Source organism: Sporolactobacillus sp. STSJ-5 (assembly GCF_024385605.1).
In the GTDB taxonomy this organism is placed as follows: Bacteria; Bacillota; Bacilli; order Bacillales; family Sporolactobacillaceae; genus Sporolactobacillus.
Genome location: NZ_JANFOJ010000002.1, coordinates 346,029 through 403,699 on the forward strand (window position 1 = coordinate 346,029; position 57,671 = coordinate 403,699).

Consider the following 57,671-nt stretch of genomic DNA (forward strand, 5'->3'; position numbering starts at 1 on the left):
CGCACGGCTTCGCCGAACAGTACAATGTCCGGCTTCAATACAGTTCCGCATGTTTTGCCATCCTTAGAAAGGGCAGAACAATGCGGAATTTTTTGATTCAGCAGCGATTGAGTTGGATAAAGTGTCCCGCATTTCGGGCAAATGCAACGATTGAATGCTCCATGGACTTCAATAATCTTTGAGCTTGCTGCTTTCGCATGCAAACCGTCAATATTTTGCGTAATAATTGTGACTTCACATGTCTGCTCAAGATTTTTCAGCCAAAGATGGACGGAATTCGGCTTGGCGTTGAGTAATAACGGAGCATCAAACAATGACCAGTAGAAGGCCCAAAATTCATCGGGATGCGCCTGGAAGTATTGCAAAGTTAAGCACCGTTCTACATCTTTATTTTGATACAGGCCGTTTTTGCCGCGAAACGGAGGGATACCCGAAGGTACACTGATTCCTGCTCCGGTTAAAACGGCAATTTTATGATCGTTTTGAATCCATTCATTGAGTGTTGACATAGATAACCCTCCATGATTTTTAAATGAATAGCGAACATTCATTCGTTATGCTATAATGATGAACAAATGAAACTGAATGTTGCCATATGATGACTGATGAATTTGAGGTGGCATAAATGATTGGACGTAAAACAATCGACGACCTTCTAAGCCAGCTGAAGAGCGATCCAAATGTCGTACACTGGCATACTATTCCCAAGAAAGAGGCTCATTACGCACCTTTTCCGCAAACGCTGGACGAGCGAATAAAAACGGCACTTATTAACCGCGGTGTTGGTTCGCTCTACACGCATCAAGCAGATGCTTATCATGCGGTTATGGATGGAAAAGATGTGGTTTTAGTGACTCCGACTGCATCTGGGAAAACACTTTGCTACAATCTTCCGGTACTTGAAACCATGATTGAGCATCCTGAAAAACGAGCACTCTATTTTTTTCCGACGAAAGCACTTGCCCAAGATCAAAAAAACGAGATGGCTGAACTCATTAATACAATTGGTGTCCCTATTAAGAGCCATACATATGACGGAGATACTGCAGGATCCATACGTCAAAAAATTCGTCAGGCAGGTCAGATTGTAATGACTAATCCCGATATGCTCCATGCTTCCATTTTACCTCATCACACGAAGTGGGTCTCACTGTTTGAGAATCTTCAATTCGTTGTTATCGATGAATTGCATACTTATCGAGGCGTATTCGGCAGTCATGTAGCGAACGTCATTCGGCGGTTAAAGAGAATTTGCCGTTACTATGGCAGCAGTCCGCAATTTATTTGTACTTCGGCGACAATCGCCAACCCGCGAGAACACGCCGAAGCATTAACGGGGCGAAAAATGTTCTTAATTGATCGTAACGGCGCACCGAGTGTACGAAAACATTTTCTGATTTACAATCCGCCGGTAACAAATAAGCAGCTGAATGTACGTGAAGACGAAAGTTATGCTGTTACTATATTGGCCACTAATTTTTTGAAAAATAAAATTCAAACCATTGTCTTTGCAAGAAGCAAGCTGAAAGTTGAGCTTCTGGTGAGTCAGCTGCAAAAAATAAACAGCGGACGTCAGGATCGTGCTGCAATTTGTGCCTATCGAGGCGGCTATCTTCCTCTCGAACGGCGCAGGATAGAAAAGGGACTTCGCAGCGGTGAGATTATCGGCGTGGTCAGCACGAATGCTCTTGAATTAGGCGTGGACATCGGGCAACTTCAGGTATGTATTTTGACCGGATACCCTGGGAATATGGCAAGTGTTTGGCAGCAGGCGGGCAGAGCAGGAAGAAGACAAGAGGATGCAGTCATTATCATGGTGGCATCATCCAATCCGCTCGATCAATATATGGCCGGTCATGCAGATTATTTTTTCGCTCGGCAGCCTGAGGATGTGCGCATTAATCCTGATAATATCATGATTCTGATGGAGCATATTAAATGCTCCGCATATGAGCTTCCCTTTCAAAGAGGAGAGCTTTTTGGCGGCGAAAATGTGGACGAGCTATGCGAGTATCTTACTGATGAGGATGTGCTCCACTTTCAACGAGGAAAATGGTATTGGATGAGCGACGGTTTTCCGGCAAACAATGTCAATCTGAGATCAGCCGCGCAGGATTCATTTGCCATAGTGGACATTACCGATCGTGGACATGCAAAAGTGATTGGGGAAATGGATCGCTTCGGAGCGATGACAATGTTGTATGAGGATGCCATTTATATTCATCAGGGCATTCAATATCACGTTGATGACCTGGATCTGGAGGAGCGGAAGGCATACGTACGCAAAGTCAATGTCAACTATTACACCGATTCAGATCTGGCTGTTCAACTTGACGTTCTTGAGGAAGACAAACATGCCGATTTCGATGGCGGTAAAATCGAGAAAGGTTATGGCGACGTGTCTGTACGAGCATTACCGACGGTTTTTAAGAAAATTCGCTTCGAAACCTATGAAAACATCGGATGGGGAAAGATTCATCTTCCGGAATTGGAAATGCATACGAATGCGGCTTGGATCAGCTTCGAACCGGCATTATTTGATGTATTTGGAAAAGATGTCTTTCAAGGGGCACTTGTCGGACTGAGCCACTTGTTGCGCCATGCTGCGCCGCTTTTTGTTATGTGTGACCAGTCGGATCTTTCTGTGGTACCGAAAATAAAAGCACCGCATAATGAGAAGCCTTCAGTATTTTTGTATGATAAGTATCCCGGCGGAATCGGATTAAGCGAGAAATTGTATCAGGAGCTGCCTCTTTTGCTTGATAAAGCGAGTGAAATGATTAATAATTGCAGCTGTGAATCCGGCTGCCCATCTTGTATCGGCTTTGTTAATGAGGGCAAGGCAGCGAAGACGGCATTGCGCCGTTTATTAAAGGAACGATGATTGTGTCATTAACGAAAAAACTGCAATTATACAGAAAACAGCTGCATGATCAAAATGCTGCTTCTAGACAGCAAGCAGCTCAACATCTAAACTCAGCCGAACACGAGTCAGAGACAGATCAAGAAATACAAAAAGCTGCAAAACAACTCGGTGCTGAACTATGCCGTTTTGAAGATCAATACGTCCTTGTTCATTCAGAGCTGCTGCCGATCAATTTGAAAATAGGGCCATATTTAATACGTGACCTTTTTCCATTGGTGAATGCCTGGCAGTCAGCTTGTGAAAAGCACCCTCTGTCAGCAAAGGGGTTGCACGCAGAGGATCTGCTTTTTTTTGACACGGAAACAACTGGTCTTGGCTCGGGCACTGGTCAAATGATCTTTTTAATCGGCATGGCACGATTGACACGTAACGGACTGGAATTGAGTCAATACCTCCTGCCTGGTCCTGGTCATGAAGCAGCGTTCTATGATGCATTCCTGACTGACTGCCGTTCATTGAAAAATTTAGTCACATTTAACGGGAAGGCGTTTGACTGGCCACGAGTAAAGACCCGTCATCAATTTGTTCGTGATCAGGTTCCGAAGCTCCCTTCATTCGGACATTTCGATCTGCTTCATGCTTCAAGGAGACTATGGAAAAAAAGACTGGAATCCGTACGTCTTCAAACAGTAGAAAATGAAATTCTTTCTATGGGCAGAAAAGCAGATGTTCCAGGGAAAATGGCGCCGTTTCTTTATTTTCAGTTCCTGAAACATCCGGATGCGGATTTAGTGAAAGGGATTATGGAACATAATCGAGAGGATGTTCTTACTTTGATCAGCTTGTATATTCATCTCTCGAATAAAATCTTGAACAGAGTCGAAGCGGATCCCGAGGAACAATATGAGATTGCTCGTTGGGATGAACAGATTGGCGATCGGGAACATGCTCAGAAGCTATGGAAAGAACTCATTCCAAAAAAATCACCCTATCAAAGTAAGGCCAAATGGCGGCTTGCGGAATTATATAAGCGAGAAGGGGAGTACTTGACTTCGTTAGATTTATTTAAATCTGCTCTCTGTGATTCAGGTGATGATCAAGTGCCATTATGCATTGAAACTGCGAAATTACTTGAGCATCAGTTTAAAGACTATACCCATGCGCTTTATTATACAAAGCAAGCACTTGAATATTTTTATCAAAGGCATCCAAACGATTTAGATTCAGTAAGAAAAAAAGAAGTTGAATATTTGAAACGTTTAAATCGTCTTGACCAGCGGATTGGAAATAATTCATGAAGGAAATGAGTATTACCCGGGCAAGCGCAAATAGTGCCTTAAATCGTCACAAATCACCTGCATTTTCAATGAGTTTGAAACTTTTCGACAAATTAGGTGTTGATGTGAATGATGCATACTTTAAATGAATTGACTGGAGGCGGGATGATGCGTGAAAACGGATCGGCCATTTTAGTTACCGGATACAAAGCTCATGAACTTGGCATTTTTTCGAGGGATCATCCAGGTATTCAAGTCATTCGTTACGCGTTAAAGAAAAAGATGCGTGAATACGTTGAGGACGGAGCACAATGGTTTGTCATAAGCGGCCAGACGGGGGTTGAATTATGGGCTGGGCAGGCATGTCTTGAATTACGCGATTCCGATCAATTGAATGTAAATCTTGCGGTTTTGATGCCTTTTCTTAATCAAGAAGAGCACTATAAGGAGTGGCAGCAGGAAATTTATGCCCAGATTCTTGAGGGGGCAGATTACACGGGATATATAAGCAAACGCCCCTATGAAAGTCCGGTTCAGCTGAGGCAGAAAAATGAATTTCTGGTTGCAAAAACGGATGCAATGTTGATTATTTATGATGAGGAATCGCCCGGCTCTCCAAATTATTCCCTGAGTGTCGCGAAAAGAAAAGCACGAAGCACGGCTTACCCGATTCAAGCCATAAATCGTTTTGACTTAGATTTTGCTGCTGAAGATCTATTGCAGCAAAATCCTGATTACTGGACAAATAATGATGCTTAACAAGTAAAATACAGGTTATTAAAATGTATCTTTTGATTAGCTTATTAACCAAACAATGCGCATAATAAAAAAATAAAGAAAACCGTAATGAATAAGCGATTGACACAATAGACTAAATTTGAAAAAATAAGACGAGATACTTAGCTTGGAGTGAATGGAAATGGCAGACCAGAAGACGATCAGATTAACAAAAAATGAAATTCTCCATAAAGAATTTAAAACGGGCTTTCATGGCTATCAGCAGGACGAGGTTGATCAATTTTTAGATATCGTGATCAGTGATTACGATATTTTCAACGCAGAGATCCTGCGCCTGCGCGAAGAAAACAAACGGCTTAAAGGTCAACTGACAGATGAAGAAGGACAGCGGACTGCTACACCGGTTGAAAATCAAGGGTTGACAAACTATGACATTTTAAAACGGCTGTCTAATCTTGAAAAGCATGTTTTCGGCAGCAGGCTCGGTGAATAATAACGAAAAAGGGTTGCTTCTTTAATTAAATTGGATTATAATGTGTAGCTGTGACATTGTTCGTGTTCGGGTGATCGCTGTATCCCTTGCGGATATAGAGGAAAGTCCATGCTCGCACGGTCTGTGATGACCGTAGTGTTCGTGCCTGGCGAAGTCATAAGCCAGGGTAGTTCGGAGCAATCTGAGCTAACGGCGGGAGAGAAACCTGTGTTCCTTCGGGAATATGGTTTGCCATCCCATAAAGTGCCATAGTGACGATGTCTTTTGGAAACAAAAGAAGTGGAACGCGGTAAACCCCTCGAGCGGGAAACTCAAACTTGGTAGAGGAACCCTTTGGAAGGAATCAAACGGAAAAAGGGACAGATGATTCTGTAGATAGATGATTGCCGCTTTCGTACGAGGAGCGTGCAGCTCCGTTTGAGTGCGAAGGTACAGAACATGGCTTACAGAACATGAATAATGCATTTTAATGAAGAAAAAGCCCGTTAAGGGCTTTTTTTGTTGCAATCTTGTGATTGCAGTTCATTTTGATAAATTTCAATTGTACTTTCGGCTATAAAATGCAGGAATTCCTAAGAGAGGAAACATCGACATGAGTGAGAAATGGACGTTGATTGCGACGACAGCGATGGGATTAGAAGCAATTGCCGCAAGAGAACTAAGAAATTTAGGCTATGAGGATTTAAAAGTAGAAAACGGCAGAATCTTGTTTTCCGGAGGACCTCTAGACATTTGTCGGTGTAACCTTTGGCTCCGTACCGCAGATCGTATCAGACTTCAAATTGGTGCATTTAAAGCGGATACCTTTGACAGTCTCTTTGAACAAACAAAAGCGCTCCCATGGGCAGATTTTCTTCCGGAAAACGCAATGTTTCCGGTAATCGGGAAATCCCATAAATCAATTCTGCACAGTGTGCCTGACTGCCAAGCAATTGTTAAGAAAGCAATTGTTGAATCAATGAAGCAGCATTATAATCAAGAATGGTTTGATGAAGATGGACCGATGTTTAAAATCCAGGTCGCACTTGAAAAAGATTGGGCGACGCTTGCCATTGATACTTCGGGAGATGGGTTGCATAAGCGAGGCTACAGACAGCTGCACAACTTGGCACCGCTCAAGGAAACCTTGGCTAGTGCACTGATTTTGCTCAGTCGCTGGAAGCCGGATCAGCCGTTTGTCGATCCTTTCTGTGGTTCAGGTACTTTGCCGATCGAAGCGGCTATGATCGGTCAGAATATTGCTCCAGGATTTAATCGGGATTTTGTTTCTGAATCATGGCCGATTATTTCGAAAAACTATTGGGAACAGGCACGAGAGGAAGCAGAAAATAAGGCAAACTATGACCAGCCCTTAATGATTATGGGCAGCGACATTGATCACAAAATGATTGAACTGTCCGAGCATAATGCACTCGAAGCCGGCTTTGGGGGACTCATTACCTTTAAGCAAATGCAGGTCGCTGATTTTACAACGAAGGATGAGAACGGATGCATGATAGGAAATCCGCCATATGGAGAACGAATGGGCGACCAGGAGCAGATTCAAACGATTTGCAGTGACCTTGGAGAACTGTTCAAAACTTATAAATCATGGTCCTTTTACTTCATCTCATCTTTTGAAAAATTCGAAAATTATTTTGGACGTTCGGCAAGCAAAAAAAGAAAACTGTATAATGGACGGATTCGGACCGACTTTTATCAATATTTTGGCAAAAAGTATTCGGATTAACGAAAAAACAGGCAAATCGGACCGCTTCACGAGCTCATCAAGCGAATGATTCTTCTTAGAGAAAGAAGGACATTACATTGAATACAGAGAAAAGAATGAAATAAGAACTTCCTGCATTTACTATCGTAAAAGGGGCGTTATCAATGGCGATTACTGAAATTGTGGATTCTTATAATAAATATGTGAAAAAAATTATGGACTTTAACGAGGCCATTGCACTTGCAGAATGGGATATGCGGACTGGTGCGCCGATAAAAGGAATTAAGCAGCGTTCAGAGGTCGTTGGAACGCTCTCTGATGAAGTTTTTAAACGGTCGACTTCTGACGAAATGAAAGGATACATAGATGCATTAACCGATCCAGCGGTTCATGATCAATTAGACTTGGTTACGAGAAGAATGGTTGAAGAATCGCAAAAAACATATGAACGCTTCATCAATATTCCATCTGAAGAAAATAAAGCCTATGTGATTCTCCAATCCGAAGCACAGAGCGTATGGAAAGAAGCAAAGAAAAACAGTGATTTCGAGATGCTCCAACCTTATTTGGAAAAAATGGTTGCGTTTAAGCGGAAGTTTATTGAGTACTGGGGCGTTAAAACAAATAAATATGATGCATTGCTCGATCTGTATGAACCTGGATTGACTGTTGAAACCATTGATCATGTGTTTGGCAAACTTCGCAAGGGGCTAATTCCATTAGTTGAAGCAGTTACAGCATCCAAAGACCAACCCCAAAACGCTTTTCTAACCGCTTCATTTCCTGTTGAAAAGCAAAAGGCGCTCTGTCTCCATTTACTTAAGGAAATCGGATATGATTTTGACGCCGGACGTCTTGATGAAACAGAACATCCCTTTGAAATCACCCTCAATCCCGGCGATGTGCGTGTGACAACGAATTACCAGGAGAATGATTTTATATCAACGGTTCTAGGAACGATTCACGAAGGCGGTCATGCTTTGTACGAACAGCATATATCTCGTGAATTAGTCGGAACGCCGCTATGTGAAGGGACCTCCATGGGGATTCATGAGTCACAATCGCTTTTCTTTGAAAATTTTATCGGTAGAAGCAAAGCGTTCTGGTCTTGTCATTATGAAGAGTTGAAAAAGTATGCAAACGGCCAGTTTGACGATGTATCTCTCGATGATTTCTATCGAGCCATCAACGTTTCCCGCCCATCCTTTATTCGTACCTTGGCTGATGAATTAACCTATCCGCTTCATATTATGGTACGCTATGATATTGAAAAAGGATTGTTTAATGGTGATTTGAGTGTGAAGGACCTTCCAAGTGTATGGAACGAAAAAATGAACGAATATCTTGGTATCACTCCCACAAATGACCGTGAGGGAGTGCTTCAAGATATTCACTGGCCAGGCGGCGATTTTGGCTACTTTCCATCTTATGCGCTAGGCTATGTTTATGCTGCTCAATTTAAGAACACGATGATTAAAGATGTACCTGATTTCGATGCGCGCGTCAGCTCCGGTAATCTAGAAGTGGTCACAGAGTGGCTCAGCAAACATATTCATCAGTTTGGCCGCTTAAAAAAGCCTCTTGAAATTCTTAATGATACGACTGGAGAAGGACCCAATCCAGATTATTTATTGAATGAACTGTCGAAAAAATACAGTGACATCTATCGTCTTTAATCCATATGATTCAAAGTAACAACCTGAACGTCAGAGATAGATCAGATTGCATCCTGTTCCTTGTTGAATAGGATGATGGAGAAAGGGGTTCTTTATTTGGCAAGACAAGTATCAGCTTATGATGATGACACGATACAAATACTCGAAGGCTTGGAAGCTGTACGAAAACGCCCGGGCATGTATATTGGTTCTACAGATTCAAGAGGGCTGCATCACCTTGTTTATGAAATTGTTGATAATGCAGTAGACGAAGCGCTCGCCGGCTATGGAAATGAAATTCTTGTTCGCATTCATAAAGACGGAAGCGTGAGTGTTCGTGACTTTGGACGCGGGATGCCAACCGGAATGCATCGAACGGGGAAACCGACAGTCGAAGTCATCTTTACCATTTTGCATGCGGGAGGCAAATTCGGACAAAGCGGCGGTTATAAAACGAGCGGTGGATTGCATGGCGTCGGCTCTTCTGTCGTCAATGCGCTCTCAGAATGGCTGGAAGTAACCATTTGGCGTGACGGAAAGATTTTCAAGCAGCGCTTTGAACACGGCGGTCATCCGGCGACAACACTTGAGGAGATCGGCACAACGCGTGAGACCGGATCATTGATCCATTTTAAACCGGATGCGACGATTTTCAGTACAACTGCTTACCAGTTTGACATCTTAAGTGAACGGCTCCGCGAATCAGCATTTCTTCAAAAAGGAATGAAAATTGTACTTACTGATGAACGAAGCGACCGTGAAGACGTTTATCACTATGAAGAGGGAATTAAAGAATTTGTCGCTTATTTGAATGAAGACAAGGACGTCCTTCATCCTGTTGTTGCCTTTGAGGGTACAGCCAATGAGATGGAGGTTGAAGTTGCATTTCAATATAATGACGGCTATTCGGAAAATTTAATCTCTTTCGTAAATCATGTGCGTACCAAGGATGGCGGCACGCATGAATCCGGATTTCGTACTGCGCTGACGCGTGTATTCAACGACTACGCGCGAAAGAGCGGTATTTTGAAGGAAAAAGAGAAAAATTTGGACGGTACGGATATTCGTGAAGGGTTCATGGGAATTGTCTCAATTCGTGTTCCAGAGCATTTGCTGCAATTTGAAGGACAGACCAAGGAAAAGCTGGGAACAAGTGAAGCGCGATCAGCCGTAGATACAGTTGTATCGGAACAGCTTGCTTATTTTCTTGAAGAGAATCCCCAGACGAGTGAAAAATTAATACGAAAAGCGACACGTGCACGGCAAGCACGTATCGCGGCACGAAAAGCCAGAGAAGATGCCAGAAACGGGAAAAAGTCGAAACGTAAGGAAACGATGCTGAGCGGTAAGCTGACTCCGGCATCTTCTAAAAATGCAGAACGCAACGAGCTGTACCTTGTCGAAGGTGATTCGGCAGGTGGTTCAGCAAAGCAAGGGCGTGATCGTAAATTTCAAGCTGTTTTGCCGCTTCGAGGCAAGGTCATTAATACCCAAAAAGCCCGGCTCGAAGAAATTATGAAAAACGAAGAAATCAACACGATTATTTATGCAATTGGCGCAGGGGTAGGTTCGGATTTTTCTATTAAAGACAGTAATTACGATAAAATTATTATCATGACAGATGCCGATAACGATGGTGCACACATTCAAGTGCTTCTGCTTACCTTCTTTTATCGATACATGCGGCCACTAATTGAGGCGGGTAAAGTGTATATAGCGCTGCCCCCTCTTTATAAAGTCAGCAAAGGGATCGGGAAAAAAGAAACACTTGAGTATGCCTGGGATGATAATGGACTTAAAGAAGCGATTAAAACAATTGGTAAAGGCTATACCATTCAACGTTACAAAGGCTTGGGTGAAATGAATGCCGATCAGCTTTGGGAAACAACGATGAATCCTGAATCGAGAACCTTAATTAAGGTTCATATCGAAGATAAAGCCTATGCCGAGCGTAGAGTGAGTACACTTATGGGTGATAAAGTGGAACCGCGGCGCAAATGGATTGAATCTCATGTGGCATTTGGTCTAGAAGAAGAAGCAAGTGAAGGATTGACCGCTGTGAAAGGTGCTGACTAAGTGTGGTAAATAGAGAAAAATTAGTGAATCGGACGCTCGAAGAAGTGATGGGCGACCGATTTGGCATTTATAGCAAATATATTATTCAGGAGCGTGCACTCCCCGATGTTCGGGATGGATTGAAGCCGGTGCAGCGCCGAATCCTCTATGCGATGCTTCGTGACGGGAATACGAACGACAAACCGTTCCGCAAGTCGGCAAAAACGGTCGGCAACGTAATCGGCAACTACCATCCGCATGGTGATTCCTCGGTCTATGAAGCAATGGTACGAATGAGTCAGGATTGGAAAGTGCGGATGCCGCTTATTGAAATGCACGGGAACAACGGTAGTCTTGACGGTGATCCGCCGGCAGCGATGCGTTACACTGAAGCTCGATTGTCGAAGATATCTGCTGAACTGCTTCGTGATATTGACGCGAAGACTGTCGACTACGTGCTTAATTTTGATGACACAACGGAGGAACCAACTGTTTTTCCATCGAAATTCCCAAATTTGCTGGTTAACGGTTCAACGGGAATTTCAGCGGGCTATGCAACAGAAATTCCACCACATTGCTTGTCTGAAATCATCGACGCAACGATTATGCTGATGGAAAATCCAAAAGCCACAGTCGATGATTTAATGACCTATGTTAAGGGTCCGGATTTTCCATCGGGTGGAATTGTTCAAGGATTGGACGGAATTAAGAAAGCATACAAAACCGGAAAAGGCAGAATTGTGTTGCGCGCCCGTACGGAAATTGACACCTTACGTACAGGAAGAAAGCAGATTATCATTACTGAGCTGCCCTATGAGGTTAATAAGGCGATGCTCGTGAAAAAGATGGACGAACTTCGCCTTGATCACAAGGTTGAAGGCGTTTCAGAAGTACGTGACGAGACAGACCGCAGCGGCATGCGTGTCATTATTGAGTTAAAGAAGGATGCAGATCCAAACGGCATTTTAAATTTCTATTTTAAAAATACCGATCTGCAGATTTCTTATAACTTTAATATGGTAGCGATTGATCATAAAGCTCCAAGACAGCTAGGGATTAAGGAAATCCTCGAAGCCTATATTGAACACCAAAAAGAAGTAGTTACTCGTCGATCACAATATGAACTTCAAAAAAGTATTGACCGCCAACACATCGTTCGTGGATTAATCAAGGCAATCTCAATACTTGACGAAGTTATTCGTGTGATCCGAAGTTCTAAAGATAAAAAGAGCGCAAAGCAGAATCTTTGTGATTCATTTGGTTTTACTGAAATCCAAGCAGAAGCAATTGTGAACTTACAATTGTATCGTTTAACGAATACGGATATTGTTACACTTCAAGAAGAAGAACATCAGCTGGATATAACGATTGCCCGATTACAGGGGATCCTTAATTCGAGTAAAAAACTGATAGGGGTTATTAAAAAGGAATTAATGGACGTTCGAAAAAAATATGCGGACGCAAGAAGAACGACTATTGAAGCGGAAATTGAAGAAATCAAGATTGATCTTGAAGTCATGGTTGCTTCCGAAGAGGTTATGGTCTCCCTTACAAAACATGGCTACGTAAAGCGTTCAAGTCTTCGTTCGTATACTGCAAGCGGCGATGATGCAGTGGCGATGAAGGAAACGGATCATCCACTATTCCAACAACAGATGAACACAACCGATACTTTACTTGTGTTTACGGACAAAGGCCGATATGTTTATTTGCCTGTCCATGAAATCCAGGATCGTCGCTGGAAAGAACTTGGCCAGCATATTGCCAGCATTGTTCCGATTGATCCGGATGAAGTTATTATCTCTGCTGTTCCTGTGAATGATTTTGAACACACAGAATTGTATATGACTTTCTTTACCAAACTTGGCATGGTCAAACGAACAAAATTGCTTGAGTATAAAGCACAGCGACGTTCAAAGCCTTTGACCGCTTTAAAATTGAAAAAGGATGACTCATGTATTGTGGCAATGGCAACCGATGGTTCTTCAGATTTGATCCTTGCGACTTATATGGGCTACGGATTACGTTTCGCTGAACAAGAGGCTGGAGAAGTCGGTCAGCGCGCAGCAGGTGTAAAAGCGGTTCAGTTAAAAAATGGTGATACAGTGGCAGGTGCCGTTGCATTTACAAAACAATCAGATACCCGCTTACTAATTGTTACTGATCGTGGTGCAGTCAAGAAAATGAAAATAGAAGGACAAATCGAACAAACCGGTCGACCGAGACGCGGCGTACAGCTGTTGCGTGAATTAAAGACACGACCGCATCATATTGTCGGATTGACACTTGTCGACAATAATGATCGAATCAATATAAGCTCAGATAAGGGCAAAGTGTTTACGCTGCAATCAGAGGATATTCGAGTATCTGATCGGTACAGCAATGGTTCATTCTTTTTAGATCAGGATGAGGACGGAACGGTCAGCGAAATTTGGTCCGATACCATTCAACTCAAAAAGGACGAAGGCTGAATGGCTATCTTCGGATAAAGAAAAGCTTGGCGAGGCCAAGTCCTTGACGCCGGCGGAGCCTTAGCTTTTCTTATACTAGATACCGCTAATCTTTAATTTTTATACATTCCTTTTGTATAAAATAGTGATAATAAACCATGGTCGCTGTGAGTACAATCAGATAGATCGGTAACGAGAAGAACAATTGATATCCGTTTTTATAATGGTACACGCCGACATGCCATGCCAATGCTTCAGCTATCATCGAAATCAGTGCCCAAATCGTAATATAGAAAAAATAGGTTGTTCGATTTTTTCTAATCACGACATAAAAGTAAATAAAAAAATAGGCGAACGGACCAAACATAACAAACGAGAGCATGTCCCAAAAATCAGTGAAGGGTGTATCATTTACATTATAGTAATTGAACGGGTTGATACACACTGTATTATCAAAAAAGGTGCTGATAAAAGCACCGATTAAAAGCATGGTGATTGTCTGCTGACGGTTGAACCGCTTGGGAAGAAGAAGCATAGCCGTATAAGCAGTTACTCCGGTGATCAAAATGAAAAGTTCATTTGAATTGAAAACTGTACCTTTAGGTATCATGTGAATCTCCTTTTTGATTTATTGGTCGCTTGACTGTTGTTTTTGGCTCAGGAGCTGAAATCCTTTTAGAAGGACCAGCATGAGTGTGTAAAAACAAATAAAGTAGATAAACAGTGTAACCGTGTTGATTGAAGAGACAATAGTATGTTTTTCTTCAAGTTTGCAAAAAAGTATAAATACACAAAAGCTCGCTGAAAACGTGATTAGTTTTTTCCATAAACCTTTGTCTTGTACTAAATTGATGGAGATTAGTGTGAGCACTGGGAAAATAATGTTCCGATTAAAAAGAAATGCCAGCGTACCTTCAATACTGTAGTTAAATCCTGGATCACCAAAATACATGCGCTTCGCAGGCAATAAGAGTGAAAGCATAATGGTGATTGAGCAAGTGAGAAATAGAAATAGATTTTCTTCACGCGAAAGCCGCTTAGGCAAAAGAATGAAGAGATTCACGATGATCCAAATGAGACATAGAGTGACGGCTAGAACCATTTTTTTCCCTCCTTTTTGGCGGTAAGAGATCAAGGTGCTGATTTCAAATTAGGCCGATAGTACCATCCATTATTTTGAGCGTTTATTCGGAAATTCATTCTGATCCTTGCATATCTTTATATTTATCATTCGATTGTTTACACTAAGCGTTCTAATAGCATTGATCAGAAAAATCACTTAGAATAAAATATGATGAAAAACGAATCATTTTTTATGGTATTTGGAGGGATTGTATTGACTGAAGAAGAACAAGAACTTTTTGATATAACGATAATAGGCGGCGGTCCAACGGGACTTTTCACCGCTTTTTATGCCGGCATGCGGCAAATGAAAGTGAAAATTATTGAGAGTCTTCCGCAACTAGGCGGACAGCTCAGCACCCTTTATCCTGAAAAGGAAATCTTCGATGTTGCTGGATTTCCAAAGATCAAAGCAAAGGATTTAGTTAAAAATCTGATTGTACAAGCCGAGCAGTTTCATCCTGAAGTCGTTCTTGATGAAGCGATTAGTTCTTTGGTAAGGCATGATGATGGAGTTATTGAACTGATCGGAGCATCCGGTTGCGTTCATCGCACGAAAACAGTTGTGATTACTGCCGGAGTAGGAGCGTTTGCACCTCGCCCATTAAAGGTCGATCAGAGTGTGGAAAACTTTACGAATATACATTATTATGTTCAGGATATAACGATCTTTAAAGACAAACGAGTCGTCATTTTAGGCGGCGGAGATTCAGCGGTTGATTGGGCAAACACATTGGCTTCAATTGCAAGAAGTGTGACCATTATTCATCGCCGAGACCAATTCAGGGCACATGAAACAAGTGTTGAAGCGATGAAAAAAGCGTCTGTACAAGTTAAAACACCCTTTATTGCGAAATCTGTTTCAGGTACTAAAGATCATATTGAACAATTAACGATACAAATGGTGAAAGGTGAAACAGAGGAAACATTGCCATTGGACGATTTGATTGTGAACTATGGTTTTGTATCCGCATTAGGACCGATTAAGGACTGGGGCATTGAACTGGAAAAGAATTCAATTCTCGTGAACAGCAAAATGGAAACCAATATTCCAGGCGTTTATGCTGCGGGCGATATTGCATCATATCCCGGCAAAATAAAACTAATAGCAACGGGACTGGGAGAAGCACCGACTGCTGTCAATAATGCCAAACATTATATTGATCCGAAATCGCGCACACAACCTGTACACAGTTCAAGCGCGGGGGAACTCTTTGAAAAGTGATACACATAAATTTTCTTGAAGCCTGAGATGTTCAGGCTTCTTTACATAAATTAGAAAAACAAATAGGCTAATGTCCTGTTATTCGAAATAAGATAAAATGATTGGAGCCCTAAAATGATCATTAAATCCATCTGCCGACTCAATGCAGAAATTAAAAAGGAAATTCGCCAATTGGAACAGTTTTGTTCACAGGTTGACGGTGTTCAATATGAGACCAATTTAGACGGTACTCTTAATTTCCATAAAGAAATGAAGTACACATTTCTTTGCTATGAGAATCATAAACTCATCGCTTTTCTGCATGTGTTTGCACCGATGCGTTCAGAAGCAGAAATTTCGGGGCTGACTTCGCCAGACTGCCGAGAAAAGGGTTATTTTACTGCCTTGCTGCTTCGAACAATAGAAGAACTGAACGCATTTCAAATTGCCGATGTGCTTTTTGTGTCCCAGTCGTCCTACCCAAATAATCAAGTGATTGATCATTTCGGTGCTTGTTATGAGTTCTCAGAGCATGTTATGTCGCTTGAGCGAAAAAACCACATGATACAGATTCCAGAACAGCCATTGTCGTTGACTTATCAAAGAATTGAGCATATGGAGCAATTAATCGAAGTCAGCGTAAACAGCTTTCATGATAGCCGTGAGGAGGCACGACGCTTAATTGAAATGGCATTGATGTCTGCAAATCGACAAGGTTATATGGCTGTTTTCGATGATCAAATTATTGGTATCTGTTTTGCACGATTTGAGGGTTCAGAAGCATTTTTATTTGGATTAGGAATACAAACTGAGTACCAGGGCAAGGGATTTGGCGGCTCTTTTCTTAATCGGATTCTAAGCGAATTGTTTTCAGGAACGGTTACGAAAGTGAAATTGGAAGTTGAATCTCGAAACGTTCACGCAATGCATTTATATACAAAAACAGGATTTGTATCTGATAACACGGTTGATTATTATCGTGTGCCAATTAAGAATCTGCTAGGAGCCTAACATGAACACACAACAAAAAAAAGAACAATATTGGCGATCAACGCTTTTAGAAGCCTGGCGTTTAATTGCGGCTGAAGGAATTTCTGCGACTGTAGAGGGAACAGCTGCATTGAAATTACAAGGTTGCACGATACATGATGATTTTTCCATCACCATTTCCATACAATGGGATGCGCTGGAGCAATTTTATCAAACAGTGAAAGACTGTTCAGCGAGCGGACTTAAAAAAGAAAACAATTGCTGTTTCTTTACCTTTCAGTTAAACGGGTATTCTATTCGTATCGATGGACATTTAGGAACGGTAGTTCGTACTGACCCCGATCGAATACTTATTGCTATTGAATCCTATCAAGTAGCAGTTAAATCGTTCGGTTATTTTTTGCGTACATTGCCAAAATCTGATCCGCTACGTGATAGGGTTAAAAAATGTTTAAGGAGTCTCCAAAATTCAGACGCTGATCAAAATGGTCATGCCTGGAATAGTGAGGCCTATCAAGCATGGGTTAATCGTTTCGGAACGCCTGAACAAGCAGCTGAGAAAATTAAAGAAAACCCCATAGCTAAGCTGGGTTCTCTTGCTCCCTACCTAAACGATATTCAGGGTAAAACGGTTATCAATCTACTCGGCTCTCATGGGAGTAAGGCACTCGCACTGGCGTTGATGGGAGCCCAAATAACTGTGGTCGACATTTCCTCTGAAAATGCTGCTTATGCCAAGAATGTAGCAGCAGCTCTCAACGTACCGCTAAATTATATAATTTCTGATGTTCTGCAATTACCTATTGATCAACATAAGGAAAAGTATGATAAGGTACTTATGGAGCTTGGGATCTTGCATTATTTTATTGATCTCGAACCGCTTGCTGAACTTGTATTTTCGATTTTAAAACCGGGCGGTCAATTTCTTATTCAGGAATTTCACCCCGTGTCAACGAAATTGGTTACTACACGAGGAAAAAGACAAATTGTCTTCGGCAACTATTTCGATCAATCATTGCACACACGTCAAGTGGCTTTTTCTAAACACCTTTCTCATCGGGAAAATGAAAATGAAGCACCACGCACTGTATTCTTAAGAGAGTGGACGCTTGGGGAGATCGTGACCGCATTTGCTCAAGCAGGTCTCGTTGTGCAGCGTTTGGATGAAGCACCGAATATGAAAATTAACGACATCGGTTTGCCTAAGTTATTTACTCTTGTTTGTTTAAAACCATAAATGTTTTCTAAAGAAATAAGAGCAGCCGTGGCTGCTCTTATTTTATTTCATATAAGATTGTATATATATCATGTTGGATCAAACTTTTTTCTTTAGTCCTGCCTTGCGAAAAAACAACTCCAGTTCTTCAAGTGATTTCCCCTTAGTCTCAGGTAAGAAGAACTTCACAAATGTGAATGCAGCTATTCCGCAGAAAAAGAAGATGAAGTAGGTCAATCCCAGACCGATCCAGGAAAGTAAGACTGGAAATAGGAAGCTGACGAGAAAGTTCGTCGTCCAAAGACAAAATACAGTGACCCCCATACCTAACCCACGCAATTTCTGGGGAAAGATTTCAGAAAGCATCAGCCAGGTTACCGGCGAAATCGTTGCTTGCTGAAATGCAAGAAACATTACAGTCATGCTGAGAACTAGAAAGGGAAGAAAGGGTGTTCCATGCAGAGTCATTGAAAAAATGCCGGTCAACAATAAGGAAATTGAGGTACCTGTTAATCCAATGAGCAGCATCGGTTTGTGTTTTGCTCTTCCAAGCAGCCACATGCCGAAGAAAGTCGCTGCTACTGATATAATTCCGTTTGCTATATTTGCAACGAGAGCGACATCTGTATTGAATCCGGCATCTTGAAGAATATGTGTTCCATAGTACATGATTGAATTAACACCGGTGATTTGCTGGACAACAGCAATGCCGATTCCCAAAAAGACGATTCTTCTGATCCATGGCGTTTGAAGATCACGAAAAGTCGCTTTTTCGCTCGTCCGTTCCTTTTGGACTGCCTTTTTAATGGATACTAATTCCAGCCTGGCGCGTTTTGGATGGCGAATCAAATGAAGCACGCGCAATGCACTTTTTAATTTTCCTTTAGACGCATACCATCTTGGACTTTCAGGTACGAAGAACATACCGATCCAGAGCAAGATTGCCGGAAGTGTTGCAATAACGAGCATATAACGCCATACATGGGTTGAACCGCCAGAGTAATTCGCAATGACTGCATTAAATACATAAGCGAGCAGTTGGCCACTGACAATCATTAATTCATTTTGCGTTACCACCTGACCTCGAGTCTCAGCCGGTGATATTTCAGCTAGGAATGTTGGCACAGTGACAGAAGCGCCACCTACAGCCAGCCCTAACAGAATACGGAAGAAAATCATAATTGCAGCATTAGGTGCAAATGCACACCCAAGAGTGGTGATCAAGAAGACGATGGAGAGATACATAATGACCGTCTTGCGTCCTTTATGGTCGGCCAATCGTCCGCTGAATACTGCTCCAAATGCTGCGCCTAAAAGCAAAGAACTAGCAACTAAACCTTCGGTAAATGAAGTAAGATTTAACTGGTCCGGTCTTGCCATAAACGGAAGTGCGCCATTTATTACACCTGTGTCGTAACCAAAAAGAAGGCCTCCGAAGGTTGATACGAGTGTAATTAATTTTAAAAACTTTTTGGGGCTTCGTTTATGGGCGCCATCATCAGAAAGTGCTGCATCCTACATCGATTCTAAAGGTTTGTTAATACTGATAGTGAATCTCCTCCTATAAAATGGAAAATACATAAATCTAAGTCTAGAAGATGTGTGCTGATTGAAATGAAAATAGTGTTAAAAATAGTACAAGGAAAATAATCCTATGTAAATCGAGGATAACCTGCTAAAGTTGACAGTATGAAATGAGTCAAATTGTTATCAATTAAATACCCTATTGAGAGCATCTAAAACCAAGATTCAATCAACTTATTATTAGTTTAGCATTAAACTGACAATTAGTCAAAAAAGGTGAAAATAATTGAAAATAAGCACAATAGATAATTTATCAGATATGCCGATTGAAAAAAGCATTCTTTTGTGGTTTTACCTTTCGAGGGCCTATCACATCCAACTTAAGCGCTACAGCCAATTTTTAAAGACATGGACGTTGACTATCTCACAATATGAAGTACTTGAGAAAATTGGGGAAAGCGGAAGAATGTCTCAAAAAGAATTGGCTGAGAAGATGTTTCTTACTAAAGGGAACATCACACAATTAATTATTAAAATGGAAAAGGAGGGCTTCATTTCTCGGGAGCAAGAGTGGAAAACGAAATACATTTTATTGACTGAAAAAGGAAATGAACTACTTAATCAAGTTCTTCCGGAACGAAAGAAGTATTTCGCTCAGCAAGTTCAGGGGCTAACATCAAAAGAACAAAAACAATTCATTAAGCTAATCAAAAAATTAAATGAAGCACAGATTGAGGCGGATAATAAATAACATTACATGCAAAGATGAGAGAACAGAGATATTAAACATACGTTTAATTAATTATTATGTTTGTACCTGTGATTAATAATTCGTACTTCCTTTGCTAAATGACCACCGGCTAATGCAGCAGGGTTCAGATATAAATGACTACGAATTCATTTCGTCACCTAAGATGAAATCTACTAAAAGTCCTTTTCTTAGCTCTTTGCAGAATCGTGATTCCTCTGGTGTCACAACCCTGCGAATCAGTTTCTGCAACCGGAAAACAACCTAACCCCTCATCACTCTATAGTAATATTTTGTCACCCATTCCACATGGTACTTTATATCATAGACCACGTGACCACTTTTATGATAACCATCCATACTTTTCACATCTGTAAAAAATAGGGCTGAAAGCGGTCCACACCTTTTACGGAATTTTTATCGTTACTACAAACTATATCGTCGATAATGGTACTCGAACTCTTGAAAAGGAGAGTTGAATATGACTACCAAAAAGATCACTCAATCCCCATATAGAGTGACTCCCTGATAGCTAATAATCTTCCCAAATTATATCCAATATTTGCAAAACAAAGATCTTATAAAGAGTGCCTAGCATCTGCATGAATCGTAATCAACAAGAGATTAATGTGATTCAACTTGAGATGAAGGAATCTAAAGTTCGTATGTTTTGCATTACTAAATGAGAAGGGGACGTTTGAAGACATAGGCATGACTCTTAAAAGATCGTGCCATTTCATTTTGTAAAAAGCACAGAGTTGTTAAGTAAATAGCAATAAACTCTTTCGTTTCATAAGATACGGATTTTTAATTCTAAAAGCTATCTAACCTGATGGCATCCATTCGTTATCATTTTATTTAGTTTAGAAATTGAAGCACATAAAGGTGTTGTTTAATAAAAATTTATTACAAATAGCATTTGATATAAATATATTATGCGTATGTATCAAACAATTTATATGTAGAAAATATGTAGAATATGCTTTATTATCTACGTATAAACGTGTATATTTATATGTATAAAGTAAATAGATTAATTATCGAAGGAGATCATTATGCCGAATAAAACCATTTATGTTCCAGATGCTGATTTAGAAGTGTTTGATCAAGCTCAAGAAGTCTCCGGTAAAAACTTATCTGCTACGATTGTGCAAGCACTCAGATTTTACACAAAAATTGGTGAAGGAAAAGGATTCGAGCATATTGAAATTTCTGAAGGTGAAAATGGATTTTATAAGAGAAAACGATTTATTGGCAGAGAGTTGGCTTCCGCAAGCGTTCATGACGAGGATCACTCGTTGCTGACGACCTATGTTGTCTACGAAACAACACATGGCCGCTATGCAGTGTTTATTCGTGAACAGAAGAGAATACCTCTGGAGCAGTCGATTGAGAATGAGTTAAAGAAACGAATCATGGAAAAATTTGCAGGGGAAAACATGAACAAAGTTCCTTTTCAAAAGGAATCGGAGGATGAGGCTCCGGATTTACGAAAACTGGAAGTTTTCAATTCCATTGACGACTTGGTCGGTCATGTACCTTCGGATTTATATCGATCCTTGCACGAAATTAAGGACGGCGAATTTCTCGATATATAACTCGACATCACAACCATGAAAAAGGAGCTTCTTGATTAATGATACGTATTCTCGCTCAAGACAAAAATGATCAAATCACATCACAGTTAGATTTTACCCAATTAGACGCTCAAGCACTTAATCATTATTGGTTAGATTTGAGTGCACCTGACGATGACGAACGAAAACAGTTAAAAGATTTTCTTCCTTCTTTTCATCGTCTCGCAAAAGAAAACGAACACCATTCAAGCAGACCGCAGTTAAAGCTGTTTAAGAATTATTATTTTGTTTCCCTTCAAGTGATTAGTCCGAACACTTTGAAAACACATGAACTCTATCTATATGTTGGGAAAAATTCACTCGTCACCTTTCACACGAGCAACTTAAAGGCAGTGAATGATGTGTGGCATGGCTGCAGATCAGATGAGCATTTTTTCAAAGAGGATATTCCGGATGAAATTCTGCGACGACTGATGAGCCGATTGATTGAACAATATATTATGGCTGCAAATGATCTCGAAGATAAAATTGATGATTTGGATTTGAATGCAAAGCGCGAATCAATCAATAAGATGAATCGCCGTGTCTTTCAGTTACGCAGTGAATTGCTTAGTTTTCGCCGTGTCATCGCACCACTCATGGATATTACGAATCGGATGATCGGCTCATCGTCTATTGAGAAAAGCGAAGAGCATGAATTTTTTCTGCGTAATTTAAATGATAATTTAAGCAGAATCACACACATGATTGAATCGAATTTGGAAATAACGTCTGACATCCGCGACAGTTACCTGTCGCTGACTACATATCGCATGAATCGAGTCATGCAAACATTGACCGTCATTACTACTATTTTTATGCCATTGACTTTTATCGTCGGTATTTACGGAATGAATTTCGCATATATGCCTGAGCTTAACTGGAAATACGGTTATTTCTTCGTTCTCGGACTCATGGGGCTGATCGCGATCATTATGTATTATTGGTTCCGAAAGAAAGGCTGGTTTGACAAGTAAACAAGGGGTCACTCTATGTGATTATTCACCATGCGTGTATTTAAATAAACAAGCAGAAAATCATTCAATATTCTCTACAGGAATAGATATCACAGAACAAAGTGAAAGAATTGCTTCGGGCTAGTGCAGGCGGCGAATCCAGTGTATACTTTGTAAAAAGATGCTCTGCATTGATTTAATGATAGAGGAAAGGAAGATCCCATTCACAATGGAAGAATTAAAACAACGCATTCGTGAGGAAGGAATTGTGATCGATTCCAACATTTTAAAGGTTGACCGATTCTTGAATCATCAGATCGATCCAGGGTTGATGAAAAAGATCGGTGAGCGATTTGCCCATACTTTTGCGGATACGGGTGTTTCAAAAGTTTTGACGATTGAGTCTTCAGGAATAGCGCCGGCATTAATGACTGGACTGGCATTGAATGTCCCGGTTCTTTTTGCACGCAAAAAAAAGCCGTCAACGCTTAACGAAGATTCGTTAGTTACGAACATTCAATCTTATACGAAAAGCACAAATAATTTGGTTTATCTTGAGAAAATAATGCTTTCGGCAGATGATCGAATTCTAATTGTTGATGATTTTCTCGCTAATGGTGAAGCTTCGCTCGGATTGACGCGTTTAGTCGAAATGGCTGGAGCAACTGTTGCAGGAGTATGTATTGTCATTGAAAAATCATTCCAATTAGGCAGATCTCGGCTTGATCATGCCGGTTATCCGGTTTATTCACTTGCTCGAATTTCATCGCTTGCCAACAATAAAATTACTTTTCTTGATGACTAATTAAGAATGAGAGGATACTAATGTCACACTATACATCTCTATTTTTTGATGTCGATGATACGCTGCTTGATTTCGGTGCTGCAGAAGAGTCGGCACTTCACAAGCTATTCGATGACCAACAAATTATCTTGACACCTGAAATAAAAAACTACTATAAAGTGATGAATAAGGGATTATGGAGGGATTTCGAAAACGGAAAAATTAAGCGTGATGAATTAGTAAACACGCGATTTTCCAAATTGTTTAAAGCCTTCGGTAAGGATGTCGATGGTGTTGCAATGGAGCAAAACTATCGTCGCTTTCTGCGCGAAGGTCACCAGCTTGTCAATGGTGCGAGTCAATTATTGCTACGTTTAAAAGAGCGTTTTGATTTATATATTGTAACAAATGGTGTCGCTGAAACGCAGTGCAAAAGGCTAAGAGATTCCGGGTTGACTCCTTTTTTTAAGCAGATTTTTGTTTCGGAGGATACAGGATACCATAAGCCTGACAAACGATTTTTTGATTATGCGTTTGAACACATTCCTTATTTTAAAGCAGATCAAGGCCTAATCATTGGCGACTCTTTAATTTCTGATATCCAGGGCGGCAGTCGAGCGGGGCTTGAAACATGCTGGTTCAATGCCAAACATTTAAACATTGATCTTAATGTGAAACCGAATTACGAGATACATAAGCTTGACGAGCTTTGCACTATTTTACTTTGAATAGACAATTAAGAGCCTCATTGACCGCAGCACGATTCAGGACATGAGGCTCTATAAATGACTGAATAATATTTATGTAAACTAATTGGCTGACGAGTCATTCGTGATCCTGTGATTCATCAAAGTGATCGTCCATATGATCCACCGCACGCTTCAATTCGTCGTTTGACAGATGAGTATAAATCATTGTTGTTTGGATCGCCGAATGACCAAGTTGACGACGCAGTTTTGGAATATCGTTATTTTCTGCTTGATAACGCGTTGCAAACGAATGGCGCAGTTTATGAACAGACAGTGATGGTTTTCCGAATGCGATGGCATATTTTTTTACAAGATTTTCAATGGATCGGGCACTAAGCCTGCGCGTTGTACCTTTCGGCCCCATAGTTGCAGAGACGAAAAGCGCTTGATTCGTACGCGGCAGATTGTACCTTTTTGTACGTACGGTAATATAATCTTCAAGATCGAGTCCTGCTTGTTCACTAAAGAAGACATATTGTTCTTTATTTCCTTTTCGAATGACGCGCACCATTCGTTTTTGAAAATCAACATCGTGCAGATCCAATCCGACTACTTCTGATAAACGAAGTCCGGAGCCGAGAATCAATGAGATAATGGCAGTATCACGTTCTGCATTTAGTGAATGGAAATTGAGCAGCTTCTTATTATCCTTCACCATTTCACGGTAATCTTGAGCAACAAATTGGCGAAAGGCCTCATATTCATCATTCCAAAGGATTTTCCCCGCCATTTTCTGTGCAACGGTCTCTTGATCTTCTTTTATTTTATTGAATGCGATTTTCGCCATTACATTGCGTACGAGATAAGGCTTGAGATCATCAGTCTCAGCAACATTTTGTAAATAATTGAAGAGGGACTTCAATGAAGAAAGCTTGCGATTAATGGTGAACTTGTCATTACGTAGGCGAAATTGGAGATAGGAAAGAAAATTTTCAATCGACTGAGGCGTTAACTTTTCAAGACAATCTAGTGAAATATCACTACGATTTCCTTGATAAAAGCCTTCGGAAATCAGCCAGTCGAAAAAAATCAAATAATCGTGACAATAATTTAGTAATGAACGAGGGGACATCACTCGCATTTTCTTATCTACATATTCACGAACGTACCATGGGAGCTGTGCTGTTTTCTCATCAATGCGGTCATAAAGATGTGTTGTTCGTTCATCAGCCATAAAGAAAACTCCAATCAAATGGTATTATTTTACAATTTAAGTGTAACACAGAGCGAGACAAATAACAATATTTTACGAAGTAAACAAGACGAAAGAGATGAAAGACACATTGACTTGAAGAAAGTATCCCACCATGTCTATGACATATATCATTTATCTATGAAATATATTTTATTTTTATATCATTCATGGTATATTGTTAAAGATGAGATGTCCGTTATTAAATTGAATAAATCGTGTGTAACTGGCGTAGCATGGGAAAACCATGAGGGAGCACATGAGGATCTGAACAAGCCGTACGCCTGGGCAAAGTATTTGGAAACCATTTTCGGTCGATATCCAGATGCTTTTTTTATTTGCTTACGGAGGTATAACCAATGGGAAAACTACTGCAAACAAAAGGCATGGCAAAACAGATCTCTGAACACTTAGTCTTAGAAGTTAAACGTATGAAAGAAAAGGGAATTGATCCTACAATCGCTGTGCTCATCGTTCAAGGAGACCCCGCATCTGAATGTTACGCCAAAGCAAAACAAAGAATCGCTCGAAAACTCGGCATTCGTTATTTGCTTACATCTGTACACCCTCAAATTACTGAAACTGAACTGCTGGCCAAAATTAAATGGTTGAATCGCTGTCCATCGATTCACGGCATTATTCTTGAATTGCCGCTACCAAAACATCTTGACGCCAAAAAAATGGTTTCTGCCATTGCTCCTGAAAAAGACGTTGATGGTCTATCTCCGGCAAATAAATTAGCATGTTTTACTGGCGATGACGGATTGTATCCAGCCACACCGCAATCGTGTATCCGAATTCTTGATTATTTCGGTTATCCCTTAAAAGGAAAAAACGTTGTATTGATCGGCTGTGGTGAAACGGTTGGTAAACCGCTTGTTCATCTCTTGTTACGCGCGAACGCAACACTGACAATCTGTCATGAATATACCAATAATCTGCAAAAGCAAATTGAGAAAGCAGATATTTTAATCTCTGCGGTGGGGAAAGCTAATTTAGTGACAACAGACATGGTTCACCGTGATCTGGTGATCGTTGATGCAGGCATTAATGAATTAAAAGGCGGTATTGTTGGTGATGTTCAGCCCGAAGTTTTAGAAATCGTCCAGGCGGCAACCCCGGTACCAGGCGGAGTAGGTAAGGTAACAACAATGATTTTATTTGAAAATCTCTTAAAAGCGGTTCGTCTTCAAATAACCAAAAGCCAAGAGGAGGTACGACAACGTGAAAGTCTTTGATCAGAAGATCAGCCAGTTTATTGAATCAGCCAGTTCTTCTGCACCAACACCCGGGGGAGGCAGTATTGCTGCACTATGTGCTGCATTAGGCGCATCCATGGGCTCTATGGTTGCAAATTTGTCAACGGGACCAAAATTTGCCCATGTACAAACAAGAATGCATGAAATGGCTGCAGATCTTCAAAAAGTAATAGACGGCTTTGAATACTTTGCCCAGCAAGATATGGATTCGTTTAACCGATTTATGATTGCACTGAGATTGCCCAAAGAAACTGCTGATGAACGTCGTGAACGTACGACTCAGCTGCAAAACGCTGCAGTTCAGGCAGCGGATGTTCCGCTTCAATTAATGAAAAGCTGTCGTGATGTAATGAGTATTTTAGAGAATGCTTCGGATCAATTCAATAAAAACGTGATCTCGGATCTCGGTGTTGCAGTCATTTCATTGGATGCAGCCATTCAATCCGCATGGCTGACAGTAAAAATTAATTTGGCCACCATTAAAAATGAAGCGGTTAAACAGGACTATCAGGAACAAGGGAAAAAACTGTTGAGTGATTCGCAAAAACTCAAACAGAAAGTCATGGATACGGTGCTGGCAAAAATCAGCCAATAAAGGTAATTTCATAAATGTATTTTTACATTACTTCGTCAAAATTATATTTTACGTAGTAATGTAAAAGTAATAAATTCTACTCTACTCTTAAGATTTATTTGCTCACTGGTAATAAAATCATCGCTCCTTCCTTTCAATTTTTGGAAACATTTCTCCTATATACTTGGCAAACAACTTATGCACTCCATCAATATTCTTTATTCTTTCTTATGCAAACTACAAAAATTTATTGTTAATTAATTTTGTACTGTTTGATTAGCGTGTGCTCAATAAAAACATCATGCTTTTTTTCACTTCACGAAAGCTAAATGATTGATCATGTTTTACTGTTCGTTTTATAAGTTGGCGACACAACAAGTTATGCCCTTTCAAATCCATTTGATCAACCTCTGCCTCGTTGTTCTGACAAAACAACGAGAGTTTCAATCTAACCCTTACCGCAATTTTCAAAAATAGTGCAGCCTACCAATATTTTTTCATCATTTTAATGCTTCCCTCATTTGTTTTTATAAGTGACCAATTGTTTAGCGCTCTTATGAGTTAAAAATAAATTTGGGATGAAGATTATAGCAAGAACAATTACAGAAACGAAGAACCCTGCATGGTAACCCTTTAAGCCATTGGCGATCGTAGGCTGTAATCCTTGTACAACAGTCGCAACAACAGTTGCAATAACAGCCGAACCGAAGCTGGAACCAAGATTTTCAATGATATTAATACCGACACCTGCTTCCGGAAGTTGTTTACTGTCAAGTCCGGTATAAGCATCACTCGTCAATGGGAGCATAATTCCTCCAAAACTCGTACCTCGGATGAATAATGCAAAGGAGATCCAAATCATACTTGTTCTGTCAGTAATAAAGATCAGCGGAATGGATCCGATCAGTGAAAGAACAAGACTGACCATCACCACATATTTTGCCCCGATTTTATCAATCATTTTACCAATTATAGGTCGAGTAATGAGCATCCCAATACCTTGAGGGATTAACGCTAGTGCTGCTTCAATTGCCGTGAACTGACGAAAGTTTTGGAAAAATAGAGGAAGAATCAACATTGGACCCATGATAGAAACGTTTGCTAAGAACAAACCAATGCTTGATGCCAAGAAGCTCTTGTGTGCAAACAAATTCATCGGAAGCACGGTTTGATTCTTTCTAATTCGATTATAAACGAGATATATTATGCCTAAGGTGAGGCCAATGCCCCCCCAGAGGATTGTTTCACTATTGTTAAATGCTGCATGATCCGCCGCCTTTGTAATACCATAAATCATTGCAGCACTCATTAAGGATAAATCTATTATTCCAAAAGCATCGAGCTTACTCTTTTTGTTGAATGGTTCAAAATCTGGAATAGTTTTCATCATAAGCGGTGCGGCAATTAAAACGATGAACACGTTGATGAAGAAAATCCAGTGCCAGGATGCGCCTTGAACGATTAAGCCTCCAATGACGGGACCTAAAATTGGACCAAAGATCATAGGTGTGCTGACGATTGCCATAACTTTACCTATATTTTCTGGACCAGCTGTTTTAACTAAGAGTGTTGACATAAGCGGAGTAATAATCCCCGCGCTGAATCCTTGAAGCAAACGGAAAAAGATGAAACTGGAAATGTTCCAACTCATTCCAGCAAAAACAGAAATGACGCCAAAGGCGATAACTGCACCGATAAAAATTTTCTTTCCATTAAATTTGTTCATAAACCATCCGGATACCGGATACCGGAACTGCAATCGCAAGGGCTAAAACGTAACCTGTAATGGCCCATTGAATGGTGTCCAATGTTGTGTTGAAATCCTTAGTAAGTTCATTGATCGCAATATTTACCATGGTTGAATCAAGCATTGGAGCAATTGCTCCAAGTGCTATAGCCCAGGAAGCAGTAAGAGTTTCTTTTGGGAACCCTGATTTTTTTGTTTTATCTCTAGTCATATGATTCTCTCCCTTAAATAGCAGCCATATTGTTGACAAGGAAACAATATCACCGTTTTGTTTCCTTGTCAACAATTATAAATGAATAAAAAACAGCCCGTTCACAATAGAATCGGGCCTCCCCATAGTTTTTATCCAACTTAATGAATCTCAATCCCCTGTTTCTTTATTTCTGCATCCAAATGCTTACTGTACTTTTCCATGAAGCTAATCATACTGTCAAATTGTTCTTCAGTTACCTGTTCAAATACAACTTTATCCCGCTCTTGGAATTCCTTATGCAGTTCCTCATGGATTTTATAAACAACTTTCCCTTGATTAGTAAGCCTAAAATATATTTCTTTCTTATTATCCCGTTTCTGATAGCTTTCAATAAGATCTTTCTTTATAAGTTTTTTCGTTAATTTACTTATGGCACCTCTAGTCATATATAAGGACTCCGCAAGTTTTGTCACGTTAGGATCAACATTTTTTCCAATGCATTCAATACAATGAACTTCAGCAGACTTAAATCCCTTTAGATTTTCTTCCATCTTATTTTTATTTAGCCAAGCCATTTTATTAAATAATTTTCTAAAATTTATTACAACTAGTTCTTCCTTATTCATCGTCGGTCCTCCTTCCTTTGGTGCACTAACAAGAGTATATTCATTTTTTGTTTCCATTGCAACAATATAGATCAACTACCACGAACACTAAAACAACGATATATTTAGGATAAACAGCTGTTTCAAGAAGATTAAAAATTCAAGTACACAAGACATCTTATGATTAATAAATGGTAAACTAAATAATAGTAAATTTTAAGGAGGGATTCCATTAAATGTGGATATCCAGAATTAAAGAAGACGCGCGGACAGCGTTGCAAGGTCATTCCGTTTCAAGTGGACTGTTTATCCTGCTCTATTTCTTAATCGCTGAGCTCCCGCCGACAATCATCGATATCATACTGTCCGGTGGTTTTGATAACTGGACAAATCAATTGCACTCTCCACCACTGTCCTATCTAATTCAACTGCTCTATTACATTTTAAGTATTCCGATGCAAGTTGCTGTTTACTGGTACTTCATGAATCTGATTCGAGAACAGGATCTGAATTTCTCATTCTTATTTAAGGTTTATGAACATGGAAAGCTAGTATTTAAGCTCATTTGGACTAATATTTTTATGGGTATTTTCCTTGTTCTATGGTCCATCTTGTTCGTTATCCCCGGGATCATAAAGGCATTATCCTACTCTCAGGTCTACTTTGTCCTAAAAGATCACCCTGACTATTCAGCCAGTAAAGCGGTTAAAGAAAGCAAGCATTTAATGATCGGCTTTAAATGGAAATTCTTTCTGCTCAATCTAAGCTTTATCGGTTGGTGGATTTTATCAATCATACCATTAATTGTCGGAATAATAGCAGCAGGAGCCATTAGCTTGTTGATCAATGACGTTGTTTCTTACTTGCTGATTGCTATCGGAATACTCGGCAGCGCCTGGATGTATCTTTGGCTGCTTCCCTACTTTTATACTTCTCTGGCCATGTTTTACGAGCGTCTGCTTATTCATCAACCTTCTGAGATAAAGGAATAAACAAAGAATCGCCTATAAATAGGCGATTCTTTGTTTTAGTTACACCGCGAGCTCAAACTTGATTCCTGATGGATCTTTAGTGAATAGTCGATCACCCACCTTATCAATTGAAGCACCTAGTTTCGTAATCCGTTCGATGACTTCTGCACGTACCTGGTCTCCGGGAAAGACAAGCCGATAATAATTCAAACCAACATGTGTGCCCTCTTGAACAGGTACACCTCTGCTGTTCCATACATTCAGTCCAATATGATGATGGTAGCCGCCGGTTGATATGAAGTCTGCATAAGGTCCATATGCAGCAACAAGGTTAAAACCGAGCCCATCGAGATAAAATTGCTCTGTTTCTTTAAGATTAGCAACCTGCAAATGAAGATGCCCCATAATCGTTTCTTTTGAAAGTCCGCTCCAAGGCTCACCTTCTAATTCATCAAGTAAATGTTCATCCATGGCTTCGGTTGGCATGAATACTCGACCATTTTCCCACTCCCACTCTTCAGATGGACGGTCACGGTAAATTTCAATCCCGTTGCCATCCGGGTCCTCCAGATAAAGAGCTTCACTAACCGCATGATCTGCGCCTCCGACGAGCGGATATTCTTCCTTCATTAGATGAGCGGTTACAGCTGCTAAATCCTTTCGAGTCGGTACAAGCAACGCAAAATGATAAAGTCCTGCACTTCTTCTGATCTGAGGAAGCACATCGACTGGCTGTTCCACGGTTATAAGTGGATCAGATCCATTCGCTGAAAATGTGACCATGTTTTTTGCCTCTCTTAACACACTTAACCCAAGTACGCCGGAATAAAAGTCTTTTGAGCGTTCTGTATTCTTTACATACAAATTAACTTGATCTACATACGTATTCGGTGCTCTGTGAAAATTCATGTAAACCCCTCCGATTGTTATCTATGTTTCTATATCAAGAATAAATTAATTACTTTATGTAAGTTAGTATAAAATAATTAGTTTTAGATGTCCATTGATCTTTCTCTATTCTCAGATGATCGAATAGCTCTGCAGGCTGGGTTTGTGTTTCGTGAACATACTTTATCAGTTTGCGTTGGCCGCCTATGGTAAAATAAGAAACATTAAAGTGAATTGGGGGATGAATATGGATCAGCGTTTATTAAGAAATCAGGTACCGATCGAAGAAACATGGAATTTGGCCGATCTCTTTCCCACACATCAAGCTTTTCAATATGAACGAGATACACTGCTTAAGGAGTCAGATGAATTAGCAAAGTTGAAGGGCAACCTCGCAACAAATGGCCCTTCCCTCCTGCACGCTCTCGATCAATACTTTGACTTCTCCGCACGATTATGGCGGCTATCGGCTTATGTAAGTCTGAAGCAATCCGCAGACAGTACCGATCCTGAAAATCAAGCAGACGCGTCGCGCGTCGATGCACTAAATGCGCAAATCGAGACGACCTTATCTTTCTTTGAAGATGAATTAATGGATTTAGATGACAAGCAATGGAACCTTTTGGTAAATGAAGAATCCGCTCTTCAAGAATACCAGCCATATTTTCAAAAACTGTTCGCTCGAAAATCATACCGTCTTCATCCTGAAGCGGAAAGAACGATTAAATCATTATCTGAGATTTTGGAAGCCCCTTATACCATCTACACACGCAGCAAGCTCGCAGATATGCAGTTCAGATCTGTTACGGATGGCAATGGAACAACAGTGCCTATGTCCTTCACTTTATATGAAAACAGATATGCATCGACAAGAGATACTGAGCTGAGAAGAAATGCGTATGAATCATTCACGCAATCATTGGACGCATATAAGAATACATTCGCCTCTGTCTACGCTGCTGAAGTAGCGAAGACCGTTGCTATTGCGAAACTGCGCGGATATGACTCAGCTACTGACTATTTGCTCCAGCGTCAATTGGTCAGCGAAACGATGTACAACAATCAATTGGACATTATTTTTAAAGAGCTTGCACCGCATATGCAGCGCTATGCAGAATTGAAAAAGCAATCCCTTGGATTAAAGCAAATGAAGTATGCCGACCTTCTTGCGCCAATTGATCAATCGAGCCCGCAGACAACTTTTGAAGAAAGCAAACAATCAATTCTTGAAGCATTGAAAATCATGGGCCCGGAATATCATAACATCATAAAAGAAGGGTTTAACAATCGATGGGTCGACTATGGTGATAATATCGGTAAATCAACAGGAGGGTTCTGTGCGTCGCCATATGGCGTCCATTCTTATATTTTAATGACTTGGACCGGAGATATACGCAACATTTTGACACTTGCGCATGAATTTGGTCATGCAGGTCATTTTATGCTGGCACAAAAATATCAAAAATTGGCCAATTACCGTCCATCACTCTTTTTTATTGAAGCACCGTCTACAATGAACGAGTTGATTCTTGCACAATATCTGAAGAAGAATGCAGAATCAAAACAAATGAAACGCTCGGTGACCGAACGCCTGTTGAGTACTTACTACCACAACTTTGTAACACACTTACTGGAAGGTGTATATCAACGCAAAGTATTCCGTCTTGCCGAAACCGGTGAAGCGCTCACTGCTTCAAAATTAACTGAATTGTTCTATGAAACACTGCAAGGGTTTTGGGGGAATTCTGTTGAACTTGATGAACGGGACGGATTAACTTGGATGCGCCAGCCTCACTACTATTCAGGTTTATACTCGTATACGTATTCTGCGGGACTGACTGTCGCCACTGCGGTCGCCGGGCAAATCGAAAATGAAGGCAAGCCGGTGGTCGATCGCTGGCTGTCGGTGCTCAAGGAAGGTGGACGTCTCACAGCGCAGCAACTAATTGAGAAAGCGCATGTGGATATTCTAAATCCTGATACAATCCGCCAAGCCGTTGCCTATGTCGGATCATTAATCGACGATCTTCAAACAGCACCTGTTAAATAAAATTCTTATAGTCAAAAAGAGCGAATCCATTCGGTTCCGCTCTTTTTGACTATTTTTTTTAGTTGAGGACATTAACCTTGCCTCAAATTTTAAAGCGTTTCATCAATTGATCAAAATGGTCCGCTGTTTCTGCTAACTTATTGGACTCGCTTGCTACAGCACGCATTGTTTTCTCAATCCGGTTCATTGATTGATTAACATTGGCAACTCGTGCGGATGATTCTTGTGAAACAGCGGCAACCGCATCAATTGATTGTTTCATTTGATAGCCAATTTGATTTACTTCATTGAGTCTAATTGTTAACTTATCCATACTATCCCCTATATTCTGTGCCTCCGAATTAATAGACATCAGAGCTTTTCCGGTACTTGTGATCTGTTCTACTCCTGATCGTGCCTGTTCCCCACTGATGACCAGTGACTGTTCAACGGCCTCTGAACCATTATGAATACCTTGCAACATATTGCCCATACCTTTTGCAGACTCCGTCGTCTGGATCGAGAGTTTCCGGATTGAATCGGCGATGACTGTAAATCCCTTTCCGTATTCACCTGCCCGTGCTGATTCAATCGTTGCATTCAGGGCCAGCAGATTGGTTTGACCAGCAATCTGTTCAATCATTTCAACTAAGTGATTTAAGTCTTTAAGCTGAATTTTAAAATGAACCATTTCATCCCTTGCCTTAAGGACACTTGACTCAATTTGTTTCATTTGTTCTTGAGATCGATTAATAAGCTTTGTTCCTTCTTCAGTCAACTTAGAGGCATTAAGTGCTTTATTCAAAACCATTGACAGCGTGCCGACTTCTTGATCGAGTTTATTTATGAATTCTTCGGTGAATTGAGCAATATTACTCGTATTCGTTGCTTGACTTTCCAATCCTGCCGAAATTTCATTCGTTGCGTCTGCCATCTCTCTGCTTTCCTCAGACACCGATTTCGTCGAAATAATCAATGTCTTGCCGCTGTTTTTTGTATTGAGCGCTGCTTCACTAATTGTTTGAATCATATCAAGTAAGTTGTGTTTCATCTTTTCAATAGAGTCTGCGATTAGACCAAGTTCATCTTTATGGTTATGTATGTTTGCTTCCTGATTCTCTCGTAAATCGCCTGAGGCTATTTTATTCGTTGATGCAATGACGCGTGTAAATGATGCTTTTGTTTGTCTGCTGATCCACCAAGTAACTGCTAAACTAAGAATTATAGTAAAAAGTACACTAATTACAAGAAAAATCATTGATCCGATCACTTGTTTTCGGATATTTTCCATTGCGACTTCTTCTTCTGTCAGCACAGATTCACGCAATTTATTGACATTACTGATAATCTGACTCTGAATCTTGGTTTGTTCTTTGTGAACCTGTGCCGTTTTTTGCTGATCGTTCATTAGGACTGCCGGAACAAATTCACTTTGAAATAAATTAAAGGTACGCGCATCCGCACTCATAATTTGTGAGAACCAGTGCTTCTGTTCATCAGTGTTCATGTACGGCTCAAGCTTTTTTTCCGCCTTTGTAAGTTTCATCTGATCCTGAGAATAGAGTTTTACCGCTGCATCACCCGGGTTCAGTACATAATCAACAACTCTGGCATCTTTCGCGCGAAACAGTGAACCAATTTCCGTAATTTGTGCTGCTCGCTCACTTGCTCTTTGGGCATCCTCTGCCTTTTGCATGGTTTGATAAAGCTGAAACCCAGACACTACCGCTGAACTAAGCATGAGTATCAATACAATCCATAAACCGATTGAAAATTTCATGCCGATGGTCAGTTGAAACCGAAACCATGTCAGTTTATTTATTTTAAAGAAGTTCTTCAAATCAATCCCTCCACCTTCGCATCTTTCTCTCTACTATATTAGTATTTATGGAATTGCCCTTTGGAAAAAGCCTTTTATTGTAAATTTAATGTAAAAATCAATTTACAAACACTCTATAAAGCACTATTTACATAAAAAAAGAAAAAATACGTCTATCTTTTCCCCCATCTTTCATAGATTAATAGAGCAGCTTGGATGAAATAGAAGATGGGGAGGGACACCATTGAAAAAACTCAATCAGCCCAATATGATGCATCAATCAATCGCTACTAACTACGTTTACCATTATTTTTTTGTCCTGATCCTGATTTACAGTCTTGCCGTTATTGTCGGCTTAAGTCAAATCAAGATTAGTTTTATAGAAGACGCGATGCAAAAGGCAGACTGGCCGGCGCAAGTTTTACTCACAGAAACATTTGGAAGTGAAAATATAGTCTATAATCATGCAATTAAGGAACAAGATCGTCCAAAAACGGTCTATCATCTCTTATTTGAGGCAATGACCGAACTTCATTTTGACGATAATCGCAGTCTTTTTGGTTCAGAGCTTCCAGGATTCACTATTTATAACACACGTATTTTCGTGGCTGGAAAAGGCTTGAATTATACGAATCTGCCTAAAGATAATCCGCCTCCACCGGAAATTAATATTAAGACACCTTCGTCGAAGGAATCCGAGCCAGATAACACAAATAAGTCAAATGAAAAACTCAAAAAGACCGTGTTGATCTACCACACTCATCCATGGGAATCATATAATCCGATTAACAACGGACAAGTAACGACAACGAATCCGGATAAAAGTGTTGCGCTTGACGGTAACGAAATAGAAAAGATTTTGAATCAAAATGGCATTGGCTCCGTGCATCTGATCAAACAAGGATGGGGTTATAATGTGGCTTATCAAAGCTCCAGAGCGATGGTTCAGAAAGCCTTGAAGAAAACACCGAGCCTTAACTACTTGATCGACATTCACCGTGATTCTTCGGGCCGCAATTTAACAACGATGAAAATAAAAGATACATCCTATGCACGAATAAGTATCATTATCGGCGAAGCAAATCCAAACTACTCGGCTAATCTTTATTTGGCGAAAAAAATTAAGAATGAACTGGACAAGAATTATCCGGATCTGGTCAGGGGCATTGTCGGAAAAACAAAATTAACCGGAAATGGCGTTTACAATCAGGATCTGTCCAAGAACGCAATTCTTGTGGAAATCGGCGGTGTTGATAATAATTTGCAGGAAATCACACGCAGTTCAAAAGCTTTCGGCGAAGCACTTGCTCAAATTATAAAAAAGAATCAATGAAAATAGTTGTAATATTTAGCACCTGGTATTAATATTAAGGTATAAAATTGATCTTGAGTTCTCTCAAGAGATAAAATTCAGAGAGTTGAGTGATCGCATATGGAATTGACAGATCTTATTGCACCGCAGAAATATAATTTAATCAGTGAGATTGACCGGTTTGATTCCGACCGAATTGCGCTGCTTTGGGAAAGCGAAACCGGCGAAAAACGATCAGTCACCTATCATGAACTGATTCAAAAAGGCAAACGTTTTGCAAATGCACTGAACAAATTAGGGATTAAAAAAGGCGACAAAGTCATGACTATTGTGCCGAGAATTATTGATGCCTATGTCATTTATTTAGGTGCTCTTAGAGCTGGAATTGCTGTCATCCCTGGTTCCGAAATGTTGCGCTCCGGGGATATTAGCTTCCGGATTAATCAAGGCGAGGCAAAGGCGATCATTACGTATAAAGACTTCACAGAGCAAGTAGATAATATTCAGGAAACAATGCCTTCTCTGAAGTATAAAATTTCTGTTGCCGGTGAAACAGACGGATGGCTCTCAATGGACAGTCTGATGGACGAAGTACCTGATTCATATGTAACGGTTGATACGGATAAAGATGATATGGCATTTCTTACCTATACCTCTGGGACATCAGGCACACCAAAAGGTGTTGTTCATACACATGCGTGGGCTTATGCACATCTAAGAATTGCGCCGAAGCGCTGGCTCAACATCAAGGATGGCGATACCGTATGGGCAACTGCAGGCCCAGGATGGCAAAAATGGATTTGGACACCTTTTCTTTCGATACTTGGAAAAGGTGTCACTGGTTTGGTCTATTTCGGCCGCTTCCATCCGGAAAAGCAACTGAAGCTGCTTCAGGATTATAAAGTCAATGTGCTTTGCTGCACGCCTACCGAGTATCGTCTAATGTCAAAAGTGGATCATTTGGCTGACTATGATCTATCGCAGCTTCATACAGCATGCTCTGCAGGCGAGGCATTGAATCGAGGAGTTATTGATATCTTCAAGGAAACCTTTGATATTCAGCTGAAAGACGGCTATGGTCAAACAGAGAGCACGTTACTTATTGGTACTCTAGTAGGCAAAGAAGTGCGAATCGGATCTATGGGTCAGCCGATTCTCGAAGAATTTATTACTATTATTGATGAAGAAGGTAATCAAGTGCCAGCAGGCGTTGTCGGCAACATCGCGGTTCGCCGTGACTTCCCTGCCCTCTTTAAAACCTACTATCAACAGCCTGACCGCTATCAAGCAGCAGTCATTGGAGACTATTTTCTGACTGGGGATCGAGCATCACGTGATAAAGATAATTACTTCTGGTTCCAAGGCAGGCGGGATGATGTAATCATCAGCTCCGGATATACGATTGGACCTGCCGAGGTTGAAGATGCTTTATTAAAACACGAATCTGTTAAAGACTGTGCGGTTGTCGCAAGCCCAGATACGATTCGAGGCAACATTGTTAAAGCCTTTGTTGTTTTGAAAGACGGTTACGCTGAAGATCAGACATTGATTCCACAGCTGCAAAAGTTCGTGAAAAAGCTGACTGCGCCATACAAATATCCAAGAGCAATCGAATTTGTATCCGAATTGCCTAAGACTGTTTCTGGTAAAATCATGCGCTCGACCCTTCGTGATCTTGAAGTACGTCGTGCAGCTGAAAAACAAAATAATTAACCCTACAGATAGTAAAACCCCCGAAAGGTCAGAGATTCCTGATCCTTTCGGGGGTTTTCTTATTTAGTTTTTTTCGATCCGGTGACCATTCGTACGGTTTTTGCTCCCCAGGCTCTCGGAAGCAGCTTTGCAGCAAGTGCACCGACATAATTAAGGCGACCGGTGATGATCACTCGTTTCCCTTTCATCAGTGCTCGATAGGCGGCTGATGCGACATCAGAGACATTCATCGTGCGACTGAACATTTTGATGTTCTCAGCATGGGCTACCGCTCCGAACTGTGTATGCGTCGGACCCGGGCAAAGCGCAGTAACAGTAACTCCGCTTCCGTTCAGTTCTTCAGAGAGCGCTTCAGAAAATGACAGAACATAGGCCTTACTCGCAAAGTAAACGGCCATAAACGGACCTGGCTGATAAGCAGCAGTACTTGCCACGTTCATGATTTTACCTGATCTACTTCGAAGATCAGGCAGAAAATAGGACGTCAGTTCAGTCAGTGCTGTGCAATTCAATTGAATCATGTTGCTTTGTTGTTCAATCGGCAACGATTGAAAAGCACCGACGAGACCAAAACCAGCATTGTTGATGAGCAGATCAACGACTAAACCGGCCCATTTTACCTCATCATACACCTCTTTTGCAGCACCTTGTTTACTTAAATCTTTCGTGATTACTTTAACTGAAAGATCGGGCCAGGCTGCTTTCATTGCATCCATCTTCTCTTTGCTTCTCGCGACAAGAATTAAATCATAATTGTCAGCTGCTAACCGTTCGGCCAAGGCGTATCCAATTCCGCTCGACGCACCGGTCACTAAGGCAGTTTTCTTCATTATGGCCTCACTCCAATCTAACCTTTATGATGCACTTTGATTTACTATTGATCAAGCACATTCGTATATGGAGTAAGCGGAAAATAAGATGAAAAAACAAATCCCAAAGCAACGGTAAGTAACAGGATGATAACAAAATAAACATCATTTCTGCTCCATCCGATTTCATAAAAATACGTTCGCTTCTCTGTCATTGAAAATCGTTTAGCTTCCATGGCAATAGCAGTCCGCTGAGCACGGCGAATGGATTGAGCAAGCATTGTGATCGTATAACGGGTCATTCGCTCACAAAATGCCTTGACCCCTTTTTGACGCGTCATACCGCGAACACGCATCGCCTGACGAATATGCATGAACTCTTCTGCCATAATCGGAATCATTCGAAATGCTGCCAAACAACCGTATGCATAGCGTACAGGGACTCTCAATTGCTGCATTAATGAGTAGAAAAAAGGAACCGGAAGTGTCGTGGTCGCGAAAATCATTCCAATTAAACTGAACGTGAACGTTCTGAGACCAAGCAGTACCCCTCGAGCCAAGCTTTCTTGCGTGATTAGAATAAGCGATTGATGATAGATAATATGACTGCCTTTGCCGAATAAAATCATTGCCGACGCACTGAAAAGCGAAACAATTAATGTAATCAGTACAAACCAAAACGACCATTTTCCTGATAGCCCACTGACAAAATAATAGAGAATTAAAAAGAACAAGGATGCCCAAATCATTGTATTTAAATTTTGAACAAACAGATACACAATGAACAGTGAAGAAATGAGAATAAACTTCAGACTCGGATTGATTTTAAAAAATAACGTGCTCGTGTTCGTCAAAACCGTATCCAAGACGTCTCGCCCCCTTGTTGCTTTTGATCAGCGTGTCTTTGACCAGCTTTCCTTGATCAATGGTCAACGTACGTGTCGCAAAGCGGCTGACAATTTCCATTTCATGAGTCACCATAATGATCGTTGTCCCCTCCTGTCTCAATTGTTGAAACAGGTCTAGCAAGGCAAACGTGTTTCTCGCGTCTTGTCCAAACGTCGGTTCGTCCAAAATCAGAACATCCGGATGATTAATCATCGCGGAGGCAACACTGAGCCTTCGTTTTTGACCGACAGACAACTGAAACGGATGCTGCATTCGCTGTTCTTCAAGGGCATATCGCTCCAGAGACTGATCCACCCTTTGCGTGATTTCATCCTCATTCATTTTTTTAATACGGAGACTAAAAGCAAGCTCATCCTCGACGCTGTCCGCAACAAACTGATACTCAGGATTTTGAAAAACAAACTGCACATGATCCTCGGGATGCTGAAATGCCCAACACAGTTTTCCTTTTGTATGAAGAAGTCCCATAATTCCTTCAATCATTGTACTTTTACCGGCTCCGTTTTCACCAATAATCGCGATCCATTCCCCTCGATGGATCATAAGTTCTTCAATGGAGAGTTTCACACATTTCTGATGCAATACCTCAAAATGATTCAATTCAAGGATAAGTTCTCCAAATGTGCCGTCACTCTTTTGAAATTGTTTCTCTTCATATCCATTCCATACGCCAGGATACCAAATACCGAAATCATCGAGTTTTTCATGATAGCGTGCCAGAGTCGTTTCTTTCGGACCATCCGCAAAAATTTCACCATCGTGATTGAATAAGACAACACGATCAATAAAATCAAGTACATGATCGATTTTATGCTCGACTACAATTAATGTGCGGCCGTTTCCGATACGCCGAACCGTTTGCCAAAGCTGCACCGTCCCCTTCGGATCGAGCAGAGCAGTCGGTTCATCTAAAAAGAGTACATCAGGTTCAAGTGCAAGCACACTGGCAATTGCCAGACGCTGTTTCATACCGCCTGAAAGTGTTCGAATCAACTGATGACTGTTCTCTAATTTAAGATTGACCATATCCAAATAGTGCTGAATTAATTTGTGCATCCGACTACGTGGAATGCTTCGATTTTCAAGTACAAAGGCAATTTCTTCATCAACATAAGGCATGCAGAATTGTGTATCCGGATCTTGAAAGATAAATCCCCAATTATCCGGTATAGCATGTCGATCAGCACGCATGGGCAATTCAACACTGTCAGGAACAAGACCAGAAAGCACCTGCAAGAGCGTTGATTTTCCGCAACCGGAAGGACCAAGCAATAGAATCTTTTCACCTTTGTGATAATCCAGGGAAAGATCTTTAAAAAGCATCGACTTTTTCTTCGGAAATGCGAGACGAAGATTTGTAACGCCCCAACTTTCCCGATCATTTAAGGACATTGTAATCTTCCTTGGTCACCGGCCGAAGCGATTGAGTAACACCAGTTTTTTCCAGGCCTTTCACCAATGCGTATGGAAATAATCCGGAAAAAAGTACGGATCCAATGACACGAAATACCAAGTACAGAATTAAGTTCCATCCTGCAAGAAGTGGAAGATAGGCATAACCTGCATCCAAGATGATTGACGCGATCAGCGCTGCAAATGCGGATAAAGAAGCGATGCCAAGCGAGAATTTCTTATAACGCCAAGCAGCAAAAACCGCTTCTGAAAATGCACCTTGGAGTAAACCATAATAAAGATTGATGACACCTCCGCTCCCGGCAAAAAGCATTTCAGCAAGTGCTGCTGCTGTTTCAGCAAGAAATGCAACACCAGGTTTGCGAATGAGCAGCGCTGCAAATGGCGCGGCGATAAACCAAATACCGTAAAGCAGTGCGTCTAAGTGCAAACCGAATGGTTTTACCAAGTCATAAACCGGTCCCAGCAGTCGAAAAACCAAACCGAAAACTAATGCGATAACAATGGTTACAAGAATGTCAGATAAATTAAGCCTTAAATTAGTGTTTTTTCCCTTACTCATGGTACGTTTCCCCCTCATTAATCATTTTTTTGGTTCATCCATTCCCTAAAGAAAAGGTCGATGAAAACGCAAAAAACCGCTTTCATTGATAGTGAAAGCGGATCTAAATTCATCATGAACCACTTTCCTACGCTGGTATTACCCAGATCAGGTCCAAGGGTCAGGACGAATCCCTCTCAGCAAAAGCACCCCTAGTGGACGAACTATTCAATTATTTAATTTGCAAATTAACAATACTACATCCTTAAGCATTCATCAAGAAATAAGGCTGCTGATTTCATTTGGATAGTCAAAAGCATTATCCCGAAATGAATAGAATTCGATTTACCTTGTCAAGCTAAGAAAAAAGTAAAAGTATTGGAGTTCTGCACATGCTTCGGATGACACATCAACATTTAACAACTCTGATTATTGTTCTGCTGCTCTTTTTTCTTCACCCAGTGGCAACCCATGCCGCCAATATCAACCAGCTTATAAAAGCTGAACCTTTTACGAGTAGCACATTAATGAAGCAGGAATCAGATCTGATTATTTTCACGCATCTGGATCAAAACGTGAGAAAATGGGACACCGGTCGTCGATTGTCTTCTGGTGCACGCTTTATCAATGCAGAACAAACACTCCAAATCCATGATGTATTAAAAGGTCAGGCACCTTCACCAGCTTTGCTGCTGACCACTGGCATTGATCCCCTGCCTGGCCCGCACGATCCGATCAATGAGCAATATACAGGAGCGCTTGCAGACGGAGATTACGTTTTATTTCTCAAACGTTTTCACAATTCACAGCGTTTCATTTTGAGCGGTGGTTTCTGTGCTGTTTATCCGATTGTCTCCGGGAAAATCATCGCACTGGATGAAGGATTTAAACAATTCTCCGGAATGACAGTTTCTGAATTAGAGCAATGGCTTTCATCCCATTAATTCAACTATTTTTTGCCGATCTCCGATTCAAGGAATAATTTGACCGGACAAGCCATATAGTCTATCAAAAGCAATTGATTAGGGGGAACCGGCAGTGGAAAAAACAAGCACAGCATCATTCCTAAAAAAGCAAACACAAGTCTCAGATCGGATGCAACAACTTTCTAAGAAAGTCGATCAGTTTTCTGCTGAAGAATGTCTTGATTGGATTACAAAGGTCATGTACCGTGCCATTTTATTTTTAGGCATCCCCTATTTTCTCTACGTTCTTGTTTCATTTATTCGGATGGCAAGTTAATGCTCCGATCGTTCCTGTTCCAACTGATCCAATATATTGGTGAGCACATAGTCAATTGATTTAATCGTTTCATAAAATCTTCTTCTTCTCGTGTCCTTTTGAAAAGCAGTGACACAAATAATAGAGAGATTATCATAGGTATCCTTAATCTGGATTGGAAACACATACCTTGGCTTGGCAGTTCTCACCCATGTATCGGCTAGCGGCCGCCAAGCATCAAGCACGTGCTGCATTATATCTGCAAATGGTTTTACTTCACCATAAAAATCCGGCTGATAACGCTCAGTTTGTGTTCGTTCTGAAAATTGTCGATAGGCATTTTGATTTAATACCTGTAATTGACTTGTTGTATCTATTAATTTTTTTTCTGCTCGTTCGTGCAAAGTTCACTCACTCCATTAATTCATTTCTACCACTAGTGTACCATGATTGAACGGAGATGCTCTCGCCACTGCTCATGATGCATGTTGTGGCAGAAAGGTATTAACCCAGCAATCGTTTTGTTTGCGCTTGCCACGGCTTGCTGCTTTCGTTAGCTGACGGCTTCTTCTCCATCGCTGTCCCAAATAGAACATTTTCCAGTTGGAGCGAGTAATAGATACCTGTGCCTCTGGCAGCCTTAGTTAATAATTGATCGACTTTGCGTATTTTCTTCTCAGATTTTGCGAGTTTTTCTCTGCAAAAATCGAGATGTCCGCCAATGATCGCTTCATTTTTGCGGATGATCTTGTTTTCAATCTGATCGAGCTGCATCGTTAAATAATCAACTGTAAAGTCCATTTTCTTAATTGAAATTCCCTTCTGTTCGTCCATAAGGATTCCTTCTCTCAATGAGTGTCATGAGAAGGATTTCCCTGTGTCATTCAGATTCCCTGCATGATCGACAAAACTAGAACCAATCCTGCAAAACTAGTGAAATAGTGCGTTTTGTTGTGCAGACTCGCGTAAAAAACGAGAAAACTAACCTCTTTCATGCGGACTTTGGTATACTGTTCTAAGAACTTAACTGTCATAAACCAGCTAATCTACGAAAATACCAGAAGGGAGCGTTTCCAGCTCATGACCGTCTTTTATCCGAATGGACAACCTTATAGAGGCCAAGAACGATCATTTGATAAAAAGACGGATTCCGAAGTCGCTTATGGACATCGCGGCATGACTTTGGAAGAAGATCTGAATGTTACGAACCGCTATTATATCGAGACCGACCAGGCAGTGATTTACAAAAAACCAACGCCGATTCAAATTGTTCATGTGGACTATCCAAAACGAAGCGCTGCGAAGATTACCGAAGCCTATTTTCGCCGAGCATCGACCACTGACTACAATGGTATATATAGAGGAAAATACATAGATTTTGAAGCTAAGGAAACCACACACGCCCACTACATTCCTTTAAAGAATTTTCATGCCCATCAAGTTGAGCATATGAAACGAATTAAGCGCCATGGAGGAATCGGTTTTATTATCGTTAAATTTACGCAGAGTTCAGAGACATTCCTGCTCGATGCCGATTTTCTGGCAGCCTATTGGGATGCCTCCTTAATCGGCGGCAGAAAGTCAATTCCAAAACTGTTATTTCAGGATCATGGTCACCTGATTCCCCAAAACTATCTTCCTCGAATTGATTACCTTCGGGTCGTGAAAAAGGTATATTTTTGAGCTGGTCATAATCTATGGGAACAATCGAATACTATGAAACGTAAACCATGGGACAGGTTTTTTTGGAAAGGTAGGATCAATCATGGTTGAATACCATACACGAATGGAAAAACGGCGTGCAGCCGAACAAGAGAAACAAAAAAGCAATAACAAAGCTCCGAAGAATAAAAAGAAAAGCGGCGGTAAAAAGCACTGGGTAAAACGGATTTTTATCATCCTTCTTCTCACATTTTTATTTTTAATTCTTGCTGGAATAATATTTGTTCTCGCAGTTATTAAAGATGCGCCAAAGTTAAATGAAAATGCACTGCATAATTCAATATCGTCTGTTATGTATGATCAAAATGGGAAAAAGGCGACTACTGTCGACTCGGGTCAGCATAAAACATATGCGAGTATTGATTCAATTCCTTTGACGGTGCAAGACGCTTATATTTCTACAGAAGACGTACGTTTTTACAAGCATATTGGAATTGATCCGATCCGAATCTTTGGTGCCGGCATCGCTCAGTTTACGAAAGGATATAAATCAGAAGGCGCCAGCACGATCACACAGCAGGTGGTTCGCAATGCGATGCTGACTCAAAACAAGACCTTTACGCGTAAGATTCAGGAAATGTATCTTGCCATTCAACTGGAGAAAAAATATACAAAAAAACAAATACTGGAAATGTATTTAAATCAGATTTATTTAGGAAGCGGCCCTACTTATGGCGTTGCCGCAGCCTCCGAACGCTATTTTGGCAAGAACATTAAAAATGTGACACTGGAACAGGCTGCAATGCTGGCTGCAATGACCCGAAATCCCGGTTATTACGATCCGATTAAACATCCGGAACAAGCTAAAGAACGACGCGATTTAGTTTTAGATTTGATGGTTCAAAATAAAGCAATTACAGCAGATGAAGCAGTGAAAGCTAAGGCTGTGAGCATGAAGCAAATGACCAAAGGCCACCGCACTGTTCCAGTGAGCAACAGAAAATACGGTGCATTTCTTGATTATGTGCGTCATGAACTCGTTGATGTTAAGAAAGTGATCACTGAGCAAGAATTCAACTCCGGCGGCCTGAAAATCTACACAACGTTGGATCCTGAAATTCAAACTCAGACACAAGATGTACTGAATAACAAACAAAACTATCCAAATGTACAGAACAATTTCAATGCCAGTGTTTCAGTAATTGATACGCAAACCGGCGCAATTCGCGCACTTGGCGGCGGAAGAAATTATAAATATTTATATACAAACTGGTCCTATAAAGGAAAAAGAAATATTGGATCAACAGCGAAACCGATCATGGATTACGGCCCTGCTATTGAGTATTTAAAGTGGCCGACTGACTATGAGGTCAATGACTCAAAGGATATTAAATATAGTTGGGGCAAGGAAATTAACGATTGGGACGGAAAAACACTTGGGAAAATGACCATTCGCAAAGCGCTGTATCTGTCTCGAAATATTCCGGCTCTGCAAACCTTTCAGGAAGTGGATCAAGCTCTTGGAGGTACAAAAAGTATCCGTACATTTGCTGAAAAGCTTGGATTTACCAATAGTGTACTTAAAGATTTGGGTGAAAGCTACTCAATTGGCGGCGGATCTTTCACTTCTAATCCGTTACAAATGTCTGCTGCTTATGCAGCATATGGAAATAACGGTATTTACAATCAGCCTTATGCGGTTCGAAAAATTGTCAAACCTGACGGTGAAGTCATTCAACTTGATCATAAGCGCCATGTTGCGATGCATGATTACACAGCATATATGATTTCCGACATGCTCAAAGATACGATGACAAAAGGCACCGGTATCAGTGCCAATATTCCCGGAGCAAACCTTGCTGGGAAAACAGGGACAACAAATATTCCGAGCGACTATGCTGATCAGTTTAAAATCAATGGTAATGGACGATCAAGAGGTGCTTTGGATTCCTGGTTTGTCGGCTATAATACACGATTGACTACGGCCGTATGGACAGGTTATAACGCGGACAAAACCAAAATAGGCGACAAAAACTACGGATCATATTTAGGACCGAATGAACAGGGCTATGCCAAGAGTATCTTTAAGGCGATTATGACTCAATACATGGTTGGTGCTCCGGACTTCACTAGACCGAATTCGGTTACCGATCTTAGTAATGGAGAACTGGCTGTTAAGAATTCGACAATTACGAATCACTATAATAAAGCGGAAAGTAAACCAGAAGATGCCAGCAGCCCTGATTCATCAAGCAGTAGTGAAAGCAGTTCATCCGTACTTCCTGAGAGCAGCAGTTCAAGTGTACCGCCTGAAAGCAGCAGTGAAAGCAGTTCATCATCGATGCCTGAATCATCAGCACCACCGGAATCGTCTTCTGAACAGCCTGCTTCATCAGCTCCGGAAAGTTCTGCAGTAAGCACAGCACCAAGCACAACACCGTAAAAAAAGGATCCATCGAAAAAATCGATGGATCCTTTTTTTAACTTTTTTTAATTGACTTATCAAAGTTTTAATCTTAATCACGATTGATTTGATTCATGCCGCCTTAAATAAGAAGACCGCTTCTTTGTAAATTCCTGTTCCAATTCATCGAGTTGGACAAACGAAAGATATCGATCCGGTTGACTAAGCAGATAGCTAAGTCTCTCCTCAATGTTTAATGGCGCGAAAGGCAGCAACTGAATGCCCAGAAACAACTGCTGACTGTTCAATGTATTAACTGAATGTCCAATTGACCAGAACAATTGGTCAATAAAGGCAGAGATAGATAGCAGCATGGGATCTTTTGCCTTTTTCTGCTCTCGAATATGAAACAGCTCTCGAATAGATTCTCTTTGCTTCATCCAATACTCATGAAAGTAATTTTCTTCTTTATTCCATGGCCAAACTGGAAGAATTTGCGGATTTGCATAATAACAAAGATCATACAGGAACGGTATTTGAAACGTAACCTCTTCTTCTATAAAAGCGGACTCAATCAGCTGCTGATTCTTATAAAAAGGTGATACACGAAAAGACTCCGGGATTTCAAGTTTCTGTAGTGATTTTTCCAAAGTCTCCCTCTCCTCTTTTCATCCTTTTCCTTCCTTCACGGCATACATCTAATAATGGACATTCAGGACAATTAGGATGCTGTGCTTTGCAGTGGTATCTGCCAAAAAAAATAAGCCGATGATGCGTTTCCGACCATTTTTCTCGAGGCAAGCGACGCATTAACGTTTTTTCCACTTCAAGAACACTGTCTTTCCAGCGACAAATACCCAGCCGTTTCGTCACTCTCTCAACATGCGTATCAACAGCGAGTGCCGGTTTGCCAAAAGCGACTGACATAATCACATTCGCGGTCTTTCTCCCAATGCCGGGTAGTTTTATGAGTTCATCACGAGTCCTCGGCAGAACACCGCCATAATCTTCAATGAGCATTTGGCACATTTGTCGGAGATGCTTTGCTTTATTTCGGTAGAGTCCGATTGAACGAATATCGTGTTGAAGTTCTTCAACTGAAACAGCGAGATAATCTTCAGGTTCATGGTATTTTTGAAACAGTGACGGGGTTACACGATTGACCAGTGCATCCGTACACTGTGCGGACAGCATGACCGCAATGGCAAGTTCAAAAGGATTGCTGTGATTCAATTCACAATGCGCATTGGGGAACATGTCCGCAATCGTCTTCATGATGAAGTCAAACTGAGCCTGATTCAGTGCGGGTTCCTCCTTACTCACGTTTTTCCAGCCAATTATAGGTTGGCATTTTTGGCACATCATTAATATTGCGTGCAGTATTCGTTGAATGCTGCTGATGACTTCGTATTTTATCGCCGTGTGCCTTTGCTTGATCAAGTGTTTTGATTCCGTTCTTTTTCCAATCAAATAAAATTCGATCAATATATCGGAAATTCAGTTTTCCCGACACAACGGCTTCCCGCAGCGCTCCTTTAATCAGCGCAGGCGAATGGCGATCTTGATCCATCCACATTGCAAGTGTCTCACACTCGATCGGCGACAATGGTCGTCCGAATTCTGATTCAAACAAAGTATACAATGTATCTTCGCTGTTCTTTGTCGGAGAATCAATTGTCTTTCCATAGGCAGACCGCAGCAGCTTCTCCCATAGTGGGTGAAGCGAATAGGCCTCTGCATACAGCTGCTGATCATTTTTTTGTACAATAGATAAGAAGCCCCCTTGGATGAGACTTCTGAGCAAATCAGCACAGGCTGTTTCATTTAACGTCATACGCCTCGACAAATCATCAAAGGTAGGGAAATCATCACCTTTAGAAATAAAAGAATGCACTTGAATCAGCATCATACATTCTTGTTCGTTTAAACCTATGTCATGATAATGTTCAATCAGCAAGGATGGTACATTAACACTCCCGGTTTCGACTAGTTTCAGCATGAATTCCATATCCATTAGCGACACCTCATGGTTCATTATAGCATGGATCAGTATTGATTGATGAATCACGTCATTGATCAATGAAATGTTTGCATTCAATGCCAAAGACAGTAAAAAAGGCCAGGAAGTGGATCTCCAAGCCTCTTAACAAATAAATAATTTATTCACCATTGAATCAAGGATAAATCCGGTTTAGTAACCTTGGGAACGGAATCGTTTCACGAATATGATCCAGTCCGCAAATCCATGCGATTGCTCGTTCAAGACCTAAACCAAAGCCAGAATGCGGCACAGAACCATATTGACGCAGTTCCAGATACCATTTGTATGATGGATCTGTCAGATGGAAATCTTCATAGCGCTTTTTCATTAACTCCAGATCATCGATACGCTGGCTTCCCCCGATAATCTCTCCATATCCTTCCGGTGCAAGCAGATCCGCACAGAGAACCACGTCATCGCGGTTCGGATCTGGCTTCATATAAAAGGCTTTAACTTTGGTTGGATATTCAGTAACGAATACGGGCACATCAAAGTGTTCGGCAATGGCTGTTTCATGAGGCGATCCGAAATCATCGCCCCATTCAATATCTTCGAATCCCTCTTTTTTCAGAAAATCAATAGCTTCGTCATAGGAGATGCGTGGAAACGGAGCCTTAATTTTTTCAAGCTTGGTCGTGTCACGGCCAATAGCCTTTAATTCCGACTGGCAATTTTTTAATACTTCTTGAACAAGATAAGCGACATAGTTTTCTTGAACTTTCAAGTTTTCTTCGTGGTCACAGAACGCCATTTCCGGTTCAATCATCCAAAATTCAATGAGATGCCGTCTTGTCTTCGATTTCTCTGCTCGAAATGCAGGACCGAATGAAAATACTTTACCGAAAGCCATTGCAGCTGCTTCCATATATAACTGACCGCTTTGTGAGAGATAAGCATCACGATCAAAGTATTTAGTATGGAATAAATCCGTAGTTCCTTCAGCAGAGCTACCCGTTAAAATCGGCGGATCCACTTTAATAAACCCATGATCATGGAAAAAATCATATGTCGCTTTAATAACTTCATCGCGAATGCGTAAAATTGCATGCTGCCGACTTGAACGCAGCCATAGATGACGATGGTCCATTAAAAACTCTACGCCATGTTCCTTTGGCGTGATTGGATACTCTTGAGCAATTTGGATGGTCTCTAGGGAAGTGACTGTGAGCTCAAAACCGCTTGGTGCACGTTTGTCTTCACGTACTGTACCAGTGACATAAAGGGAACTTTCTTGAGTCAGTTCTTTTGCTTGTTCCCAGTCTTCGTCACTAACCTCATTCTTTAAGACAACGCCTTGAATAAATCCAGTTCCGTCACGAAGTTCCAGAAATTGGATTTTGCCACTGGAACGCTTATTAGCAAGCCAGGATCCAATCGTCACTTCTTTACCAATATAATTTTTCACTTCAGAAATTGTTGCTTTCATTTTCTCTCGTGACCCCCGTTCAACTCTGCACGATTACTTTGTATGTTTTTTTATAAATAGTTCAATGCGTTTAAGCGCATTTTCAAGATTCTCTAATGAAGTCGCGTAGGAAAGGCGGATGTAGTCCGGCATTCCGAAACCCGCACCGGGTACAACGGCCACCTTTTGTTCATCCAAAAGCGCCGCAGACCAATCACTAACACTTGCGAATCCGCACGCATCACTTGTTTTACGAATATTTGCAAACAAGTAGAATGCCCCTTGAGGCTTGACGCAGGATACCCCGGGAAGTGCCGCAAGCCGCGGATACACAATGTTCAAGCGTTTTTCAAATGCTTGGCGCATGGTCTCAATGCTTTCCTGCGGTCCATTATACGCAGCGATCGCAGCATATTGTGATATTGAAGTCGGATTAGACGTACTGTGGCTAGCAACATTTGTCATGGCTTTAATTAATTTTGCATCTGCTGCAGCATAGCCGATTCGCCAACCGGTCATGGAATGAGATTTAGAAACACCATTGATGATAACAGTGTTACTTTTTACCGCGTCAGACAACTGCGCGATTGAATAAAATGTATTGCCGTTATAAACAAGCTTTTCATAGATTTCATCCGAAACAATTAAAATGTCATGCTCCAGACAATAGTCTGCAATTGGTTTTAGTTCTTCTTTCGAGTAGATCATACCTGTTGGATTACTAGGCGTATTTAAAATCAAAGCTTTGGTTTTTGCTGTTGCTGCTTTATCCAAATCTTCCGCTGTAATTTTAAAATGTTTTTCTTCTGTAGTCGCAATGGCTACCGGAACCCCTCCGGCAAGTTTTACTTGTTCCGGATAACTTACCCAATAAGGAGCAGGAATAATCACTTCATCTCCTGGATTGAGCAATGCTTGGAATAGCAAGTAAAGGACATGCTTCGCACCATTTCCGACGATAATTTGTGATGGGTTGTAATCAAAGTCTTGATCACGTTTTAACTTGCCGATAATTGCTTCTTTTAGCGCAGGTAGGCCGCCGGTCGGCGTATATTTAGTATGTCCAGCCTTTGCTGCCTCCATTGCCGCATCAATAATAAATTCCGGAGTATTAAAATCAGGTTGTCCTGCCCCCAAGCCAATCACATCATACCCTTGAGCCTTAAGTTCCCCTGCCTTTGCTGTGATGGCTAAGGTGCTTGATGGGGTAATCGTTTCTACTCGCTTTGCAAGCTGCATCTTCGTTGTTCCTCCCTTGACTGCTCACAAATTTATGAATGCCCTTTTAGAGACTCAAAATTCGTTGCGCTTCTTTGCCGTTATCAAAATAAAAAGATACATAATTATAGCTATTCTTTGAATTTAGGAAGGTAATTTCCCAAACAGGATTGCCTTTAATCGCACCGAGACGTACTGAAATGATTTTCTTTACATCGAGTCGCTGATCGGCTAATTTCTGCATCGCTTGTTTTTCAGTTATCCCCGAGCTGGCCGCTCGCTCGATGAACGGAGCTTTTTTCGGATGATCGGGTACCCAAATATACATCTTATTTCCATTCCTTTTTGCCTGAATGACTTGATAGGCATCGGTACCGTTAAATGACGTTACCGATTTAACATGGTCAAAAATGTACGACTGCTTTGCCTTTTTTAATGCGGTTGCAGCCGCTTGATTTTGATAGACGGTATTGCTTGAATAAAGTTTCCAGGCACCAATGCCGACGATGATCAGAATCGCAATTAATACAGTTATCAATACAGTTTTTACCGTTCTCAAAACATCACCTGAATCAGTTTATGTATCAGGCGGAGCCTGCATATGTGTAGTCTCCGCTTTAGTATAACGCCAGGAATATACTGTTCTCTCTTATCAAATTAAAGGGAGAAATATACTCCTCATATAGCTACATGCATATCTTTTTGAAAAAACAGTTTTAAAGGACTTTTCAACTGTTTTCACAGCAAATTAATCGTATCTATTCTTCCAATGAAATGCAAGCAAATTTATCTTGCTTAATGCTTTATTTTATAAAACTTCCATCGATTTTTCTTCATTTAATATTCTTTCAATTCGATTTTTTTTATCAAGCACAGCAACGATCGGCTTGAGCCTTTTCATTTCAGCGTCACTCATAAATGCATAAGCCATAATAATCAAAACATCGCCTTTTTGTGCATGCCGCGCCGCTGCTCCGTTCAAGCAAATGATGCCTGAATTTCTCGGACCGGGAATGACGTAGGTTTCAAGACGGGCACCGTTATTATTATTCACAACCTGAACTTTTTCATAAGGAAGCAAGTCAACTGCCTGAAGAAGTGTCTCATCAATGGTAATGCTGCCTACATAATTTAGATTTGCATCTGTGACTGTGGCACGATGTAATTTGCAGCGTAAAAAGGGACGCATCATCACTTTACGCCTCGCTTTCATCATGACCGCAGTCGATGGTTACGTTATCAATTAATCGAGCATTCGAGTAGCGCACAGCGATAGCAATAATGATTCTGCCATACATTTTATCCTTAACACGTGTCAACTCAGGATAATTCAGAACCTCAATATAATCGATTACTCCTAATTGCACATGTAATTCATAGTATCTGCGGACAGAAGCAATGATTTGGTCGAAATTTCTTTCGCCGTTACGAATTTTTTCAGACCCAACCTGAAGTCCCTTATATAATTCAGGTGCTTCTCTGCGCTCATTAGGGAGCAGCCGCACATTACGCGAACTTTTTGCGAGTCCATCCGTTTCGCGAATGATCGGGCAGGCTATTAATGTTATTGGAAAATGAAAGGATTTGATGAGACTGTGGACAATGGCTACTTGTTGTGCATCCTTCATGCCGAAATAAACATAATTCGGCTCAACGATTGTAAATAGCTTCGTAAGCACGGTGGCAACTCCATCAAAATGACCGGGTCTGCTTTTGCCGCATAGAACATCCGTTTTGTCATTGACTTTAACCGTAACTTGCTGTTCATTGGGATAAATGGTCTCCACTTCTGGGAGAAAAAGCACATTCACCCCGCAGGATTCAGCAAGCCGCACGTCTCTTTTATTGTCCTTTGGATAGTTATCGTAGTCATCGTTCTCGACGAATTGTGTGGGGTTGACAAACGAGCTTGCAATCACAACATCCGATGTCTCTGCCGCTTTTTTAAAAAGTGAAGCATGTCCTTCATGCAGATATCCCATCGTCGGGACAAATCCGATCGTTTTTCCCAGCTTCTTCTGATTCCTCACAAATTCTCTTAATGCCGCAGAATCGGCGAGCTGCAGCATTGAATGTGCTACATTCATTTTCGTTTCCTCCTCTTGTCCTTGAGGAGGCTTGGGTACGGAATTGAAAAAGGTAAACCCGCACCTCCGTCCATGTCCTTAATTGGATCATGGCAGACGTAATTAATCGATACTCGAACAGCCATGATCTACGTGCTGCTTTCTAAGAAATGCAGCCAGAATAAGATCCAACCGTCCGGCTCTATCATTATAGCAAAAAACTGATCGACTTTCGCCGATCGGTTCTGTTTTACTCATTCCCATTCAATGTCCGCAGAGTATACTTTTGCTAAGGTTCCATCCTTTTTCCGCAGAAGTAGTACACCCTCATTATTTATTCCGCTCGCTATTCCCTCTAATATGCGTCCTCCAGGTTGACGCACTTTAATTAATTTTCCCAAATTCAAAGCACGCTGCTCCCAGAGCGGGCGAATACTTTGAAACCCATTCTGAAGGTAAGTAGTATACAGCGTTTCAAAGAACTCAAAAAAATTTTGAATGAGTGGAGCAAGTTCATACCTTTTTCCCGTAATTGATTGGAGTGATCCGGCAACATGCTGCAATGGTTCCGGAAGGCTTGACGGATCGCCGTTTACATTGATGCCAATCCCAATGACGACCGCTTTTACATAGGTTGCTTCTGCCTGCAGCTCCGTTAAAATGCCCACAAGCTTTTTTCCATCATAAAGAATATCGTTCGGCCATTTAATACCGCAAGCGAGCCCAGTCACCTTTTCAATCACATCGGCTGCAGCAACAGCGGTGAGCAATGTTAACTGAGGTGTTTCTTCAATGGGAAGCCCAGGTCTCAGAATCATGCTCATTGCAATGTTTGTATTACGCTGAGATTGCCAAGTATGGCCAAGTCGTCCGCGCCCGTTCGTTTGTTCATTAGTCAAAACGACCGTTCCATCTTCAGCGCCTTCGTCGGCAAGCCGCAGTGCTTCCTTCTGTGTCGATCCTATGGATTCATAAAAACAGATCGTTCGGCCGAGCCGATTCGTTTTAAGACCCGCGGCGACCTCAGCCTCATTCAGTCCATCCGGAGATTGCATGAGCTTGTATCCCTTTTTTTGTACGGATTCAATGAGAAAGCCCTCTTCGAGAAGTGATTGAATATGCTTCCATACCGCAGTTCGGGAACAACCGATCAATTCTGATATCTTTTGACCGGATAAAAACTCCTCCTGGTGTTCATATAATAGAGTCAAGATTGCTTTTTTTGAGTGATTTGTCGGTTGTCGAACCAAGATCGAATCGCCTCCAACTCGTTATTAATGCGGCCGTTTACGACATCTCGCTCCAGATCTTGGATTGTTTTGGCAAGCCATGGTCCTGGTTTCGCTCCTGACCAGTCTATGAAATGATTGCCCGTTGCTGCAAGGCCTGCACGTGAATGAATGGGACAATTCTGCCACAGTGTTTCTGCCTTACACTGTTGATTGTCGAGTTCTTGCTCATCAACCTCACCCAATGCGACCATTATACGATTGACTGCCCTTGCATCACGGATACCTGCAAAATAAATGGATTCTTCATTCCATTCCTTATGCATCCGATGTTTTGTCCATTTGATCAATTGAAAAACATGACGTCTTTCATCATTTGACCACTTCCAATATTTAGAAAATGCCGGAACATCCTCAATACCTTGGTTGATCAAAAATGCTGCCCAACGCTCCTCATTTGTTTGAAGCGCCAAATAATGGACACGTGTAGCTTTTTCTTCGTCAGCATGATGAAGCATGGGCAGCACGTAAATACAATCTGTTTCGAAAAGGAGCCCAAGTGCCTGTATGACGCCTTTGCCCGCAAGCAATCGCGCCATTTCTTGATTGATCCGTTCAATTGAGATTTTCTTCAAGAGATCTGCTTTTTCACGAAAAGCTTGACGTTCTGTTTGGCCAAGCGTAAAACTGAGTTCAGAAGCAAATCGTATGCCGCGCATCATACGGAGCGGATCCTCAGTAATCCGTTCCTCCGCACGTCCAACAGTTCGAATCCGTTTCAATTCGATATCTTTCTTTCCTTCGAAAAGATCAATGATTTCACCATTTTGATCCATTGCCAAAGCATTAATCGTAAAATCACGCCGCATAAGATCTTTTTCAAGAGAAAGAACAAAATCAACTTGATTCGGGTGACGATAATCATCATAATCGGACTCCGAGCGAAAAGTTGTCACCTCGTAACTGCGACCATTGTGCAAAACTGCGACCGTCCCGTGGTCGATACCAATTGGAACCGTTCGTTTAAATAAAGAGACAACGTCAGCGGGATGCGCCGACGTTGCTACATCAACATCATGAATAGGACGGTTGAGCAGGTAATCACGCACTGCGCCGCCGACAACATAAGCTTCAAATCCATGATCTTGTAAGCGATCAAGAATAAAAGCTGCATCATTAAAAGGAAAAGTCAAAGGGGACACCCCATTTAATTAGTAGAATCAGCAAACGAGAATTATTTGTCATCCTGTTGCTGATGGATTAATTCACGCCAATGCATTTCTCCGCGCTTAAGCGCATGCATAAGCAGTTCAGCTGAAGCAAGATTAGTTGCTAAAGGAATTCGATAAACATCACTCAGCCTCAAGAGTGCGTTCACATCAGGTTCATGTGGCTGGGCAGTCAGGGGATCACGTAGAAAAATGACCATGTCCATATTATTGGCGGCAATCATTGCACCGATCTGTTGGTCTCCGCCTAGCGGGCCAGACTGGAAGCGATGTACCTTTAATCCAGTGGCTTCCATAATCTTTAATCCGGTTGTTCCCGTAGCATACAATTGATGCTGTCCAAGCAAAAACGAATAAGCAGTTGTAAATTCCACCATTTCGGGCTTCTTTTTGTCATGTGCAATTAATGCAATGTTCATGATTCTGCTCACTCCTTAACCGTTTCATGGTTGGTTTAGTCGAGAATATTTTCGAGTCCATAGACAAGCGTTTCGAGATCCATGACCGTTGTTGCGGCGTAATGCACACCAGTCATAAACGATGCTCGATCCATAGAATCATGGCGTAATGTCAATAATTCTCCCTTTCCTCCGAAAAGTACTTCTTGATGTGCAATTAATCCGGGCAGTCGTACACTGTGGATGCGCATGCCTTCATAGTCCGCACCGCGTGCGCCGGGAAGTGTTTCTTTCTCATCTGGTGCACCCTGTTTCTTAGCCGTACGCGTCTTTGTCATTAATTCGGCTGTTTTAATTGCGGTACCTGAAGGCGCGTCTTTTTTCTTGTCGTGATGCAGTTCAATAATCTCTGCATCTGGAAAATATTTTGCCGCCATTTGGCTAAATTTCATGACCAGAACAGCACCAATGGCAAAATTAGGTGCTATGATGCCGCCAAGTTTTTTCTCATCCATCTGTCTTCGATAGCTTTCTACCTCATCATTTGTAAATCCAGAAGTGCCGATCACCGGACGAACGCCATAGTCGATTGCTTTTTGCAAATTATGTTTGCCCGATTCCGGATTCGTAAAGTCGATCAGTACATCAATATTCTCATTAGAGAAACATGCAT

51 protein-coding genes, 1 other RNA gene, 2 pseudogenes and 2 riboswitches (2 of these 56 cut by a window edge) are annotated in these 57,671 nt (G+C 41.1%); of the genes and pseudogenes, 27 read left to right on the forward strand and 27 right to left on the reverse strand.

Annotation, left to right across the window (positions count from 1 at the left end; genetic code table 11):
• Positions 1–509, reverse strand: the 5' portion of a protein-coding gene (locus NOM01_RS03810; RefSeq protein WP_255746520.1) for an SIR2 family NAD-dependent protein deacylase. Its footprint begins 226 nt before the window's first position; 509 of the gene's 735 nt are visible here — the first part of the coding sequence; its start codon is at positions 507–509; the stop codon falls past the left edge of the window.
• 116 nt (positions 510–625) lie between these two features.
• On the opposite strand from NOM01_RS03810, the gene NOM01_RS03815 reads away from it, so the two are divergent.
• The 9 genes from NOM01_RS03815 (at position 626) to parC (ending at position 13,263) form a co-directional block, all read left to right on the forward strand.
• Complete coding sequence (locus NOM01_RS03815; RefSeq protein WP_304654748.1) at positions 626–2,884, forward strand: DEAD/DEAH box helicase; 2,259 nt, start codon at positions 626–628, stop codon at positions 2,882–2,884.
• A 2-nt stretch (positions 2,885–2,886) separates the two neighbouring features.
• On the forward strand, positions 2,887–4,164 hold the full coding sequence (locus NOM01_RS03820; protein ID WP_255746521.1) for a ribonuclease H-like domain-containing protein: 1,278 nt from the start codon (positions 2,887–2,889) through the stop codon (positions 4,162–4,164).
• A gap of 108 nt (positions 4,165–4,272) precedes the next feature.
• Entirely contained in the window at positions 4,273–4,902 is a 630-nt protein-coding gene (locus NOM01_RS03825; protein WP_255746523.1) for an SLOG family protein, read from the forward strand.
• Positions 4,903–5,062: 160 nt separating this feature from the next.
• Positions 5,063–5,374 (forward strand): cell division regulator GpsB, encoded by a 312-nt coding sequence (gpsB, locus tag NOM01_RS03830; protein ID WP_255746524.1) that lies wholly within the window; start codon positions 5,063–5,065, stop codon positions 5,372–5,374.
• 62 nt (positions 5,375–5,436) lie between these two features.
• Positions 5,437–5,825, forward strand: an RNA gene (gene rnpB, locus NOM01_RS03835) — RNase P RNA component class B.
• A 141-nt stretch (positions 5,826–5,966) separates the two neighbouring features.
• Positions 5,967–7,103, forward strand: coding sequence for a THUMP domain-containing class I SAM-dependent RNA methyltransferase (locus tag NOM01_RS03840; RefSeq protein ID WP_255746526.1), 1,137 nt, complete (start codon positions 5,967–5,969; stop codon positions 7,101–7,103).
• Positions 7,104–7,246: 143 nt separating this feature from the next.
• Positions 7,247–8,758 (forward strand): carboxypeptidase M32, encoded by a 1,512-nt coding sequence (locus NOM01_RS03845; protein WP_255746529.1) that lies wholly within the window; start codon positions 7,247–7,249, stop codon positions 8,756–8,758.
• Positions 8,759–8,833: 75 nt separating this feature from the next.
• Positions 8,834–10,813, forward strand: coding sequence for a DNA topoisomerase IV subunit B (parE, locus tag NOM01_RS03850; protein WP_370645914.1), 1,980 nt, complete (start codon positions 8,834–8,836; stop codon positions 10,811–10,813).
• A gap of 2 nt (positions 10,814–10,815) precedes the next feature.
• Positions 10,816–13,263 carry a DNA topoisomerase IV subunit A gene (gene parC / locus NOM01_RS03855; protein WP_255746534.1) on the forward strand — a complete coding sequence of 816 codons (2,448 nt, stop codon included), beginning with the start codon at positions 10,816–10,818 and terminating at the stop codon, positions 13,261–13,263.
• Between the two features lie 85 nt (positions 13,264–13,348).
• On the opposite strand, the gene NOM01_RS03860 is transcribed toward parC, so the two are convergent.
• Together NOM01_RS03860 and NOM01_RS03865 are read right to left on the reverse strand one after the other, a co-directional pair.
• Positions 13,349–13,852, reverse strand: a complete 504-nt coding sequence (locus tag NOM01_RS03860; protein ID WP_255746543.1) for a hypothetical protein — start codon at positions 13,850–13,852, stop codon at positions 13,349–13,351.
• Between the two features lie 18 nt (positions 13,853–13,870).
• Positions 13,871–14,344, reverse strand: a complete 474-nt coding sequence (locus tag NOM01_RS03865; RefSeq protein WP_255746544.1) for a hypothetical protein — start codon at positions 14,342–14,344, stop codon at positions 13,871–13,873.
• Positions 14,345–14,578: 234 nt separating this feature from the next.
• On the opposite strand from NOM01_RS03865, the gene NOM01_RS03870 reads away from it, so the two are divergent.
• From NOM01_RS03870 to NOM01_RS03880, 3 genes are all read left to right on the forward strand, one after another.
• Positions 14,579–15,589 (forward strand): NAD(P)/FAD-dependent oxidoreductase, encoded by a 1,011-nt coding sequence (locus NOM01_RS03870; protein ID WP_304654749.1) that lies wholly within the window; start codon positions 14,579–14,581, stop codon positions 15,587–15,589.
• Between the two features lie 114 nt (positions 15,590–15,703).
• Positions 15,704–16,579, forward strand: coding sequence for a GNAT family N-acetyltransferase (locus NOM01_RS03875; RefSeq protein WP_255746545.1), 876 nt, complete (start codon positions 15,704–15,706; stop codon positions 16,577–16,579).
• Position 16,580: 1 nt separating this feature from the next.
• Positions 16,581–17,795 carry a class I SAM-dependent methyltransferase gene (locus NOM01_RS03880; RefSeq protein ID WP_255746546.1) on the forward strand — a complete coding sequence of 405 codons (1,215 nt, stop codon included), beginning with the start codon at positions 16,581–16,583 and terminating at the stop codon, positions 17,793–17,795.
• A gap of 78 nt (positions 17,796–17,873) precedes the next feature.
• Here the strand turns inward: NOM01_RS03880 and NOM01_RS03885 are convergent.
• A pseudogene (locus NOM01_RS03885) lies at positions 17,874–19,247 on the reverse strand (sugar porter family MFS transporter); the annotation flags it as partial.
• Positions 19,248–19,584: 337 nt separating this feature from the next.
• Between NOM01_RS03885 and NOM01_RS03890 the strand changes: the two are divergent.
• The 5 genes from NOM01_RS03890 to NOM01_RS03910 all read left to right on the forward strand — a co-directional run bounded on the left by NOM01_RS03890 (position 19,585) and on the right by NOM01_RS03910 (position 24,130).
• Positions 19,585–20,049, forward strand: a complete 465-nt coding sequence (locus NOM01_RS03890) for a MarR family winged helix-turn-helix transcriptional regulator (RefSeq protein WP_255746547.1) — start codon at positions 19,585–19,587, stop codon at positions 20,047–20,049.
• Positions 20,050–21,101: 1,052 nt separating this feature from the next.
• Positions 21,102–21,644, forward strand: a complete 543-nt coding sequence (locus NOM01_RS03895) for an EXLDI protein (RefSeq protein ID WP_255746548.1) — start codon at positions 21,102–21,104, stop codon at positions 21,642–21,644.
• 38 nt (positions 21,645–21,682) lie between these two features.
• Positions 21,683–22,639: a magnesium/cobalt transporter CorA gene (gene corA / locus NOM01_RS03900; RefSeq protein ID WP_255746549.1), complete on the forward strand. Its 957-nt coding sequence runs from the start codon at positions 21,683–21,685 to the stop codon at positions 22,637–22,639.
• Positions 22,640–22,847: 208 nt separating this feature from the next.
• Positions 22,848–23,423 carry a xanthine phosphoribosyltransferase gene (locus NOM01_RS03905; protein ID WP_255746550.1) on the forward strand — a complete coding sequence of 192 codons (576 nt, stop codon included), beginning with the start codon at positions 22,848–22,850 and terminating at the stop codon, positions 23,421–23,423.
• Between the two features lie 20 nt (positions 23,424–23,443).
• Positions 23,444–24,130, forward strand: a complete 687-nt coding sequence (locus NOM01_RS03910) for a YjjG family noncanonical pyrimidine nucleotidase (protein ID WP_255746551.1) — start codon at positions 23,444–23,446, stop codon at positions 24,128–24,130.
• A 97-nt stretch (positions 24,131–24,227) separates the two neighbouring features.
• On the opposite strand, the gene xerS is transcribed toward NOM01_RS03910, so the two are convergent.
• Positions 24,228–25,325: a tyrosine recombinase XerS gene (gene xerS / locus NOM01_RS03915; protein WP_255746553.1), complete on the reverse strand. Its 1,098-nt coding sequence runs from the start codon at positions 25,323–25,325 to the stop codon at positions 24,228–24,230.
• A 230-nt stretch (positions 25,326–25,555) separates the two neighbouring features.
• A riboswitch (ZMP/ZTP riboswitch) is annotated at positions 25,556–25,640 on the forward strand.
• Positions 25,641–25,702: 62 nt separating this feature from the next.
• On the opposite strand from xerS, the gene NOM01_RS03920 reads away from it, so the two are divergent.
• The gene (locus NOM01_RS03920) at positions 25,703–26,581 is read left to right on the forward strand and encodes a bifunctional 5,10-methylenetetrahydrofolate dehydrogenase/5,10-methenyltetrahydrofolate cyclohydrolase (protein WP_255746555.1); all 879 of its coding nucleotides are present in this window, start codon (positions 25,703–25,705) and stop codon (positions 26,579–26,581) included.
• Positions 26,568–27,197, forward strand: a complete 630-nt coding sequence (locus tag NOM01_RS03925) for a cyclodeaminase/cyclohydrolase family protein (protein ID WP_255746556.1) — start codon at positions 26,568–26,570, stop codon at positions 27,195–27,197. The genes NOM01_RS03920 and NOM01_RS03925 overlap by 14 nt, the downstream gene beginning before the upstream one ends.
• Before the next feature lie 496 nt (positions 27,198–27,693).
• Here NOM01_RS03925 and NOM01_RS03930 read toward each other — a convergent pair.
• Positions 27,694–29,134: pseudogene (locus NOM01_RS03930) on the reverse strand (MDR family MFS transporter).
• Positions 29,135–29,274: 140 nt separating this feature from the next.
• Complete coding sequence (locus tag NOM01_RS03935; RefSeq protein WP_255746558.1) at positions 29,275–29,742, reverse strand: MarR family transcriptional regulator; 468 nt, start codon at positions 29,740–29,742, stop codon at positions 29,275–29,277.
• A 215-nt stretch (positions 29,743–29,957) separates the two neighbouring features.
• Between NOM01_RS03935 and NOM01_RS03940 the strand changes: the two genes are divergently transcribed.
• Positions 29,958–30,713 (forward strand): DUF975 family protein, encoded by a 756-nt coding sequence (locus NOM01_RS03940; RefSeq protein ID WP_255746559.1) that lies wholly within the window; start codon positions 29,958–29,960, stop codon positions 30,711–30,713.
• A gap of 39 nt (positions 30,714–30,752) precedes the next feature.
• Here NOM01_RS03940 and NOM01_RS03945 read toward each other — a convergent pair whose 3' ends face one another.
• Positions 30,753–31,601, reverse strand: a complete 849-nt coding sequence (locus NOM01_RS03945; protein WP_255746560.1) for a VOC family protein — start codon at positions 31,599–31,601, stop codon at positions 30,753–30,755.
• A gap of 226 nt (positions 31,602–31,827) precedes the next feature.
• On the opposite strand from NOM01_RS03945, the gene pepF reads away from it, so the two are divergent.
• Positions 31,828–33,630, forward strand: a complete 1,803-nt coding sequence (pepF, locus tag NOM01_RS03950) for an oligoendopeptidase F (RefSeq protein ID WP_255746562.1) — start codon at positions 31,828–31,830, stop codon at positions 33,628–33,630.
• 82 nt (positions 33,631–33,712) lie between these two features.
• Here pepF and NOM01_RS03955 read toward each other — a convergent pair whose 3' ends face one another.
• The gene (locus NOM01_RS03955; protein WP_255746563.1) at positions 33,713–35,449 is read right to left on the reverse strand and encodes a methyl-accepting chemotaxis protein; all 1,737 of its coding nucleotides are present in this window, start codon (positions 35,447–35,449) and stop codon (positions 33,713–33,715) included.
• Between the two features lie 223 nt (positions 35,450–35,672).
• On the opposite strand from NOM01_RS03955, the gene spoIIP reads away from it, so the two are divergent.
• Together spoIIP and mbcS are read left to right on the forward strand one after the other, a co-directional pair.
• A complete protein-coding gene (gene spoIIP, locus NOM01_RS03960) occupies positions 35,673–36,761 on the forward strand; it encodes a stage II sporulation protein P (protein WP_255746565.1) in 1,089 nt (362 codons plus the stop codon).
• 99 nt (positions 36,762–36,860) lie between these two features.
• Positions 36,861–38,453 (forward strand): acyl-CoA synthetase MbcS, encoded by a 1,593-nt coding sequence (mbcS, locus tag NOM01_RS03965; RefSeq protein WP_255746567.1) that lies wholly within the window; start codon positions 36,861–36,863, stop codon positions 38,451–38,453.
• 59 nt (positions 38,454–38,512) lie between these two features.
• On the opposite strand, the gene NOM01_RS03970 is transcribed toward mbcS, so the two are convergent.
• From NOM01_RS03970 to NOM01_RS03985, 4 genes are read right to left on the reverse strand one after another with little or no spacing between them, the layout of a single operon-like run.
• Positions 38,513–39,283 carry an SDR family NAD(P)-dependent oxidoreductase gene (locus tag NOM01_RS03970; RefSeq protein WP_255746569.1) on the reverse strand — a complete coding sequence of 257 codons (771 nt, stop codon included), beginning with the start codon at positions 39,281–39,283 and terminating at the stop codon, positions 38,513–38,515.
• A gap of 44 nt (positions 39,284–39,327) precedes the next feature.
• Positions 39,328–40,128, reverse strand: a complete 801-nt coding sequence (locus tag NOM01_RS03975; RefSeq protein WP_255746570.1) for an energy-coupling factor transporter transmembrane component T family protein — start codon at positions 40,126–40,128, stop codon at positions 39,328–39,330.
• A complete protein-coding gene (locus NOM01_RS03980; RefSeq protein ID WP_255746572.1) occupies positions 40,088–41,563 on the reverse strand; it encodes an ABC transporter ATP-binding protein in 1,476 nt (491 codons plus the stop codon). Before NOM01_RS03980 ends, NOM01_RS03975 begins: the two co-directional genes overlap by 41 nt.
• Positions 41,550–42,146: an ECF transporter S component gene (locus NOM01_RS03985; protein ID WP_255746574.1), complete on the reverse strand. Its 597-nt coding sequence runs from the start codon at positions 42,144–42,146 to the stop codon at positions 41,550–41,552. The genes NOM01_RS03980 and NOM01_RS03985 overlap by 14 nt, the downstream gene beginning before the upstream one ends.
• A gap of 107 nt (positions 42,147–42,253) precedes the next feature.
• Positions 42,254–42,349, reverse strand: a riboswitch (TPP riboswitch).
• Positions 42,350–42,517: 168 nt separating this feature from the next.
• On the opposite strand from NOM01_RS03985, the gene NOM01_RS03990 reads away from it, so the two are divergent.
• Positions 42,518–43,069 (forward strand): hypothetical protein, encoded by a 552-nt coding sequence (locus tag NOM01_RS03990; protein WP_255746576.1) that lies wholly within the window; start codon positions 42,518–42,520, stop codon positions 43,067–43,069.
• A 94-nt stretch (positions 43,070–43,163) separates the two neighbouring features.
• Positions 43,164–43,367, forward strand: coding sequence for a hypothetical protein (locus NOM01_RS03995; RefSeq protein WP_255746579.1), 204 nt, complete (start codon positions 43,164–43,166; stop codon positions 43,365–43,367).
• On the opposite strand, the gene NOM01_RS04000 is transcribed toward NOM01_RS03995, so the two are convergent.
• Both NOM01_RS04000 and NOM01_RS04005 read right to left on the reverse strand, forming a co-directional pair.
• Positions 43,364–43,750 carry a YppE family protein gene (locus NOM01_RS04000; RefSeq protein ID WP_255746581.1) on the reverse strand — a complete coding sequence of 129 codons (387 nt, stop codon included), beginning with the start codon at positions 43,748–43,750 and terminating at the stop codon, positions 43,364–43,366. The two genes, NOM01_RS03995 and NOM01_RS04000, sit on opposite strands and share 4 nt — an antisense overlap.
• Before the next feature lie 100 nt (positions 43,751–43,850).
• Positions 43,851–44,180 carry a hypothetical protein gene (locus NOM01_RS04005; protein ID WP_255746583.1) on the reverse strand — a complete coding sequence of 110 codons (330 nt, stop codon included), beginning with the start codon at positions 44,178–44,180 and terminating at the stop codon, positions 43,851–43,853.
• 246 nt (positions 44,181–44,426) lie between these two features.
• Between NOM01_RS04005 and recU the strand changes: the two genes are divergently transcribed.
• Positions 44,427–45,029 carry a Holliday junction resolvase RecU gene (recU, locus tag NOM01_RS04010; RefSeq protein WP_255746585.1) on the forward strand — a complete coding sequence of 201 codons (603 nt, stop codon included), beginning with the start codon at positions 44,427–44,429 and terminating at the stop codon, positions 45,027–45,029.
• Positions 45,030–45,111: 82 nt separating this feature from the next.
• Positions 45,112–47,451, forward strand: coding sequence for a transglycosylase domain-containing protein (locus NOM01_RS04015; RefSeq protein WP_255746586.1), 2,340 nt, complete (start codon positions 45,112–45,114; stop codon positions 47,449–47,451).
• Between the two features lie 77 nt (positions 47,452–47,528).
• On the opposite strand, the gene NOM01_RS04020 is transcribed toward NOM01_RS04015, so the two are convergent.
• The 12 genes from NOM01_RS04020 to dapB form a co-directional block, all read right to left on the reverse strand.
• Positions 47,529–48,062, reverse strand: coding sequence for a YpoC family protein (locus NOM01_RS04020; RefSeq protein ID WP_255746588.1), 534 nt, complete (start codon positions 48,060–48,062; stop codon positions 47,529–47,531).
• Complete coding sequence (gene nth / locus NOM01_RS04025) at positions 48,037–48,714, reverse strand: endonuclease III (RefSeq protein WP_255746636.1); 678 nt, start codon at positions 48,712–48,714, stop codon at positions 48,037–48,039. The genes NOM01_RS04020 and nth overlap by 26 nt, the downstream gene beginning before the upstream one ends.
• A gap of 13 nt (positions 48,715–48,727) precedes the next feature.
• The gene (locus NOM01_RS04030) at positions 48,728–49,426 is read right to left on the reverse strand and encodes a DnaD domain-containing protein (protein WP_255746590.1); all 699 of its coding nucleotides are present in this window, start codon (positions 49,424–49,426) and stop codon (positions 48,728–48,730) included.
• 160 nt (positions 49,427–49,586) lie between these two features.
• Positions 49,587–50,879 (reverse strand): asparagine--tRNA ligase, encoded by a 1,293-nt coding sequence (gene asnS, locus NOM01_RS04035; protein WP_255746593.1) that lies wholly within the window; start codon positions 50,877–50,879, stop codon positions 49,587–49,589.
• A gap of 33 nt (positions 50,880–50,912) precedes the next feature.
• The gene (locus tag NOM01_RS04040) at positions 50,913–52,097 is read right to left on the reverse strand and encodes a pyridoxal phosphate-dependent aminotransferase (RefSeq protein WP_255746594.1); all 1,185 of its coding nucleotides are present in this window, start codon (positions 52,095–52,097) and stop codon (positions 50,913–50,915) included.
• 46 nt (positions 52,098–52,143) lie between these two features.
• On the reverse strand, positions 52,144–52,635 hold the full coding sequence (locus tag NOM01_RS04045; protein WP_255746595.1) for a cell wall elongation regulator TseB-like domain-containing protein: 492 nt from the start codon (positions 52,633–52,635) through the stop codon (positions 52,144–52,146).
• A gap of 249 nt (positions 52,636–52,884) precedes the next feature.
• Positions 52,885–53,268, reverse strand: a complete 384-nt coding sequence (gene panD, locus NOM01_RS04050) for an aspartate 1-decarboxylase (RefSeq protein WP_255746637.1) — start codon at positions 53,266–53,268, stop codon at positions 52,885–52,887.
• Between the two features lie 4 nt (positions 53,269–53,272).
• Complete coding sequence (gene panC / locus NOM01_RS04055) at positions 53,273–54,145, reverse strand: pantoate--beta-alanine ligase (protein ID WP_255746638.1); 873 nt, start codon at positions 54,143–54,145, stop codon at positions 53,273–53,275.
• 251 nt (positions 54,146–54,396) lie between these two features.
• A complete protein-coding gene (locus NOM01_RS04060) occupies positions 54,397–55,392 on the reverse strand; it encodes a biotin--[acetyl-CoA-carboxylase] ligase (protein WP_255746596.1) in 996 nt (331 codons plus the stop codon).
• Positions 55,350–56,564: a CCA tRNA nucleotidyltransferase gene (locus NOM01_RS04065; protein ID WP_255746597.1), complete on the reverse strand. Its 1,215-nt coding sequence runs from the start codon at positions 56,562–56,564 to the stop codon at positions 55,350–55,352. The genes NOM01_RS04060 and NOM01_RS04065 overlap by 43 nt, the downstream gene beginning before the upstream one ends.
• A gap of 41 nt (positions 56,565–56,605) precedes the next feature.
• Positions 56,606–57,019 (reverse strand): methylglyoxal synthase, encoded by a 414-nt coding sequence (gene mgsA / locus NOM01_RS04070; protein ID WP_255746599.1) that lies wholly within the window; start codon positions 57,017–57,019, stop codon positions 56,606–56,608.
• A 35-nt stretch (positions 57,020–57,054) separates the two neighbouring features.
• Positions 57,055–57,671: the 3' portion of a 4-hydroxy-tetrahydrodipicolinate reductase gene (dapB, locus tag NOM01_RS04075; protein WP_255746601.1), read on the reverse strand. Its footprint extends 193 nt past the window's final position; 617 of the gene's 810 nt are visible here — the last part of the coding sequence; its start codon lies off the right edge, out of view; the stop codon is at positions 57,055–57,057.

Coding starts and splice junctions, on each gene's coding strand:
- NOM01_RS03970 (WP_255746569.1), bottom strand. CDS start 39,283: ATGAAGAAAACTGCCTTAGTGACCGGTGCGTCGAGCGGAATTGGATAC.
- NOM01_RS03845 (WP_255746529.1), top strand. CDS start 7,247: ATGGCGATTACTGAAATTGTGGATTCTTATAATAAATATGTGAAAAAA.
- NOM01_RS03940 (WP_255746559.1), top strand. CDS start 29,958: ATGTGGATATCCAGAATTAAAGAAGACGCGCGGACAGCGTTGCAAGGT.
- NOM01_RS04040 (WP_255746594.1), bottom strand. CDS start 52,097: ATGCAGCTTGCAAAGCGAGTAGAAACGATTACCCCATCAAGCACCTTA.
- NOM01_RS03815 (WP_304654748.1), top strand. CDS start 626: ATGATTGGACGTAAAACAATCGACGACCTTCTAAGCCAGCTGAAGAGC.
- NOM01_RS03865 (WP_255746544.1), bottom strand. CDS start 14,344: ATGGTTCTAGCCGTCACTCTATGTCTCATTTGGATCATCGTGAATCTC.
- xerS (WP_255746553.1), bottom strand. CDS start 25,325: ATGGCTGATGAACGAACAACACATCTTTATGACCGCATTGATGAGAAA.
- mbcS (WP_255746567.1), top strand. CDS start 36,861: ATGGAATTGACAGATCTTATTGCACCGCAGAAATATAATTTAATCAGT.
- gpsB (WP_255746524.1), top strand. CDS start 5,063: ATGGCAGACCAGAAGACGATCAGATTAACAAAAAATGAAATTCTCCAT.
- NOM01_RS04005 (WP_255746583.1), bottom strand. CDS start 44,180: ATGGACGAACAGAAGGGAATTTCAATTAAGAAAATGGACTTTACAGTT.
- NOM01_RS03825 (WP_255746523.1), top strand. CDS start 4,273: ATGATGCATACTTTAAATGAATTGACTGGAGGCGGGATGATGCGTGAA.
- NOM01_RS03910 (WP_255746551.1), top strand. CDS start 23,444: ATGTCACACTATACATCTCTATTTTTTGATGTCGATGATACGCTGCTT.
- NOM01_RS03990 (WP_255746576.1), top strand. CDS start 42,518: ATGCTTCGGATGACACATCAACATTTAACAACTCTGATTATTGTTCTG.
- NOM01_RS04015 (WP_255746586.1), top strand. CDS start 45,112: ATGGTTGAATACCATACACGAATGGAAAAACGGCGTGCAGCCGAACAA.
- pepF (WP_255746562.1), top strand. CDS start 31,828: ATGGATCAGCGTTTATTAAGAAATCAGGTACCGATCGAAGAAACATGG.
- NOM01_RS03985 (WP_255746574.1), bottom strand. CDS start 42,146: ATGAGTAAGGGAAAAAACACTAATTTAAGGCTTAATTTATCTGACATT.
- NOM01_RS03935 (WP_255746558.1), bottom strand. CDS start 29,742: ATGAATAAGGAAGAACTAGTTGTAATAAATTTTAGAAAATTATTTAAT.
- corA (WP_255746549.1), top strand. CDS start 21,683: ATGATACGTATTCTCGCTCAAGACAAAAATGATCAAATCACATCACAG.
- NOM01_RS03980 (WP_255746572.1), bottom strand. CDS start 41,563: ATGTCCTTAAATGATCGGGAAAGTTGGGGCGTTACAAATCTTCGTCTC.
- panC (WP_255746638.1), bottom strand. CDS start 54,145: ATGCTGCAGCTCGCCGATTCTGCGGCATTAAGAGAATTTGTGAGGAAT.
- NOM01_RS03905 (WP_255746550.1), top strand. CDS start 22,848: ATGGAAGAATTAAAACAACGCATTCGTGAGGAAGGAATTGTGATCGAT.
- parE (WP_370645914.1), top strand. CDS start 8,834: ATGGAGAAAGGGGTTCTTTATTTGGCAAGACAAGTATCAGCTTATGAT.
- NOM01_RS03920 (WP_255746555.1), top strand. CDS start 25,703: ATGGGAAAACTACTGCAAACAAAAGGCATGGCAAAACAGATCTCTGAA.
- recU (WP_255746585.1), top strand. CDS start 44,427: ATGACCGTCTTTTATCCGAATGGACAACCTTATAGAGGCCAAGAACGA.
- NOM01_RS03945 (WP_255746560.1), bottom strand. CDS start 31,601: ATGAATTTTCACAGAGCACCGAATACGTATGTAGATCAAGTTAATTTG.
- NOM01_RS03840 (WP_255746526.1), top strand. CDS start 5,967: ATGAGTGAGAAATGGACGTTGATTGCGACGACAGCGATGGGATTAGAA.
- NOM01_RS03880 (WP_255746546.1), top strand. CDS start 16,581: ATGAACACACAACAAAAAAAAGAACAATATTGGCGATCAACGCTTTTA.
- NOM01_RS04030 (WP_255746590.1), bottom strand. CDS start 49,426: ATGGATATGGAATTCATGCTGAAACTAGTCGAAACCGGGAGTGTTAAT.
- NOM01_RS03860 (WP_255746543.1), bottom strand. CDS start 13,852: ATGATACCTAAAGGTACAGTTTTCAATTCAAATGAACTTTTCATTTTG.
- panD (WP_255746637.1), bottom strand. CDS start 53,268: ATGATGCGTCCCTTTTTACGCTGCAAATTACATCGTGCCACAGTCACA.
- NOM01_RS03895 (WP_255746548.1), top strand. CDS start 21,102: ATGCCGAATAAAACCATTTATGTTCCAGATGCTGATTTAGAAGTGTTT.
- NOM01_RS03875 (WP_255746545.1), top strand. CDS start 15,704: ATGATCATTAAATCCATCTGCCGACTCAATGCAGAAATTAAAAAGGAA.
- mgsA (WP_255746599.1), bottom strand. CDS start 57,019: ATGAACATTGCATTAATTGCACATGACAAAAAGAAGCCCGAAATGGTG.
- asnS (WP_255746593.1), bottom strand. CDS start 50,879: ATGAAAGCAACAATTTCTGAAGTGAAAAATTATATTGGTAAAGAAGTG.